We start from the raw sequence: 56,260 nt of genomic DNA on the forward strand, positions 1-56,260 counted from the left end.
ACTTCGCGGGCGGGGCCGGACAGGTGGCCCTGATGGAGGGCCTGTCCGGCCTGGGCATGATCGCGGGCGGACTGATCGTGGCGGCCGTCGCGCCGAGGCGGCAGGTGCCCTGGATTCTGGTGGGCTTCGCAGCGTCGTGCCTGACGCTGGCCTTGACGGCGCTGGCCCCGCGCGAGCTGTTCTGGCTGGCGGTCGTGTGGTGGGTCCTGAGCGGCATGACCTACATCCTGGGCAACGGCCCGCTGACGGCGCTGCTCCAGACCACCATTCCGCCGCATCTGCAGGGGCGGGTGCTGTCACTGATGAACACCGTCACGGGGGTCGCCGCGCCCATCGGGCTGGCTGTGGCGACTCCGCTGGGCGAACAGGTCGGCGTGCGCTGGCTGTTCGTCATCCTGGGCGTGCTGGGCGCGGCGGTGGGCCTGCTGGGCTTCGTGTCGCCGGCCATCCGGCAGCTCGACAACGCTGCAGAACGGCCGGCGCGGCCTCCGCGAGAGGGCGTCACTCAGCCCCGCGCGTAGACCTCGTCGCCACCTACCCATACGCGCGCCACGTCGCCCTGGGTCCCGCTGGCGAACGTCGCCGCGAGCAGGCGCCCCGGCCCCTCGGCGTGGGCGTACACGGCGGCCAGCGGCGTGCCAGTCGGGGGCAACAGGTGAACGGCGTCGAACTGCCGCCCCGCACTGAAGTCGCCCGTCAGGTCCCCGAGGTCCAGCGCCTCGGCGCCCGCACGGGTGGCGAGGTACAGCAGATGGGCCGGGGTGAGGGCCACGCCACCCTCGCCCATGAGCCCCTGCATGAAGTAGGCCTGGAGCCCTTCCTTGAGCAGCGAAAAGCCCGTGCCGCCGCCCACGTCGCTGCCCAGCGAGACGTGCACGCCCGCCGACAGGTGCCGCCGCAGTGGGAAGAAGCCGCTGCCCAGCGCCGAGTTGCTGCACGGGCAGTGCGCCGCCGTGCAGCGGTGTTCGGCCATCGCGCCGAGTTCGCGGTCCGACGGCCAGACGTTGTGCGCCAGCACACTGCGCCGCCCAACCAGCCCGGCGCGCTCGTAGGTGTCGAGGTAGTCGCGCGCCTCCGGAAACAGCCCCCGGACCACCTCGACCTCGGTCACGTTCTCGTTGATGTGGCTGGTGAAGCGTACGTCCGGAAAGTCGCGCAGCAGCGCCCCGCAGGCGTCGAGCAGGCCCTCGCTGGCCGAGAGGCTGAATCGCGGCGTCACGGCGTACAGCGCACGGCCCCGGCCGTGCCAGCGCTCAATCAGGGCGCGGCTCTCGGCGTAGGCACGCTCAGGGGTGGTGTGCAGCTCGGGGCGCAGCAGGCGGTCGCCCACGACCAGCCCGGCGACGGTACGCAGGCCCGAGGCCTCCGCTTCCTCGAAAAAGGCGTGCATGGCCCCGGCGTAGTGCGCGCCGAACACGAGGGCGGTGGTCGTGCCGTTCATCGCCAGCGCCCCCAGGAACTCGCGGGCGACCGCGCGGGCGTAGGTCTCGTCGGCGAGCCGGGCCTCCTCGGGCAGCGCGTTGCGGTCCAGCCAGTCCAGCAGCGGCATTCCCAGGCCGCCCACCACACGCACCTGCGGGTAGTGGACGTGGGTGTCCACGAAGCCGGGCAGCAGCAGGCCGCCGCGCAGGTCGGTGACGGAGGCGTCCGGCGCCTGGGCGCGCACCTCGGCCCAGGGACCGCTGGCGAGAATGACGCCGCCCGCGACGAGCAGGCCGCCGTCGTCCTCGGCGTGCAGGGCCCCCTCATCCGCGAAGGGGCTGCGCGGCGTGTGCATGAACGTGGCGCGGTAGAGGACAGGGTCGGCCGAAGGCTGGAGCAGGAAAGTCTGTGTATGGGTCATGTCGTTTGAAAGGCCGTTTCGGTCTGGAAGTGGAGGAAGAGTTGCGCGGCCACGCCCAGGGCGATGACCGCTGGGGTCTTACCATGCAGGTGCGGCAGCCCGATGGGCGTGGTGATGCGGGCGAGGTCGGCGTCGCTGTGACCCTCGCGCCGGAGCTGCTCCTGAAAGCGCGCCCACTTGGCACTCGACCCGATCAATCCGATGAAGCCGAGGTCGGAGCGGCGCAGCGCCGCGTCACACAGGGCGGCGTCCTCGGCGTGGTCGTGCGTGAGGATCAGGACGTGCGCGCCGGCGGGCAGTTCGGCCAGCGCCAGCTCGGGAATAGGAACGTGGTGGACGTGCACCTGCGCCTCTCCCCCGTCCAGAAGCGCCAGGCGCTCCGGGACAAGTTGCGCGGCGCGCGAGTCGGCGAGGTGCAGGTGCAGCGGGTGGCGCGAGAGCAGCAGCGCGACCTCCAGCCCCACGTGGCCCACCCCGAAGACGGCGACGGTGGGGCGCCGGGTGGGCAGCGGGTCGAGCAGCAGCGTCACCTCGCCGCCGCAGCACTGCCGGCCGTGCTCGTTCGGCGCGCGGTCGGTCAGGCGCAGGGTCAGGAGTTCGGGCGTGCCTACCCCGGCGGCGATCAGGGCGCGGGCGCGCGCGGTGGCCGTCGCTTCCAGGTTGCCGCCGCCGACACTGTCCCAGCACTCGTCCGCGCCGACGATCATCTTGGCCCCGGCCCCTCGCGGGGCATGGCCGCGCACGCTGACCAGCGTGACGAGGACCCCCGGCGCGTTGCGAGCGCGCAGGGTGTCGAGACCCGTGAGCCAGGTCATCCGCCCCTCTCAGTCATCGGCCGCCACAGCCGTCAGCGCCGCCGTGCGGGCCGTCTCCAGCGCCCAGTACACCGCCTCGGGGGTGGCGGGACTGGCCAGCAGTTGCCCACGCCCGGCCGGTCCGAAGGCCGCCGCCGCCTGCCGCAGCGCCTCGCGCACGCTGATCGCCAGCATGAGGGGCGGCTCGCCCACCGCCTTGGAGCCGTACACCACGCCAGTCTCGGTGGCGCGTTCCAGCAGGGCCACGTTGAACACCTCGGGCATCTCCGAGAAGCTCGGCAGCTTGTAGGTGCTCGCGGCCTGGGTGGCGAGTCGGCCCCGGTTCGGGCCATCAGAGGTGTCCCAGCGCAGGTCTTCGAGGGTCAGCCAGCCCGCGCCCTGCACGAAGCCGCCCTCGACCTGCCCGATGTCGATCAGGGGCGAGAGGCTATCGCCCACGTCGTGCAGCAGATCGGCGCGGCGCAGGGTATAGGCGCCTGTGAAGCCGTCCACCTCGACCTCGCTGACCGACGCGCCGTAGGAGAAATATTTGAAGGGCTCGCCGCGCAGGTTCACGCGGTCCCAGTGCAGGCCCGGCGTCCGGTAGAAGCCCGCCGCCCACAGCTGCGTGCGCAGGTGGTAGGCGTCATGGACGACCTCGCGGAAGTCCATGCCGAGTTCGGGGTGACCGACCGCGAATACCCGCCCGTTCTCGAAGCGCACGTCGTCGGGGTGGACGCCCAGCGCGCCAACCTTCACCGAGCGCGTGCCCAGCGAGCCGGCGGCCACCTCGGCGAGCCGGGTCTTGATCTGGTCGCAGGCGTCCTTGACCGCGCCGCCGTTGAGGTCGGCCCCGCTGCTCGCCGCCGTGGCCGAGGTATTAGGCACCTTGTCGGTGCGCGTGGGCGCGAGGCGCACGCAGGCCAGCGGTACGCCCAGCGCGGTCGCGGCCACCTGGAGCATCTTGGTGTGCAGGCCCTGGCCCATCTCGGTGCCGCCGTGGTTGATGAGGACCGAGCCGTCCTTGTAGACGTGCACGAGCGCGCCCGCCTGGTTGTAGGACGTGAAGTTGAACGAGATCCCGAACTTGACCGGCGTGACCGCCAGCCCCCGCTTGCGGTGCGGGTGCGCGGCGTTGAAGGCCAGGACCCCGGCGTGGCGGGCCGCGAAGTCCGAACGTTCCAGCAGCGTGTCCCACACTTCGGTGATGCGGCCGGCGTGGCGCACCGGCTGGCCGTAGGGCGTGGCCTCGCCCTCCTGGTAGAAGTTCAGCCGCCGCAGCTCGTGGGGGTCCAGCCCCAGCAGCGGCGCGCAGCGGCCCAGGATGTCCTCGATGACCAGCATCCCCTGCGGCCCCCCGAAGCCCCGGAAGGCCGTCTGGGAGGTCTTGTGGGTTTTGGCGATGCGACCATGTACCTCGACGTGCGGCAGGTAGTAGGCGTTGTCCACATGGCACAGCGCCCGCGCCAGCACCGGCTCGGAGAGGTCGAGGCTCCAGCCGCCGTCGCTGGTCAGGGTGGCCTGAAGGGCGCACAGCCTGCCGTCCTCACCGAACCCCACCTTCCAGACCGCGTGGAAGGGATGGCGTTTACCGGTCAGGGTGAGGTCCTGGGTGCGGTTCAGGCGCAGCCGGACGGGCCGCCCGGTGAGGACCGCGCCCAGCGCCGCCACCGCCGCGAACCCGTGCGGCTGCATCTCCTTGCCACCAAAGCCGCCGCCCATACGCAGGCACTGCACGGTCACGGCGTTCGACGAGAGGCCCAGCACGTGCGCCACGATCTCCTGGGTCTCGGTCGGGTGCTGGGTGCTGCTCTGCACGAACACCTGCCCGGCCTCGTCCACCTGCGCGAGCGCCACGTTCGTCTCCAGATAAAAGTGTTCCTGACCGCCAAACTCGAACTCGCCCTCGAAGACGTGCGCTGCTTCCGCGAAGCCCTGCGTCACGTCGCCCCGGCGCAGGGTAGAGGCGTTGCCCTGAAAGGAACCGGCCTCGATGGCCTCGGTAAGCGTCACAAGGGCCGGCAGCGGACCGTACTCGACCCGCACGGCCTGCGCCCCCAGGCGGGCGGCATCGAGCGTGTCGGCCAGCACCCAGGCGACCGCCTGCCCGTAGAACATGACCTCCGAGGGAAACAGGGGCTCGTCGTGCTTGACTCCCGAGTCGTTCTCGCCGGGCACGTCGGCGGCCGTCAGGACGCGGGCGACACCGGGAATCGTGAGAGCCGGGGCCGTCTCCATCGCCAGGATCTGGGCGTGGGCGTGCGGAGCCTGCACCGGCCAGGCGTGCAGCAGCCCCCCGAGGCGGCCTCCCAGGTCGTCGGTGTACAGCGCCTGCCCGGTGACGTGCAGCGCGGCGCTCTCGTGCGGGATCGCCTCGCCCACCGCGCCGCGTGCGGGCCGTTCGTGGAAGCTGCTCATGCGCCCACCTCCTGCTGCTCCTGCCGCGCGAAATAGAACTTCAGCAGGGCCTGTTCCAGCATCGCCGCGCGGTAGGCCGCCGAGGCGCGGTGGTCGTCGAGCGGGGTGCCCTCGCCGCGCAGGGTGCGGGCGGCGGCGCGCACGGTGGCCTCGGTCCAGGGCTGGCCGGTCAGGGCCGCCTCGGTGGCGCGTGCCCGCAGCGGCGTGGCCGCGACGCCGCCCAGGCCGATGCGCGCCTCACGCACCGTGTCCCCATCCAGCTCCAGCGCAAAGGCCACCGCCACGCTGGAGATGTCGTCGAAGCGCCGCTTGGCGATCTTGTGGAAGGCCGTGACCGGCGCGAGCGGCAGCGGAATCTTCACGCTGCGGATGAGTTCGCCGGGACGGCGCACGGTCTGCCGGTAGCCGGTGAAATACTCGGCCAGCGGCACCTCGCGCTCGCCATTAACCGATACCAGCCGCAACGAGGCGTTCAGCGCCAACAGCACGGGCGGGCTGTCCCCGATAGGCGACGCGGTCCCCAGGTTGCCCCCCAGGGTCGCGCTGTTGCGGATGAGACGGCTGGCGAACTGCGGGAACCACTCGGCTAGCAGCGGCACGCGCCCCCCGAGCCGGCGCTCGATCTCGCTGAGGTTCAGGCCCGCACCGATCTCCACCCCGTCCGGCGACCAGGTCAGTTCACGCAGTTCGGGCAGGGCGTCTACCGCCACCGTCAGCCCCGCGCGGGCGTGGCGCAGATTGACCTCGACACCCCAGTCGGTGCCGCCCGCCAGCACCTTGGCGTCGGGCTGCCGGGCCAGCACCTCTAGCGCCTGCTCGAGCGTGCCGGGCCGCTGGAAGTCGCCGCCAGGGCCCGACAGGTGCAGAGGGGGCAGTGCCGGGGCGGGCCGAGAGCGCCGTGCGGCCAGCGCGTCCTCCTCCGGTGGCGTGCCCAGGGCGTGTGCGGCGTCCTGAATCGGGCGATAGCCGGTGCAGCGGCACAGGTTCCCGCTCAGGGCGTGGATGTCGAAGCCGTTGGGGGCGTGGTGTTCGCCGTCCAGGCGCCTAGGGCGGTAGTACTCGGCCGCCATGCTCGTCACGAAGCCCGGCGTGCAGTACCCGCACTGGCTGCCGCCCCGCACTGCCAGCTCGCGCTGCACAGGGTGCAGGTTCTGCGGCGTGCCCAGACCCTCGGCGGTCACGACCTCTCCCCCACTCAGGGCGGGCAGCAGCACCAGACAGGCGTTCACGCTTTCCCAGCGGGTGCCCTCCTCGCCGTCGGAGCGGGCAACGAGCACCGCGCAGGCCCCGCATTCGCCCTCGGCGCAGCCTTCCTTGCAGCCGGTCAGGCCCTGGTCCCGCAGCCAGTTCAGCAGCGTCGTGTGGGGCCGCGCGCCCGGCGCTTCCCGCCGCTGTCCATTCACTGTGATGCTCACGCTCTCCATGCCGCATTCTCCTCGCCAGAACTGGCCCGCGCCGTGTTCCGGGCACCCCGCACCCGGAAACACATGGTTGGCGCCTCGGAAAAGGGAGGGGCGGGCCACTGGTTATCCATGCAGAACAGCGGCCTGATTGTCAGCGCCCCCAGCATAGCGCGGCGGAGGCACGGAGCCCTCCGGCCAGCGCTGCCCGCCCCGGCGCGTAGACTGCCCCGGTGGGCAAGAACACGCGGAAAGAACCCCAGCAGCTTCAGGGCCACGACGAGCGCAACATTGCCCGGCTGGCGCTGGCACTGGCACAAAACCGCATCCCCAGTACCCTGCAGTCCTGGGAAAAACAGCTTACTGTGGACGCGCTGGGGGCCATTCACGTCAAGTGCGTCTCGCGCGCCGACGCGGTGGTGCCGCACGGCCTGGACAACGACATCATCATCGGGCTGGTGAACGCCTTCGTCGAGCAGGGGCTGCCCAACGCGGGCGTCATCCAGCTCTCGGCCTACCGCCTGCTCACGCTCGCGGGCCTGACGGTGGGGGGCCGGCAGTACAGCGAGGTCCTCGAAGGCCTGCGCCGTCTCCAGGGCAGCACCTTCGCCATCACCGAGTCGTGGTTCGACGGCCGCCAGCACCAGTGGGTCAGCGAAGAATTTAGCATCATCAGCTCGTTCGCGCGGGTGGACGCCACCGAGGTCGCCGAGGAGATCGGGCTGCTGCGCGCCGACACCATCCTGGAGATCCAGCTCGCGCGAGCAATCACCCGCAGTGTGCGCAGCGGCCACCTGCGCCCCCTGGACCTAGAGTTCTATTCCAAGCTCTCGCAACCGATGGTCCGGACCCTGTACCGCAGCCTGGAGGAGCGCCGCGCACCGATGGGCAAGGTACCGACCGACACCTATACGGTCTCGACCCGCAACTGGGGCGAGCATCTGGGCATGCACGGCTGGCGACTGGACAAGATCCGCCGGGCCCTGGAACCGGCCCACCAGGAACTGCTCGACACCGCGTACCTCGTCGAAGTGATCTATATCGGGCGCGGCGAGGGCCAGCAGATCACCTACCGGTTCGGGCAGGTCGCCGCGCCGCCCAATACCGAACTGGTTGCGCTGCTCACCCGCAATGGTCTGAGCGCGCCCAATGCCGTCAAGACCGTGCAGACCTACGCCGCGCAGGTCGAGTCCACCGTCGCGGCTTTCGGTCGCGTGGTGGGACAGGCGCGTACCCCCGTCAAAAACCGTCAGGGGCTGCTGGTAGACATGTTCCGCAACCCCGAGCGATACGCCGAATATTTCAGGCCTGACGAAGTCCCGGAACAGGGATCATCCAGAGAATTCCCCAAAAAGACACGCTCCAGATCCAGGACTGTTGACGCGCCGCCCGTAGAGAGACTGGCCGACGAGACCTGGGAAGCCGAACAGGCCCTAGCGTGGCGCGAGATGCTCCCAGATGCCCGCGAACGCCGCATGTTGAGCCTTCTCCAGATGATGATGGGCGAACATCTGGGCACCGAGGAGATAGCCGTCATCGCGACCCTGGTGGGCAACGGCACCCTGGACGGCCTGGAGTTTTCGCGCCGACTGACCCGCGCCGCGGCCGACCGGTCACAATCGATCCTCGCCGCTGAATTCCGCGTGCTGATCGGGGTTTAACGTCTCCGCCGTCTCTATTGAGCCTGTCTCTTTGGGGAAGCCTGTCTCTTTGGGGAATTGCCTCCCCTGGCGAGCTTGTCTCTTTGGGGAATTAGGGCAGCAAATAGCGTGTGTATCGTCTTTTAACCTCCGCAATCCACTCAACCTGTCTCTTTGGGGAATTGGCTTATCTGAGCTTGTCTCTTTGGGGAATTAGAGAGGAGTGAGCCTGTCTCTTTGGGGAATTCCCCAAACTTACATGCTGTCTTTTTGGGGAATTGAGCTTGTCTCTTTGGGGAATTGGGGCCTTTTGAGCTTGTCTCTTTGGGGAATTGGGGCCTTTTGAGCTTGTCTCTTTGGGGAATTGGGGCCTTTTGAGCTTGTCTCTTTGGGGAATTTAAGAAGAAAACATCGTCCTAGACATCATTTTTGCCGCCCCCCTGATGATGATCATCATATGTTTTTAACATCTTTTAAAATCATTAAAAACATCAATCAGGGCGAGGAGCCAAAAAAAGCCCCCTCCTGACCGGATGGTCCGAGGGGGTCTTTCGGGGCCAACCTTAGCGGGGCAGATCAACCCAGATTCCGCCTTCGCGTGAACTGCTCAGAGCGGCTTCGACGAATTCCACGCCGCGTACACCGTCCCGGATGGTCGGGTAGGCGGGGATATGATTTTGCCCGGTCTCATGGGCACGCACATGGGCTGCGAAGTCGCGGTAGATGTTTCCAAACGCTTCGATAAAAGCTTCGGGGTGCCCAGCCGGCAGGCGGGAAGCAGCTTGAGCCGCTCGCCCGAGACCCGGTCCGCCCCGGGTAAGGACCTGACGTGGCTGATCCAACCGGTCGAAAACCAGCACGTTGGGGTCTTCCTGCTGCCAACTCAGGCTGCCCTCTGTGCCGAAGACGGAGAACCGGAGGTCGTTCTCCCGGCCGATCTCGACCTGTGAGCAGGTCAGCAGGCCCTGCACGCCGCCACTCAGGCGTAGGCGGACGTTGGCGTCGTCGTCCACCGCGCGCCCGGTCACGAAAGTCGTCAGCTCGGCGCTGAGTGACGCGATCTCCTGTCCGGTTACGAAGCTCAGGAGCTGCTCTGCGTGGGTGCCGATGTCTCCCAGCGCCCCAGCCGGGCCGCTCAGGGCCGGGTCGGTGCGCCATGCCGCCTGCTTGCCCCCGTCCTCGCGGGCCAGCCAGCCCTGGTGGTAGCTCACCTGCACCTTGCGCACCTCGCCCAGTGCGCCCCCTAGCACCATCTCGCGGGCCTGCCGAACCAACGGGTAGCCGCTGTAGTTGTAGGTTACGGCGAAGAGTGTCCCGTTCTCCTCCACTGCCGCTGCCAGTGTGCGTGCCTGCTCGGCGGTATGCACGAGCGGTTTGTCGCAGATCACGTGGAAACCTGCCCGGATGCTCGCCAGCGCGACCGGAAAATGCAGATGGTTGGGCGTGACGATGCTGATGACCTCTACCGGGTCGGGGCGTGCCCGTTCGCGTTCCAGTAGCTGTTGCCAGGAATCGTAGATGTGGTCCTCGGGCAACCCCAGCGCTCGGCCCGACGTCTGTGCCCTTTCCGGCGTGCTTGAGAGTGCCCCAGCCACCAGGTCGTACTGACCATCAAGTGCCGCCGCGTGCCGGTGGACGGCTCCGATAAACGCATCCACCCCGCCGCCCACTAGGGCCCAGCGCAGTTTGCGTGTCATGAGTTCCTCTGGACGGCGGTACCGGAAGCCATTTTCAGTTCCGGGAAGTCAAGCGGCTTGGTGAAGGTAGCTCTCGTGCTCAGCTGGAAAATCTGGATCGACATGGGCTCTCCTGGAATGGGTGTCTGAAGATCGGAAGGCAAACGCGGAACCAATTGCCCCTGAAAGGCTCTAAAAGGGCCCTGTAAGAGCTAGCAGAGGAGCTGCTGCGGTAAGTCTACGGTGATCTACTTGCATAGGCCTTCCTGAGCCTTTCAGGGGCTAAAGACTAGGGTGCCCTCAGTCAACCAAGCTCAGGTAGTGGAAAGCAGGGAAAATTGGGCGATCTACGACACGTTGTCAGGATTATGACACCAGTGTAACTAAGTAATCTTTTATGTGCATAAATTATTAAATTTATCACCCCTGCAAATCCAACTTTTCGTTTTCCAGCAGAACGCGTAGAGCGGGTCAGACGGAAATTGTCAATGCAACCAGAGGGGGTTACGGCTACAAAGCCATTTTCTTGCAGTCTAAGGACATGTGTCCTCGTCTCCCAGCAGAATAGATTCAGGGACGTAGAAGTTTGGCGAGTTCGGTGAGGAGTTGTTCGGCTCGCTCTCGCTGGTGCAGGGGGAGAGCTGCAAGTCGCGCCGGCTTGAGTTCGGAGATGAGTTGACGGGTGCGGGCTGCAAAGGCGTCACTGCCCTGAAGTTCCCGGATCTGTCGGCTCACCTGCGCAGTCGAGAGTTCCTCGGCTAGCGCTTGGGCCAGCAGAGCGGTACGGCCCTCACCTTCAGGCAACCGGGTCAGCTCGGCAGCGGTCCGCCAGGGAAGTCGGCCTTCACGAACGGCCGCCAGCTCGTCCGGGGTCATCTTCAGAAAAGCCGGGCGATGTCTGGCCCAGGCTTCCAGTGAGGTCGCGCCGTAACTTTCCAGCCGCGCGGCGAGGTCATGGGGATCGCGGCCCGGCTCACGCAGGGCGGCGCGCAGGGCGGCCGGAAGCTCGTTCAGGTCCAGGCCCGTCTCCAGCGAGAGCAGCCGGAAGACGCCGAAGGTCTCGTCCACAGGGTTGAGATTCTGGCGCTGCAGGTTTTCGACCAGGGCCAGCCGCGCGGCGTCCTGCTCGGTCTTGAGCATGACAGGCAGGGTGGCTAGGCCGATCAGCCGGGCCGCGCGCAGCCGCCGTTCGCCGGCGATCAGCCAGTAGGTATCCCCAGCGGCCTGTGACACGATCAGCGGGGTCAGGACGCCGTCGCGGCGCATGCTCTCCCCCAGGGCCCGCAGCGCCGGCTCGCTGAAGGCATCGGCCACCGGGGTGTGTTGACCACGCGGATTGAAGTCGGGCCGCACCTGAATCTGGTCCGGCGAGACGTTGAAGACGGTCGGCGCGCTCAAGCCGGCGACCGTGAGGCCGGCGTCGAATTTCACGGCGCTGGGCCGCGGCCCACGGCTCACGGCGTCACTCCGGCGGCAGGCTGCATCCCCAGGAGGCCCAGAACTTCCCCGGCCAGCCTACGGTACTCCTCGGGAGCGGAGTTCCTGGGGGCATAGACGGCGATGGGCTGCTGGTAGAGCGTCGCGTCGTCGTACAGCGTGTCCTTGTGGCTGATGGGCGTGGTCGTGGGGGCTAGGGCAGCGAGGTCTTCCTGCATCCCGCGCAGTACGTCCTTGTGGTGACGGGTGTTGCGCATGAACGAGTGCGGAACGAGGGCCAGCACCGAGAGCGTGGGGGAGAAGCGACGCGCGGTGGTCAGCACCTCGGCCACGTTGTCGATGTTGTCCAGCGCCTTGGCGACGTTCACCGGAATCAGGAGGTGGTCGCTGGCCGCCACGCCGGCCAGGGCCATCGCGGTACGGCCGGGCGGCGCGTCGATAAGAACGAAATCGTAGCCCTCTACCCGGCGGATGGCCGCGCGCAGTTGACCCATACGGTTCTGGTCGTCGTAGAGCACCGAATCGCCCACACTGAGCTTGGTGTTGGCCGGAATCAGGTCCATACCGAAGGCGCTGAGGGGTTCGGGCAGGTCGGCGTCGGGATCGGTGAGCACGGGAAAGACCGTGCGGTCGAGCCGGGTGCCAGCGGCCTTGCTGCCGTCCGCGCCGGGGGTGAGCTGTCCGAGCCAGCGCGTCAGGCTGGCCTGCGAGTCGAGATCAATGAGCAGGACACGGAATCCGAGCTGTGTCAGGGCGTAGCCGAGGTCGCGGGTGACGGTGGTTTTGCCCGCGCCGCCGGCCTGGTTGTAGATGCTGATGACCTTCACGGCGCGCTCCGCCGCAGGTCCGAAGGAGGATGGACGACTGACTTTGGCATGGGGCCACTGTAGTACACGTTCCGGGCGCGCCAAGGTGCCGCACGGCCGAAACCGGGTCGGGAAATCCTGAGTTCAGGTCACCGGACGGGTCATGACGACGTGAACCGCTGGACGCCCCAGCCACGGCGTCCAGAGTGGGGTACGGCGTGCCCCAGAGATGACAAATCCGCATCGCTGGTAGGTCCTCAGGGCCGCCGCATTCTCCAGCGTGGTTGAGAGCTGAACCCCCCGCGCCCCCAGTTCGGCCAGCCGGGCCAGGTGCAGTTCCAGGAGAGGCCCGCTCAGGCCCCGGCCCCGCGCGATGGGCAACAGATTGAGGTGCAGATGCGCTGGGAACGTCTCCGGATCGGCATGTGGTCCACCGAACACGGCAGCGCGCAGCAGATACAGCAGCCCGGGCCACGGCCGCCGGTACTGCCCGGCCAAGAGGCGCGGCAGAACGCGCTGCTGGACGGTCTGCACCACTGCGCGGCGGTAGGCGTCCGGATCAGGCGCGCCCAGAATGTACCCCTGCACCTCGCCCCCGAGCTCGACCACGAAGGAGGCCCCTCCCCCACCGTGCAGGTAGGGACGGACCCACAGATCGGCGAACAGTTGCAGGTCCGGAAAGAAGCAGGTCGCCGGGTCCCCGAAGTAGCCGGTGGCGTGGGCGATCTCTCCAAGTAGGCGTTCGTCGCGGGGTTCGGCGGAGCGGTACAGGACCTGGGCAGACATGGCCCCCAGTGTGATGGGTCGGGCTGACAGCAGAAAGCCGCCCGGCGGGGTGCAGGCGGCTTGTTGTCTGGTAGCGCTAGCCCTCGGATAGCCAGACGTACCGGACGAGCAGCAGAGCGCCGATGCCGTACAGGATCGGGCTGACCTGCCTTCCCCGGCCACTCAGCAGCTTGATGGCGCAGAAACTGATGACGCCCAGGCTCACCCCGTTGGCGATGGAGAAGGTCAGGGGCATGGCGATGATGGTCAGGAACGCTGGCACGCTATCGCTGAGGTCGTCCCAGTCGATATGGCGCACGCTGTCCATCATCAGGGCGCCCACCAGGATGAGAGCTGGCGCGGTCGCGGCCGAGGGGATAGCTCCGGCCAGCGGCCACAGGAACATGCTCAGCAGGAACAGGACACCGACCGTGACCGCGGTCAGGCCGGTGCGTCCGCCCTCACCGATGCCCGAGGCGCTCTCGACGTAGGCGGTCGTGGTGGAGGTGCCCATGAAGGCCCCGAACATGGCCGCCAGACCGTCCATGGCGAAGAGCCGCCGGGCGCGCGGCATGTTGCCCTGCTCGTCCAGAAACCCGGCCCGCTGCGAGAGGCCCGTGAGGGTCCCGGTTGCGTCGAAGAAGTCCACGAAAAAGAAGGTGAACACCACGCTCAGCAGCCCCAGCCCCAGCGCGCCACCGAGATCGAGCTGCCCGACCAGGCCGCCAGGCCACACCGGCGCGCCGAAGATGCCCAGGAACTGGCCACCGAAACCGGGGAAGGCCTGTAAGGCTCCTTCTGCACCCCCGGCATACAGCGGCAGCCGCAGCACGACGCCCAGCAGGGTCACGATCAGGATGCCCCATAGAATTGCGCCCGTGACCCGCCGGGTCATCAGGACGGCCGTCAGGATCAGACCGGTCAGGGCCAGCCATACGGGCGGCAGGGTCAGGTTGCCCAGTGCCAGCAAGGTGGCTGGGTTGCCCACCACAATTCCGGCATTCTTCAGGCCCAGGAAGGCCAGGAAGGCCCCGATGCCCGCCGTGATGGCGAACTTCAGGGACCTGGGAATGGCCTGCACGATGGCCTGCCGCGCCCCCACGACGCTCAGAAGGACGAACAGGACCCCGGAGATGAACACGGCCCCCAGGGCGGTCTGCCACGGTACGCCGAGCCCCTGCACGACCGTGTAGGAGAAGAAGGCGTTCAGTCCCATGCCGGGGGCCTGCGCGAAGGGATACCGGGCGACCAGACCCATGATCAGGCTGCCGAAGGCCGCCGCAATGGCCGTGGTCATGAGCAGTTGCAGGGAGGCGTTCGGTACCGGAATAGCGCTGGAGAGCACCTGCGGGTTGACGAACAGGATGTAGCTCATGGACAAGAAGGTGGTCAGGCCCGCGCGCATCTCGCGCGGCACGGTGGAGCCGTGGCGGCTCAGACCGAAGTAGCGGTCCAGGCCGGAGGCCGGAGGGGGGGATGCGGACATGAAGGTCCTCCTCGGGAGCGGGGTGAACTGGGGAGAAGCCGGGAAGGCGGTTCTCCTCCCGGCCAGCGGAGGTCCAGCCTACGCGAAGCCGGGAGCGTGGCCCGGCTCTGTACATGCAAGTGGCCCAGTTTCCGTTCCGGTGGAAAAAGCGGTCCATACCCCAAGCTGCCTACACCCATGCGCTATGGTCTGCGGGTGAGAACTGTTTCTCAAGAAGGGGTCTGCGACGACCCCGGCATTCACCCGAAAGCGGTGCAGGCGGCGCGCTTGGCTCTGCCGGACGAAGGTTGCGTGCAGCAGGCGAGCGCGCTGCTCAAACTCGTGGCCGACCCGACCCGCCTCAAGCTGCTGAGTGCACTGAACGCGGGCGAACTGTGCGTGTGCGACCTCGCGGCGGTCGTGGGCATCAGCGAGAGTGCCGTAAGTCATCAACTGCGGCTGCTTCGCGCCGGCCGGGTCGTGACCTACCGCAAGGAGGGCCGCGTAGCCTACTACCGCCTGCTCGACGCGCACGTCACCACCCTGATCGAGAGCACGCTGGAACACGCGCGCGAGTAGCCCGCGGAGACGGCCGGTATCCTGACGGCATGACCGTCCTTCCCCCGATTCTTTCCGAAGTCCGCCGATGACGCGCCCGGATGTGCTGGAACGTCTGCGCGGCCAGCTGGTCGTGTCCTGTCAGGCCGACGTGGGCAGTCCACTCCGTGATCCCGGCGTCATCGCGCGGCTGGCCCAGGCCGCCGAACAGGGCGGAGCCGCGGGGCTGCGGGTGCAGGGCTTCGCGGACGTGGAGGCGGTGCGTGCCGTATCTGCCCTTCCCCTGATCGGCCTGACCAAGACCGACCGCCCCGACACCGACGTGTACATCACCCCGACGGCGGAAGAAGGCGTGCGGTTGGCGCGGCTGGGCTGCGAGATCGTGGCCCTGGACGCCACGCTGCGCCCACGCCCCGAACCGCTCGCCGGGATGTTCGCGGCGGTGCGCGGGGCGGGCGCGCTCGTGATGGCCGACATCGGCACGCTGGCCGAGGCGCAGGCGGCCCTGGCCGCAGGAGCGGACCTCGTGGGCACCACCCTCAGCGGCTATACCCCGGACAGCCCCCATCAGAGCACCCCCGACTGGGCGCTGATGGACGCCCTGTGCAGCGCGGGCCTGCCATTCGTGGCCGAGGGCCGCCTGAATACCCCGGCCGATGCGGCGCAGGCCCTGAGCCGCGGCGCACAGTTCGTGGTGGTGGGGTCGGCCATCACGCGCCCAGACGTCATCACCCGCTGGTTCGTGGAGGCGCTGAGGAGCTAGGACGGCCGTCGGGCAGGCGCGGTTCCGAGGGGACGTGATCAACTGTGCAGGCAGAGAGAGGGGTTCTCTGGACGGAGGACCTGTCCCCATACCCGGAGCTGCGGCCGCCTCAATCGCCGTGCAGGAGGCGGGCGGCGTATTCGGCGGCGACCGCTGCATGGTCACGCCACTGGATGGTCACGCCAGGACAGGCCCGCCGCATCTCGGCCGCCAGTCCAGGTGACCGCAGCGCGCCGCCTGTCGCCACGACCGGCAGCGGCGCCGCGCCGTGGGCCTGGAGCTGGGTCTGCACCCGCTGGGCAAGGTCGGCGAGGGCCCGCGCGGCGCCGGTCTGGATGGCCTGGGCAGCCGGGTCGCCTGCCTCCGCGGCCCGTGCCACCGTCGGAGCCAGCCGTGCCAGGGCCGACGCCCCCGGTGGGCCGTACACGAAGGCGCGCAGGGTGTCCCAGTCCAGGCCACCAGTCACGGCGGCGATCTCGTCGGCCAGGGGACCAGTGGGCCGGACGCCCAGGTCCAGGGCGTCCGTGATTCGGCGCAGCGCCTCGCGGCCCAGGCTGGCTCCGCCGCCCTCGTCCCCGAGCCGGTAGCCCCGTCCCCCCGCGCGCAGGGTCTCGCCCAATGCGCCGACGTGGTAGGCGATGCTGCCGGTCCCGGCGTACACGAGTACGCCCGCACCGGGCTGCAGGTGCGCGCGGTAGGCGAGGTCGAGGTCTCCCTCGACACTGATCCGGTCCGGTGAGAGGCCCAGCGCCCGGGCAAGGCGCTGCTGAACCTGAGCCGCCCGCACCGATCCGGCACTCAGGCCTGGCAGTCCGGCGTGCAGGGCGGCGGGCGGCTGGGGCAACGCTGCACGCAACTCGGCGAGGGCCTGGGCGCCGGCAGGCAGGTCCAGCAGCGCGGCGGTGAGGGGAGACGCGGTTCCAGAAGCGACAGTCTGGTCGCCACGCCGTAGCGACCACTGGGTGCCGCTGCCGCCGGCGTCCAGGCCCAGCCGCAGGGGAGGGGAAGAAGAAAGGGTCATGGCCGGTCTTGGCACCTCCTTGCGAGATGACCCAGGCTAGCGCAGCCCTGTGGACGGGCCGCTACCATGAGGCGCGTGACCCGCCGCCTGCCCCTGGTCCTCAAGACGGCCTTTGCTTTTGACGGCGCGAAGTGGCGTCCGGACACGGCGCTGCGCTGCACCATCGGGGTGGCAGTCCCGGTGCTGGTGGGTGCCCTGAGCGGCAACGCGGCCCTGGGGGTGCTCGCCTCGACCGGGGCGCTCAATGCGGGCCTAGCCTCCTTTACCGGCGTGACCCGCAGCCGCCTGCGCGTCATGCTGATTTCCAGCGTCCTCATGAGCCTGGTCACCGTGCTCGCCATCTGGGCGGGCCAGAGTACCCTCGCCACGACCCTGAGTGTCGGGGTGGTCAGCTTTTTGCTCGTGCTCTACGGCGCGCAGGGCGCGGCCGCGACGACCGTCGCCATTCAGTCCACCATGACCCTGATCGTGTTGACCGGATTGCGCCTGCCCAGCGACCTCGCGCTGCCGGGCGGAGGACTGGTGCTGGCTGGGGGGCTGTTGCAGGTGCTGCTGCTCACGGTGGCGTGGCCTGCGCGGCCCCGGCAGGCTGAGCGCCGGGCAGTCGCTCTCGTCTACCGCCGGCTGGAACACTGGGCCGAGACGCTGCCGCTCGAAGCGCACGCTCTGCTGGACGCCACCTCCCTGCAGGAGGCCTGGGACCTCCTGAACGAGGCGCGCACCCACCTCCGGGAGGAACGCGGCCCGGAGCGCCGGCAGGAACACGCGGAGCTGCGGCAGGCACTGCGGGTCGCCGAGGGCCTGCGCGCTGCGCTCGTGGGGTATGTTCGTGCCGACCGGGCCCTACGCCTCGAAGGCCTGGAAGGCGAGCGGCAGGCCGGAGCGCTGGCGGCCGCGCTCCTCCAAGCCCTGCGCCAGATCGAGCAGGGGGTCAAGCGGGGAGAGGTACGGTCCTCGGCTGCCTCCCGGCAAGCGCTGGAGCGGGCAGTCGCAGACCTGAGCGGGCCGGCCGGGGAAGAGCTGCGGCCCTGGGCGGCCCTCATCCTGGCACTGCTCGCCGACCTCGACCGTCCGCCCCTGCCCGAGGCGCTGACCGCGGGGAAGAGGAGCGGCGCCCTCCGCCCAGCTCTGGGTGACTGGCCGCGCAGCGCCTCGCTGCGGACCCTGTTGGGCCGCCACGCCCTGAAGTACGCTCTCGTGCTGGGTCTCAGCGTGTACGTCGAGCGCCGGCTGAACGTACCGCACGGCTACTGGTTGCCCCTTACCGTGGGTGTGGTGCTGCGCCAGGACTACGTCTCGACCCTTACGCGCGGCGTGGCCCGCCTGGGCGGCACGCTGGCCGGAGTGGCGCTCGGCGCGCTGGTCACGGCGCTTCACCCGCCGCACACGGCGCTGGCCCTGCTGGGGGTGGGGGCGGCCTTCTTCACCTACGCGCTGTTTCCGGCCGGGTACGCGGCTTTCTCGGGGGCCATCACCCTGTACGTCCTGTTCTCGGTGGCGGGGTCGGGGCTGTCGGAAGGGCAGGCAGCCGAACAGCGGCTCGTCTTCACGCTCTTGGGCGGCGCGGTGGCTCTCCTAACCTACCTGCTGTGGCCGAGCTGGCAGGGGCCGGGAGCACGCCGGGTCCTGCGCGACGCCGCCGAGGCCCAGCACCGGTATCTGCTGGCCGTGCAGGATCTGTGGAAGGCGGCACAGGACCGGGAAGAGTCACAGGCCGGAGCCGCCAACCAAGCCAGTCAGGCGCGCGAGGAAGCGCGGCGGCTGCGCATGCAGGCCGAGGCGCTGGTGCGCGCGGTCCGGATTGAGCCGGCCTGGGGTCAGGGCGCGGCCCGCGCGCGGTTGGAGCGTCAGAGGACCGAGGAGGCGCTGCTGCGGCTACACGCCGGCGCGGCCCGCAGTCTGTCGTTGCACGCCCAGGCCCTGCGGCCGCCCAGAGCGCAGCTTCCGGTCCTGGGAGAAGAACTCGCGCACGCCGCCGCCGAAGCAGAAGCGTTGGCCGGCAGCTTGCATGACGGACCCGCCGGGCCGGCCCCCGAATGAGAACCGGACCCGAAAAGACCGAGACCTGCGCCTGACCGGGCGGTAGACAGAAGTAATCATAATCATTATGGTCTGGGAGTTCGGTGGACTGCACCGGCAAGGAGACTTCCATGACTGACCACCACAACGCAGACCAGGACCCCACCGGCACCGCCGTGCAGGGCGTCGGCAACGCGACCGATACCCGCCGCGCCGAGGGCGAGGATGCCCAGACCCTGACCACCCGCCAGGGCCACCCCGTCACCAACAACCAGAACAGCCGGACCGTGGGCAGCCGCGGCCCGATGACCCTGGAAAACTACCAGTTCATCGAAAAGATCTCGCACTTCGACCGCGAGCGCATCCCCGAGCGGGTGGTCCACGCGCGCGGCGCCGGAGCCCACGGGGTGTTCGAGACCTACGGCAGCGTGGGCGACGAGCCGGTAGAAAAGTACACCCGCGCCAAGCTGTTTCAGGGCAAGGGCAAGCAGACCCCCGTGTTCGTGCGGTTCTCGACCGTGGGCCACGGCACGCACTCGCCCGAGACGCTGCGCGACCCGCGCGGCTTCGCTGTCAAGTTCTACACCGAGGACGGCAACTGGGACCTCGTCGGCAACAACCTCAAGGTGTTCTTCATCCGCGACGCGCTGAAGTTCCCCGACCTGATCCACTCGCAGAAGCCCAGCCCGACCACCAACATCCAGAGTGCCGAGCGCATCTTCGACTTCTTCGCCGGAACGCCTGAGGCGACCCACATGATTACCCTGCTGTACTCGCCGTGGGGCATTCCCGCCTCCTACCGCTTCATGCAGGGCAGCGGCGTGAACACCTACAAGTGGGTCAACGGGCAGGGCGAGGGCGTGCTGGTCAAGTACCACTGGGAGCCGGTGCAGGGCATCCGCAACCTGCTCCAGGCCGAAGCCGACCAGGTCCAGGCGACCAACTTCAACCACGCCTCCCAGGACCTGCACGCCGCCATTGAGCGCGGCGAGTATCCCCAGTGGGAACTGCTCGTGCAGATCATGGAAGACGGTGAGCACCCCGAGCTCGATTTCGATCCGCTCGATGACACCAAGATCTGGCCCCGTGAACAGTTCCCGTGGCGCCCGGTCGGCATGATGACCCTGAACCGCAACCCCGAGAACGTGTTCGCGGAGACCGAGCAGGCTGCCTTCGGCACCGGCGTTCTCGTGGACGGGCTGGACTTCAGCGATGACAAGATGCTCCAGGGACGCACCTTCAGCTATTCCGACACGCAGCGCTACCGCGTGGGCGCCAACTACCTTCAACTGCCCATCAACGCGCCGAAAAAGCACGTGGCGACCAACCAGCGCGACGGGCAGATGGCTTACCGGGTCGATACCTTCAGCGGCCAGGACGCCCGTGTGAACTACGAACCGAGCGTTCTGAGCGGCCCCCAGGAAGCCCCACGCCGCGCGCCGGACCATACCCCCCACGTGGAGGGCCATCTCGTGCGGGCAAGCATTGAGCGGACCAACGACTTCGGCCAGGCGGGCGACCAGTACCGCCGCTTCGAGGAATGGGAGCGGGACGAACTCGTCGCCAACCTCGCTGGCGCCCTGAGCGAATGCGATCCGCGCATCCAGACCAAGATGCTCGGATACTTCCGGGCGGCTGACGCCGACTACGGCCGCCGCGTGGAAGAAGCCCTGAAGCAGAAGACCGACGGCCAGTCGTCTCAGCCTACCCAGACACCGGCGACGCTTGGTCACGAGGCAAAGTCTTACTGAGCGGCGGGGGAGGAGTCGCCCGAATCTGGGCGGCTTTTTCTCGGGCCTGGCTCCGGCAGCCTATGACCACCGACCTTGCCCGCCACCTCGAACGCAGTGGCCTGCGCGTGACGCAGCCACGTCTCACGCTGCTGGAATTTTTCGCCGGAACCGAGGGCCACTTCACGCCCGAGGAAATCTCCGAGCGGCTGCGGGCCTCGGGGCACCCCCTGAGCATCGCCACGCTGTACCAGAACCTGCGGACCTTCAGCGAACGCGGCCTGATTGGCGAGATGACTGGCCCCGGTGGGGAGGCGCGTTACGACACCAACCTGACCCCGCACTCGCACCTGGTGTGCCTGCGCTGCGGCCGGATGGTGGACATCATGCTCGACCTGCCTGACCTCAGTCCGGTCGCCCAGGCGTGGGGCTGGGCAGTCACGCGGGCCAGGGTGGACCTTCAGGGTTTGTGTCCCGCGTGCCAGCCGGGAAGCGACGAGGTGGGCTGAGGCAGCAGGGGGATAAGGACGCCTTCTGTTATCCTGACCCCTACAACACGCCGCTCTGCGCGGCAGGCAGCGGCGGCCATACGCTGAATGGGTGGAGTCTGTCTGGTGACGGCTCCACCCTTGCCTTGTTGAGGAGGTCCTATGTCTTCTGTTCCCCCTCCGGCCCCGCGGGCCGGCTCCCCCGAGCCCGGTCGGCCCCTGACGTTGCCGCCTGGGCCCAGCCCGTTTTCCCAGTTCGTGCGCAGCCAGTCCTTCGCAGGGCTGCTGCTGTTCGCGTCCGCCGCGCTGGCCTTCGGGCTGGCCAATTCCCCGCTGGCGGAGGGGTACGAGGCGTTGCGTCACGAGCACCTCTCCGTCTTGGTCGGCCGCCAGGGCCTGGACCTGAGTCTGGAACACTGGGTCAACGACGGCCTGATGGCGATTTTCTTTCTGCTGGTTGGCCTGGAGATCAAACGCGAGCTCCTCGTCGGAGAACTGGCCAACCCACGCCGGGCGGCCCTGGCCGTGGCGGGCGCCCTGGGGGGCATGGCCGTGCCGGCGCTGCTGTACGCCCTCCTGAATCTGGGGGGGCCAGGCCTGCGCGGCTGGGGCATTCCGATGGCGACCGACATCGCTTTCTCGCTGGGCATTCTGGCGCTGCTGGGCCCGCGCGTGCCGGTGGGCCTCAAGGTCTTCCTAACGGCGCTGGCGATCGTGGACGACCTGGGAGCCGTCGTTGTGATTGCGCTGTTCTATACCAGCGAACTTGACCTGCCCGCCATGCTGGCCGCCGCGCTGACCTGGGGCGCGCTGCTCGTGCTGGGCCGGCTGGGCGTGCGGCGGTTGGGGGTATACGCTGCGCTGGGAGTCGTGCTGTGGCTCCTCGTCCTCCAGTCGGGCCTGCATGCCACCATCGCCGGGGTCCTGCTGGCCCTGGCAGTGCCGCTGCGCCGGGCCGCGCCGCTCGCGGTGTCGTTGCCGGGCGCGCTGGTGGCCGACGCCGACAACGAGCGCCTGGGCATGCACCTCCAGCGGGCCGAGGCTGCCCTGGAGCGCGCGCAGAGCCCGCTGCACCGCCTCGAACACCTGCTGCACCCCTACGTGACCTACGCCGTCCTGCCGCTGTTCGCCTTTATGAATGCGGGGGTGGCGATCGGCGGGGCCACGCTGGGCACGGTCACGCTGGGCGTGGTGGCTGGGCTCGTGCTGGGCAAGCCGCTGGGCGTGCTGGGCGGCGCGTGGCTGGCGGTGCGCGCCGGGCTGGCCGTGCTGCCGGCCGGCGTGAACTGGTCGCTGCTGGCCGGCGCGGGGATGCTGGCAGGAATAGGCTTCACGGTGTCGCTGTTCGTCGCCAACCTCGCCTTCGCCGATGCCGCGCTCCTGACCGGGGCCAAGCTCGGTGTCCTGATCGGCACGCTGTGTTCGGGGGTCCTGGGTGTGACCTGGCTGCTTCTCAAGACTCGGCGCGCGCCCTGAATATGGAAGTCTCCCTCGCCGGCAGGTTCCGGTGGGGGAGGGAAGAGGGCTTACGGGAAGTCGGCCGCCGCGCCTACTCGAAGAACTTCAGGCTCCAGCCGGTGTTGCTCGTCGGGCCGTTGCCGGGGCCGCGCGTGTAGGCCGTGTTGCCCCACCACATGAACGTGCCGCTGTACCACGAGCGGTTGCCCCAGGTGTAGTTCAGGGATTTGGGCACGGCATGGAACATCATGGGAAAGCGCGAACCCGAGGGCGGGCTGGTCGAGACGTCGCCGTTCAGCAGCACGAAACTGTGGTGCCCCGGCCCATTGACGTTCAGTGTAGGGTCCCAGCCGCTCATCATCAGGTTGCCGTTGGAGCCGAACAGGCAGCCATTGGACTTGTACCACGCCCACACGTTGGTCGGGTCGCCGCTGCTCAGGCGCAGGTCGGCGAGGCAGTAGTTCGCCGCCCAGCTGCCGTTGGCCGAATACACGATGTGCAGCTGTCCGCCTGGGTCTACGACCGGCTCGGGCGCCTCGTTGACGCGGGTGGGCGGCGAGGGGTCGGCCTGCTCCCAGCCCTCGCGCGGCTGCGAGATGATGAAGCGCCCCCCGGTCGTCGAGGTCGGGGTGTTCATGCGGGCGATGTAGAGGTTCTGCTCGCCGTTGGTGGTGCCCGCCCAGCCGGACCACACGAACCAGCGCGCGCCCCCGAAGGTGAAGGCCGTGCCGTCAATGGCCCAGCGGTCGTCGGGCAGGGCCATGCGCTGCGGGTCGCTGTAGCCGCTGCCCGGGCTGGCCGAGGACGACATGTACATGCGCTGCCCGCCGCCCCCGTCCCCGGCCGCAAAGTAGATGTAGTAGCGCCCGTCGACCGGCTCGCGCACGATTTCCGGCGCCCACACGTTGGGCAGATTTCTAGCACCCGCCCAGATGAGCACGCGCGGCGCCGCGGCCAGGCCGTCCACGCTGCCGGCGGCGCGGGTGTAGATGTTGTTGCCGTCCGACTCGACCGAGTAGTAGGTGGACCCTGCCCGCAGCACGCTGGGGTCGGCGTTGCGGATGCTGGTCTGGGCCTGGGGGGTGAGCAGCGCGGTCGGTGCGGTCTGACCGGCGGTGGGCGCGACCGTGGCGGGCTGGCCACAGGCAGCGAGGGGAAGAGAGAGCAGGAGGGAAACACTCCACTTCAGCATGGGACCTCCGGAGAAGGGGACGGGGTGGGTAGTGGCGGGTTCAGGGGCGCCGGACCTGGGGCGCGCCCCCGGACCAGTCCAGCGGCGCGGCGTGGAGCTGCCGTTTGGTGTGCTCGGGATTCCAGGCGTGGAACACCAGGATGTCCTCGCCTTCCCGCTGCGTCACGCTGGCGTGACCGGGGCCGGTGAGGCCGTCGCCGGTCCGCAGCACGGTCGCGGCCTGTTGCGGCTCGTGGAAGGGGCCTAGCGGATGGTCGGCGACCGCGTGGCCCACGCCGTAGCCCTCGCCGGTCCAGGCGCCGCCCGAGTACAGCAGGTGGAACTTCCCGCCGCGCTCCAGCACGAAGGCGCCCTCCAGGGTGTGCCAGTCGTGGACGCCGCCGTACATCGCCCGCCCCGACTGATAGCGCTGCCAGTCGCCACTGGCCCGCAGCACGGTGCGCACCTCGCCCAGCCGGGTCATGCCGTGCAGCGGGGCCACGCACAGCACGGTGCCGGGGCGCTCGCCGCTCAGGTCGTCGCGCGCGAAGTACAGGAACCACTCGCCGCTGCTGGCCCGGAAGGGGTGCGGGTCGATGGCGAAGGGCTCGTCCGGCGTGAGGTTCAGGCCCAGGTCATGAAAAGGCCCAGCCGGCCCGTCGGCCACCGCGACGCGCAGGTGGTGGCCCTGGTCCCCAATGCCTACCGAGTAGTACATGTAGAACCGGCCGCCGGCGTAGGCCACTTCCGGCGCCCAGTAGTCGCGCGGCTCGTCGCTGATGGGTTCCAGTGCCCCGCCGCAGGCCTGCCACTCGCGCAGGTCGGCCGAGGTCAGGACCGCGAAGGCCCGCCCGTCCACCATCCCGCCCGTGCCGTAGGCGTAGTAGCGGCCCTCGTGTTTGAGCACGAAGGGGTCAGCGAAGTAGGCTTCGTGCAGCGGCCCGGTCGGCAAGAGGTCGGCAGCCACGGCGTCGCTCATGGAGCCACCGCCGGGGCAGGCTGGGGCGTCAGGGTCGGGCCCTGCACCTTCACGGCGCCGTCCCGGAAGGAGATCCGGTCGAGCCGCATGCTGCGGTAGCCCTTATCGTCGCCGATCTGGCCCCCGGTCCAGGCATGGTAGGCCAGCCAGGTCTGCCCGGCCGCGTCGGTCACGACGCTCTGGTGCCCCGGCCCGGCCACTTCGCCTTTCGAGACCAGAATCGGATTCTCGGCGGCTTTGCTATATGGCCCCGTGACCTTGCGGGCAACCGCGTAGCCCACCGCGTACAGGTCCGAGTCGAAGGGCCCGGCCGAGTACAGCAGGTAGTAGAAGTCGCCGCGCCGGTACAGCGTCGGGGCCTCGATGACGTTGCCCTCCCACAGCGCGAAATTCTGGATGAGGGCGGTCGCCTTGCCGGTCAATTTGAGGCCGTCGGCGCTCAATGGCTGCACATAGAGGTGCGTGGCGAGGTTACAGCAGTTGCCGTCGTTCTTCCAGAGGAGGTAGGCTCGGCCGTCCGTATCAATAAAGGGGCTGGCGTCAATGCTGCCCCCCTCGGCCACCTGACACACGAGCGGCCCATTCCCCACCCCCCGGAACGGCCCGGCGGGCGAGGCCGAGACGGCGGCCCCGATGCACTGGCGGTCGCTGGCGCGGTCGCGGGCGGTGAAGTACAGCACGTGCTGACCGCGCAGTTTCGCCACCTCGGGCGCCCAGGTCAGCCCCGGCCGTGCCCAGGCGGGCAGGGTGGGCATCGCGTCGCCCGCCCGCTCCCAGTTCACGAGGTCACGGCTGATCATGTGCGGCACGTTGCCCCCCGTGCCGTTGGTGGCGTAGGCGTGGTAGGTCGCGCCGCTACGCAGAATGAACGGGTCGGGAAAATTGGCGTCCACGACCGGGTTGGTGAAGGTCCGGGCCGGCGCCGGACCACCCCCGGCCCCCGAGGTGAGCAGGGGCAGGGCGGCGGCCAGGGCCAGCAGGGCCGGGGCACACTTGAGCATGAACTACTCCTTGAGGCCCGTCGTGGACAGGCCCGCTTCGAGAAAACGCTGCGCGATCAGGTAGGCGATCAATGCCGGGACCGCCGCCAGGGTGGTTGAGGCCATCAACTTGCCGTACTCGGTGACGTAGCGCTGCGAAAAGGTGGTGATGCCCACCGGCAGAGTCATCTTGTCCACGTCGGTCACGGTGTAGAGCGGCCACAGGAAGTTGTTCCACGACCCCATGAAGGCGAACACCGCCAGCGTGACGACCGCCGGCAGACTCAGCGGCAGGATGATGCGCCACCAGATGAGCAGGCTGCTTGCCCCGTCGAGCTTGGCGGCCTCCTCCAGTTCGCGCGGAATGCCCTGGAAGAACTGCCGCAGCAAGAAGACCCCGAACACCCCGCTGACGCCCGGCCAGATCAGGGCGTGGTACGAATTGATCCAGCCGAAATTGAGCATCATGATGTAGGTCGGGACCAGAGTCACGATGCCCGGAATCATCAGGCTCGACAGGATGAACCAGAACCAGGTGTCGCGCCCCGGAAAGCGCATCCGCGCCAGCGGATAGGCGGTCAACGCGCACAGCAGGACATGCAGCACGGTGAAGGTCAGCGCGACCACCAGCGAATTCCAGGTCCAGCGCAGGATGTTGCCGTCGGGCGAGGTCAGCACCTCGCGGTAGTTGTCCAGCGTGGGGTGAAGCGGCCACCACTGCACCGGCGAGACGATGGCGTCGGCCTCCGACTTCAGGGAGGTCGAGAGCATCCAGTACACCGGCGCCAGGAACAGCGCGGCCAGCACGCACAGCAGCAGGAAGCGCGGCACCTCGCGCGGAAAGCGCCGGCGCGGCCTGGGCCTCGGCCGGGCCTGGGCGCCAGGGACGGGCGTGCCGGGCGCGCTCACGAAGTTCCCTTCACGTCGCGGGCCATCAGCCCGAACTGCGCCGCCGTGAAGATCAGCATCATCAGGCCGAAGACGAAGCCCATCGCCGCCGCGCTGGAGATCTGGTTGTTCGTGAAGCCCTCCTCGGTGATGTACTGGATCACGCTCTGGGTGCTGCGGTTGGGGCCGCCCGCCGTGATGACCAGGGACTGCCCGAACAGCTGAAACGAGGCCAGCGCCGTCGTGATGAACACGAACAGGGTCTGCGGGGCCAGCAGCGGCCAGGTGATGTGCCGGAACTGCTGGCCAGGGGTCGCGCCGTCCAGCGCCGCCGCCTCGTACAGGCTCGCGGGCACGTTGCTCAGGGCCGCGAGGTACAGCGTCATGTTGAACCCGACCGTCCACCACACCGTGCCGACCACGATGGGCACCCAGGCCAGCCCCTCGGTCGAGAGCCAGGGAATGGGGGGGGCGCCGGTCAGGGCTTCGCGCGCGGCGTTCACCAGCCCGATCTGGTTGTCGAACATCCAGCGCCACAGGATGCCCATGACCGAGACCGTCAGGACGCCTGGCAGAAAGAACACCGCCCGGAAGAAGGTGCGCCCGAAGATGGGCCGCTGGAGCAGCAGGGCCAGCCCCAGCGCCGCGGCGACGAGCAGCGGCACGCTGACCACCGTAAATAGCGCCGTATTCAGCAGCGTGCGCCAGAAGAAGTCGAACTGCGGCGTGCCGGGGACGAACAGATTCCGGAAGAATTCCAGGCCCACGAAGCTCTGCACGCTGCTCAGCAGGTCCCAGCGGTGCATCCCGATATACAGCCCGTAGCCCACCGGGTACACCGTGAAGACGAAGAACAGCAGGGCGTGCGGCAGCAGGTACAGGTACGGTTCGGCCCGGGCGGCGGCGCCGGCGCGTGGGGCGTCGCCGCGCCGCGCCGCGTGGCGGGCCGGCTGGGGCGCGTGGTCGGTCATGGCTCTCCTGTCGGGCGGGAAGGGACGGGCAAGGGGCCGGCGCGGCCTGTGGGAAAGCCTGTTCCCTGGGCCGCGCCGACCCCGCGCCGGAGCTTTACTGGAAGTTCTTGCGGGCCTGCTCGATCTGCTTGTTGGCCTCGCTTACGCCGTCGTTCAGGGCCTGGGTCACGGTCTTCTTGCCCAGGTAGGCGGCTTCCCAGGCGGCGTCGAAGGGTCCCATGACCTGTCCGACCCAGGGGTAGCCGCTCGTGGCGTACACGCTGCCCAGGCGGTCGAAGATGCCGCTGATGGGCGCCTTGGCGAACTGCGGGTTGCTCGCTACGGCGGCCTGGGTGGGCAGGCTGCCGGTCGCGGTCCAGCTCAGGTTCTGGGCGGGCTGGCTGAGCCACGCGACGAACTCCAGGGCGGCGCGGCGCTTGTCGGCGCTGTAGCCGGGCCGCTGCTTGAGCAGGGTCAGGTGGCTTGACCCGCCCCAGGCCGCGTCACGCACGCTGCCCCCCACACGCGGCAGGAAGGTCACGCCGAAATTCATCTTCTGGGTCTCGAAGCGGTCGAGGTACCACTGCCCGCTGGGGAACATGCAGACCTTGCCCTGCGAGAAGGCGGCGAGTTCGGCTTCCTCGGTGCTGTTGGGTCGCGCCACATGCTGCTTTTGCACGAGGTCTACCAGGAACTGCACGGCGCTCACGGCCTGCGGCGAATTGAAGGCCGCGTTCTGGTTCTTGTCGGTCAGCGCGCCGCCATTCTGCAAAATAGCGGCGTAAGCGGCGCGCGACCCCACCCAGTTGTTGTAGAGGCTCACGCCCCAGGTGTTCAGGTTCTTGGAATCGAAGCCCGCCTGCGTGGAGTTCTTGCCGGCCTTGTCCACGGTGCACAGCTGCGCGGCGCGCAGGAACTCGGCGCGGGTGCGCGGCGGCTTGGCGGGGTCCAGGCCGACCTTCTTCATCAGGTCTTTGTTGTAGAACATGACGTAGGCGACGCTCGAGATCGGCACGCCGTAGGACTGCCCCTTGTAGTCGGCCGTGGCGAACAGCGGCCCGAAGAACTTGCTCTTGCTGATGCCTGCGCCGCTCAGTTCGGCCGGAGTCAGCGGCGAGACGGCCCCGCGAGCGATGAACCCCGTGATCTGGTCCTCGTTGATGACCGCCACGTCGGGTGCACGCCCAGAGGCCACCAGCGCCGGCAACTGCTGCCAGGTCGTGGCCCAGGGCTGGGCCTGCGCGCGGACCTCGATCTTGGGGTGCGTGTCGTTGAACTTCTTGATCAGGCCTTCCATCACGGGGCGGTCGGGGCCGGTAAAGCCGTGCAGGAACGTCAGCGAGACTTTCTGGGCTCCGGCGGTGCCCAGGGCCAGCAGGGCGAGCAACGGGGTGATACGGCGCATGACAGGTTCCTCCTGGAGAAAGGGGACAGGGCAGGAGGTACGGCGGGATGGGCGCCCGGACAGCCCCGGAGGCTGTTCGCCGCGCCGATCTCTGTGCGCACCTCGGACGGCGCCCACGACCAGATGTGTAGACCTCTGGACTGTAACACCTCGGCCCTAAACCGTCAACAAAATTGGTGGGTTTAAGAAAGCCCCCATCTCTGCCCTGCCCGCGCCTGTGTCCCGCCGCGCACAGCTCAGGGCGTGCTGGTGGGAGGTAGCGACTCGTGCCCCAGACGCAGCACGATGTCCTGCGGGTAGTTGCCGAACGAGCGGCCGAAGAGGTTCAGGCCGCCGGCGTGCCGGGCGTCCTCCTTGATGCCCAGGCGAACCCGGATGTGGTGGTCCCGCGTGAGGTTCAGCCCGTTCAGCGTCACGTCCGAGAGCCGCTCGCCGTCGATCCAGGCGCCCTGCGGCGTGACGAGCCAGCGCTTGAGCAGGCCGTGGGTCGTCTGGTCCTCGGCCCACCAAGCCGGGGTCAGGCGGGCGCGCACGCCCCCGAAGTCGCCCGGCGAGGTCCAGGTGCCCACCTCCACGTCGTTGATCCACAGTGTGATGTCCGACGGCCAGTGCTCGTCGAAATGGGGCGCCTCCGAACACAGTTCCAGACTCAGTTCGAGTCGAGTGGGGGCCGCGCCGTAGGGCACGTTGTTGGGAAAGGCGTACTCGACGTAGCCGGCCCGGAACCACAGGATCTGCGCGAAGACGTGCTCGGGTTCGTAGAAGGAACGTGGGTCGTCAAGCATCCCGATGATCTTGTGCGCGGCGGCCAGCCCGCAGCTCGGTGCGGCGCGGATGAGGGTGTAGTTGCCCACCGGCATGCTGACCACCACGTCGCGGCTGTCCTGCACGACCGCCGCGCCCGGCAGCGTCAGCAGCAGTTCGTCGTAGCGTTTGCTGATGAGCTTCTGCGCGCCGCGCGTGCCCGGCACGTACTCGACGTGCAACAACCCGGCGTCTTCGAGCCGTTTGATATGGAAGCTCACGGTCGAGGCGGGCATGGCGAGCGCCGCCGTCAGCTCGGTCAGGTTCAGGACCTGGCTCGAGAGCAGGCTCAGAATCAGCATGCGGGTGTCGTTGCTCAGCGCGTGCGTCACCTTGACGAGGTGGGTGCCCTCGACCATCAACGTGCGGGCCTCGCGCCGCTTGGGCGTGTGTGTGGGCAGGGGGCAGCCTCCTTCGGCAATAGTGTGGTTCCGCAACCGAGTAGTCCGGGAACTCGGCACTGCCCGGTCATGTATGGCCGGGGCCCACTCTAGCAACCCGCCCCGGTACGCCCCCCGGGACCCCCATTAGAAACCCGCGACTTTAGTTGAAAGTTTAGGGGCCGCGGTGCCAGGATGCGTGGTATGTCCCGCTCCGCCGCTCGGCCCACGACCGCCGCCGTTCCCTACCCCCGCCCCGCCCTGGAACGTTCGCCGGACACCTGGCGGAGCCTGGACGGGTCCTGGGCGTTCGGGGTCGGGCCGGACGCAGGAGCGCTGGACGGCGCCATGCATATCGAGGTGCCCTTCGCGCCAGAAAGTGCGGCGAGCGGGCTGTCGCTGCCTGGCTTTCTACACACCGTGTGGTACCGGCGAGAAGTCCAGGTCCCGGCCGCGTGGCGCGGGGGGCAGGTGCTGCTGCACTTCGGCGCGGCCGACTACCACGCGCGGGTCTGGCTGGGAGACGCTTATCTCGGCGAGCACATCGGCGGCCATACGCCCTTCAGTTTCGACCTCACACCACACCTCGGAACCGGGTCGCTGACCCTCACGGTGCGGGTGGACGACGACCCCCTGGCCCTGGACCAGCCGCGCGGCAAGCAGGACTGGCTGCCGGACGAGCCGCACAAGATCTGGTATCCGCGCACGACGGGCCTCTGGCAGTCGGTGTGGCTCGAGCATGTGCCCGCGCTGCACTTCACCGAACTGGAGGGTACACCCGACCTGACCTCCTGGAGCCTGCGCCTGCGCGCCCGGTTGAACGCGGCGCCGGGGGCAGGGGAGTGGCGGCTCAGGGTGCAGCTCCAGGCCCGCGGCGAGGTGCTGAGCGACGACCTCTACCGCGTGACCGGCCCCGAGATCACCCGGACGGTTCATTTGGCGGACGGCGGCATTGACGACCACCGCCGCGACCTGCTGTGGTCGCCCGAGCACCCGCAGCTCATCGGGGTGCGCGCGTGGCTGCTGCGCGGCGGCGAGGTGATCGACGAGGTGAGCAGTACGACCGCGCTGCGCGAGTTCGGCTGGGCGCAGGGCCGGTTTCTGCTCAACGGGCTGCCGTATACGCTGCGCCTCGTGCTCAACCAGGGCTATTGGCCCGACACCCACATGAGCGCCACCGACGAGCAGCTGCGGCTGGACGCCGAACTCGTGCGGCGGCTGGGCTTCAACGGCGTGCGGATGCACCAGAAGGTCGAGTCGCCCCGTTTCCTGCACTGGTGCGACCAGATCGGCGTGCTCGTCTGGACCGAGCTGCCCAGCGCCTATGCCTACAGCGACCGCAGCGTGGCGGCCCTGACGCGCGAGTGGACCGAGGTCATCCGGCGCGACCGGGGCCGGCCCTGTGTAGCGGCCTGGGTGCCCTTCAACGAGTCGTGGGGGGTGCCGGACCTGCGCACGCACCCGAAAGCCCGCCACCTCGTGCAGTCGCTCTACCACCTCGCACGCAGCCTGGACGACACCCGCCCGGTGCTGGGCAACGACGGCTGGGAGACGATGGTGGGTGACCTGATCGGCGTCCACGACTACACGCCCAAAGCCAAGGTCCTGAAGCGCCGCTACGGTACCCCCGAGCGCACCTGGACCACCCTGCGCAGCGATCAGCCCGGCGGGCGCCAAATCCTGCTCGGCGACCTGGACCCTGGGACCCCGGTGGTCCTGAGCGAGTTCGGAGGCGTGGCCTACGCGCCAGGGGGCGACGCCGGCTGGGGCTATAGCCGCGTGCGCAGCAGCGAGGACTTTCTGGCGGTCTATGCCGAACTGCTGGGCGCGGTGAACCGCTGCATGGGGCTGGCAGGCTTCTGCTACACCCAGCTCACCGACACCTTTCAGGAGCGCAACGGCCTGCTCACCGAGGACCGCGAGCCCAAGGCGCCGCTGGCCGAGCTGTTCCGTGCCACGCAGGGCCGGCGAGGTACCTACGACCAGGACACCGACCCCGATCCCGATCCCCTGGGTTACCTCCTGGAATGGCGCGAGCGCCGCCGGGACGTCGCCGCGGGGCCGGTCACGTTGCCTCAGGCCGACGACCTCACGGTCAACCCGGAGGTCTGAACCGGGGGTGGGCGGCGCCTGCCGGAAAGGAGCGCCGCCCGCCTGCTCAGGCCAGATCGGCCTCGACGACCGGAAAGCCCTCGACCGGGAAGGTGTCCACGTTCGCCGAGCGCTGCTGCACGAGCACGCCGCCGTCCACCGAGACGAACTGACCGGTGATGTACGCCGCGTCGTCCGAGGCGAGGAACAGCGCCGCGCCGGTCATGTCGCCGGCGGTACCGTAGCGGCCCAGCGGCACGGTCTGCTCGCGCACCCGCAGCTCGGCGTCCGTGAGGCCGTAGGTGTTGATGAAGCCCGGCACCACGCCGTTGACCCGGATGCCGTAGGGCGCGAGGTCCAGGGCCATCGCACGCGTCATCGCCTCGATTCCGCCCTTGGTCGCGTCGTAGGCCACGTTGCCCCGGTGCGCGCGGGTCGCCCCGCCCGAGGAGGTGCTGATGATGACACCGCGCCGCCGCCGGGCCATCACGCGCGCGGCGCGGTGCGAGCACAGGAACACGCTCCCCAGGTTCACGCCGATGATGCGGTCCCACCACGCCTCGTCGGCCTCCAGGAAGTGACGGGTGGTGTCGATCAGGCCCGCGTTGTTGTACAGCACGTCGACGTATCCGAGCTCGGCCTCGACCCGCGTAAACATCGCCTCAACCTGTGCGGCGTCCGACACGTCGGCCGGGACGGCGAGCGCGGCGCCGCCCGAGGCCGTGATGCCCTCCACAACCGCTTCGACGAGCTCGGCCCGCACATCGTTTACGGCGACGCGTGCGCCCTCGGCAGCGAAGCGCTCGGCCACCGCGCGTCCGATGCCGCCGCCCGCGCCGGTCACCAGGACCACGCGGCCTTCAAATCTCCTGTCGCTCATCTCAGTCTTCTCCTTGGGGGTCCAGCACCCAGCGCCGCGCCCAGCCGTGGGGCGGGCCGGACACCAGGGGCCGGAACACTATGCGCTGGTTGGGCCGCAGTTGCGCCGCGAGCGGCAGGTCGTCGGGGTGGATGACGGCCGGCTTGTGGTAGCCGCCCAGGCGGCCCCGGTCGTTCAGCAGCAGGATGGGTTGCCCGGCCGGCGTGACCTGCACCGCGCCGTGCGGGGTCGCCTCGCTCACGACCCCCCCGCCCGGCACTTCCGGCCCCTCCAGGCGCACGCCCATGCGGTCCTGCTCGCGCACGGTGAAGGGCGCGCTCGCCAGCGCCACTAGGGCCTCGTAGCTCGCCTGCGGGCCGGGCAGCAGCCGCAGCCGGACCTCATCGCGCGGGGGAGTCAGCGGGGGGGCTGTGTCACCGAAGTAGCCGGTGGCTACCATGCCCTCTCCTATACCCAGCACGTCTCCGGTCCGCAGCGCGCGGCCCACCCGTCCAGTGAGGTCTACACTGCTGCTCCCCAGAAAGGGCAGGGTCTCCAGCCCGCTCGCCACCGCGAGGTAACTGCGTGTGCCCCCCGCTGCCGGCCGGAAGCGCAGCGTTTCGCCCGCGCGCAGCCCGAACGCCGAGTGCGGGGGCACGGGCTCTCCACCGACCACGGCCGTCATGCCGAAGCCGGCCACCGCCACCCGCAGGTCGCGCAGTGCCGTGAGGACCGGCCCCAGCAGTGTCAGCTCCAGCAGGGGCGTGCCAGGCGGGTTGCCAGCCAGCCGGTTGGCGAGGTTGGCAGCGCGGGGGTCGAGCGGGCCGCCGCGCGCCATGCCCACCTGCGCCTGCCGGAAACGCCCAGCGTCCACGAGCACGTCCAGCAGCCCCGGCTTCTCGACCCGCAAGGCAGGATACGCGGGGGTCTCCGGCCACAGCGGGCGCACCGGCGGCAGGGTGGGCGCGGGGCCGTCGCCCGGCACGAAGCGCACGGCGTCGCCCGGCGCCAGCAAGCAGGGTTCGGGCCGGTTCGGGTCGTACAGGGTGCGCAGGGCCGTGCCCAGCAGGTTCCAGCCGCCCGGCGACGGCAGGGGATACACGCAGGTCTGCGCGCCGGCTATGGCCACGGCGTTGAGGGGCACCGCCAGCCTGGGGGTGGAACGCCGGGGCAGCCGCAGCGCCGACTCGACCTCGCCCAGAAAGGGAAACCCGGGCGTGAAGCCCACCGCGTAGACGTGGTACGTGGGGGCCGTGTGCCGCCGGATCACCTCGGCCGGGTCCAGGCCGGTGCGGACAGCCACGTCCGCGAGGTCGGCGCCGTCGTAGCGCACCGGAATCTCGATAGTGCGAGTCTGGTCGGTACGTCCGGCCTGTGTCACGTCATCCTGCACCGCATTCAGATGCCTCCGGACCCAGGCCGCGACGGCCGAGCGCGTCGTCTGCTCGGCGTTGTATTCCACGTACAGGGTGGTGTAGCCGGGGCACAGGTCGGTCACGGCCGGGGGCAGGTCGGCGCGCAGCGCGCGGTGCAGGGCCTGGACCCGCCCGTTGACCGCCCGCCCGATCTCGTCGCCGAAGACGACATAGAAGCCCTCGCCGCGCATCGCCTCAGCCCGGCGCGTCAGGCACGGGGAACATGCGCAGGGTGACGCCCTCGGCCTCCAGCGCGGCGCGCACGGCGCGGGCGATAGCGGGGGCCTGCGGGTTGTCCCCGTGGATGCACAGCGTGTCGGGCCGCGCCTCGAAGAAGCCACCGTCCATCGCCTCGACCCGGCCCTGCGTGACCATCAGGACCGCGCGCCGGGCCGCCGCCTGCGGATCGTGGATGCTCGACCCCGGCAAAGAGCGCGGAGCCAGCCGGCCGTCACGCAGGTACGCCCGCTCTGGAAAGAGTTCGAGGACCACGGGTACGCCCAGCCGCCGCGCCTCCGTTTCCAGCAGGGTCGCGGGCAGCGCCACGAGCGGCAGGCCCAGGTCGCGGGCCGCCTGCGCGATGGCTTCGGCGGTCGGGGCATGGGTCCAGGCGCGGGTCGAGAGCGCGCCGTGCGGTTTGACGTGGCGCACTTCGGTGCCGCCAGCCCGCGCCATGCCCTGAAGCGCGGCGATCTGGTAGAGGGTATCGGCGTACTCCTCCTCGGGCGTGGCCTCGACGATCCGGCGCCCGAAACCCACCCGGTCGGGGTAGCCGGGATGTGCCCCCACCCCCAGGCCACACGTGCGGGCCAGCTCCAGCGTGCGCCGGATGGTCAGCGGATCGCCCGCATGAAAGCCGCAGGCGACGTTGACCGAGGTCAGAGACGGAAAGAGAGCCGCGTCGTCGCCCAGCGCCCAGGGGCCGAAGCTCTCGCCCGCATCGGCGTTCAGGTCGATGCTCACGCTCTCCGGCTTAGCGGGGTCCTGCGCGGTCTGCTCTGCGGGATTCTGACTGTTCACGGTCAGGACCCATTGTGCCCGATCTGCCGGGGCAGCGTCAGCCGGTCACCGGCGCCGCTCCAGTCTCAATCCGGGCGGCTGACCCAGGGCGGACGGGCGAGGGCCGCCGCGCCCATCAGGGGAGCGAGCTCGAACGCCTGACTCTGGCGCACCCGGCAGCCGGGCAGGGCGTCGGCGACCTCCGGCCCGAACAGGCCGAAGGCCCGGCTCACGCTGCCGCCCAGCACCACCGTATCGGCCCTGAACTGCTCGGCCCAGGGCCGCAGCAGCTCGCCGAGATCATAGCCGAACTGCCGGAACACCGCGTAGGCCAGCCGGTCTCCCGCATCGGCACGCTGGGCCAGCACCACGGGGGGCAGGCGCTGCCCGAAGGCCTCCTCGCTCAGGCGCTCCAGGGTACGGCCGCAGGCGTGGTCCTCGAAGATGCCGGGATCGGCCGGCATGTTCCACAGTTCGCCGTCCGGCGGCACGTCCTCGCCGAACGTGACGACCTGGCCTCCGGCCACGAATCCCGACCCCAGGCCGGTGCCCAGGGTCAGCCCGATGAGGCGCGTGGCCGGGTCGGCGCCGGCGTTCCACCACTCGCCCAGCGCGAAGAGGTCGGCGTCGTTGCCGAACACGATCTCGGGCACGGTGCCCAGGTGGCCCACCTGCCCCCGCAGCCGCGAGGCCAGCAGGGGCCGCAGGGCCACGTCGTACAGTCCGGGAAACTTGTGGCGCATCTGCGAGCGGCCGCTGCGTGTGTCGAAGGGGCCCGGAACGGCCACCCCGATATGCACGGCCTCCAGGCCGCCCTCGCCGCAGGCCTCCAGCGCGGCCTGGGCCCAGGTGTCCAACAGGGTCTCCAGGGGCGCGGCGTGGTGCAGGCTGCGCCGCGCCGTGCGCCGCACCTGCCGGGTTTCCAGGTCCACCAGACCGGCCGTGACGTGGCTGCCACCCACGTCCAGGGTCAGCGCCGCCGGACTCACGGCGTGCCTGCCGGGCTCAGCCGCAGCGAGACCGTCTCGAAGGGCCGTACCTGAAGGTGCAGGACGCCGTGTTCCAGCCGGTCACCGGCCTCCCCGGGCAGGGCGTCCTCAAGCAGGTTCAGCCGCTCCGCCGAGTAACGGCCAAGGGTCACGGTGGCCTCGCCGCGTTGCCCGGCAGGTTCGTACACCCGCAGGATCAGGCTCTGGCCGTCCTCGCTGCGCTTCAGGGCGCTGAGCATCAGGGGCAGACCGCCCAGGTGCGGCGCGGCGCGCAGCTCCAGTCGCCCGGCCTGGGCTAACAGGGGGCTGTTCAGGTCCAGCGCTTCCCGGGGGGTGTGTGCCCCGCGCCAGTCGCCCGCATGGGGATACAGGGCGTAGGTCAGGGTGTGTGGGCCCAGGTCGGCCTGCGGATCGGGCCACATGGGACCGCGCACCACGCTCAGGGCCAGCAGACTGCCGCGTACACTGTGGCCGTAACGCCCGTCGTTGAGCAGCGAGACGCCGTAGCCGGGCTCCGAGAGGTCCATCCAACGGTGCGCACTGACCTCGAAGTGTGCGGCGTCGTCGGGTGTGTTGCGGTGCGTGGGCCGGGGCTGGGCCCCCAGGGCGGTCTCGGCCCACGCCTCGTGCGCGCGCACGTTCAGGTCGCTCTCGGCGCGCAGCAGGGTGTGACGCTCCTGCCAGTCGAGGTCCAGCGTGATCTCCAGCCGCGCCGACCCGGCGCACAGCCGGAAGGTCTGCGTGACCTGACTCGCGCGCCAGGGCCGCGTCACCTGCACGGCGCCCCGCAGCGGCCCGTCCTCGACCACGCGCACGGTGCAGGGGCCATCCAGGACCTCGGTGTGCGCCGCGCCCAGGTCGCGCGCCACGTCCCAGGCGTCCCAGGCATAGGGGAGGTCCGGGTAGGCCCGCAGGACATGCCCCTGTGGCCCCAGCACCTCGCGCCCGGTCCGCAGGTCGGTCAGGCGCCGCAGCACTCCGTCCTCGCCGATCTCGGCCCGCAGGGCGCCGTTGTCCAGGACTGTGCCGGAATCGTCCTGGCGCACCGTGACGGACACCGGCAGGGAAGGCGTGGCGGCCGGGCCCGCGCTCCGCCGCAGGGTCAGCGTCCCCATCGCCGGCACGAGCTGGTCCGGGGCGTGAACGAGCAGGCCGCCTTCCACTGCCTGGGTGGGCAGCGCCGCGCCGCCGGCCGACAGCGGGCCCGCATCTGCGGGCAGCAGTACGCTCAGGGGGCGGGGCCAGGGGAGGGGATTGGCGACGGTCCAGGTGTCCGTCTCGGGGGTCCAGCAGGCGCGGGCCAGTTCGGCGGCGCGGGCCGCCACGCCCTCCAGCTCGGGCACCGTGTCGCCGTACACCTCGCGGATGCTCGACCCCGGCAGGATGTCGTGAAACTGGTTGAGGAGCGTGGTCTTCCACAGCTCTCCGAGTTCGGACTGCGCACCTGCGCCTGCCCCGGTCCCTTCTTCCGGGTCGGCCCCAGCCAGGGCACACAGCGCCTCGGCCTCCAAGAGCCGGTGCTCGGCCTGACGGTTCAGGTGCTTGACGCGGGCCTGCGAGGTCAGGGTGCCCCGGTGCAGTTGCAGGTACAGCTCCCCCACCCACACGGGCAGACCCTCCTGCGGCAGGCGCCGGAACAGGTCGTCCACGCGGGTCATGTGCAGGGCGGGCAGACCCGGAAAGTCGCGCAGCAGGTCGTAGGCCTCCAGCATGGGCGCGCTGGGGCCGCCGCCACCGTCGCCGTAGCCGAAGGTAAAGAGGCTGACCGGCGCCTCCTCGCCCCAGCCGGGCGCCGCCTTGCCGCCGAAATTTTCCCAGGTGCCCAGCAGGTCGCTGGGCTGGACGTCGCCGTTGTAGCCGCCCAGGCCGGGCCGGCTGCCACCGGGGTTGTTCAGGCTGTGCGCCGGAATGCGGGTGCCGTCCAGGCCTTCCCACATGAACAGGTCATGCGGAAAGCGCGTCTCCTCGTTCCAGTTGAGTTTGGTCGTGAAAAAGCCGGTCACGCCCCCCTGGACCAGCAGTTGCGGCAGCGCAGGCGTGAACCCGAAGGTGTCGGGCAGCCACGCGACCTCGCAGGTCCGGCCGAACTTCTCGCGGAAATACCCCTGGCCGTACAGCAGGTGCCGCGCGAGCGCCTCGCCGCCGCTCATCTGGCAGTCGGGTTCGACCCACATGCCGCCCACCGGCTCGAACCGGCCCTCGGCCACCCGCCGGGTGATCTTCGCGAACAGTTCGGGGTCGTCCTGTTCTATCCAGGCATAAAGCTGCGCGCTCGACTGGTTGAAGGTGAAGTCGGGGTAGCGGTCCATCAGTTCCATGACGGTGTTCAGGGTCCGCACGCCCTTGCGCCGCGTCTCGGGGACCGGCCACAGCCAGCCCAGGTCAAGGTGGGCGTGGCCGGTCAGGGCCAGCCGGCCGCGCGGCGGGTACTCGGCGCGCAGGTGCGCCAGTCCGGCCCGGAGCTGCATACAGGCGTGCGCGACGCGCGCGGTCACCTCGGGCGAAAGGGGCGTGGTGGGCGGCAGCTCGCGCGGCAGGCTCCAGATGCCCTGGGTGAACGACTCGCCCCCGCCCAGCTCGTGCAGCCGGGCCAGGTGGCCGGCCGCCGCCGAAGGCCACGCGAGCGCACCGACCACCTCGTCGGTGAGGTTCAGGAGCCGCGCGGCGATCTCCGCGCCGTAGCCCTGGCCTGTCAGATCGCTGCCGCCTTCCAGCGCGCCGCGCCCGAGCGTGCGGATGGCGGCGGCCGTCACCGTGAGGTCGTCGAGCAGCGCGGCGACCTGCGGCTGCGGCGCGCACACCCGCGCGCGTTCCAGGTGCGGGCGCGGGACCGGCGACCCGAATAGTCCGCGCGGAACCGCCACCACCTCGGCGCTCAGGCGCTGGCCCGCGCGGGCGCTCCGAGTCAGTGGAGCGCGGCGGTGGTAGGGGTTCAGGCCGCCCCGGTAGACCACCTCACCGTCCAGCGAGGCCGTGAGCAGCGCCTCGCCGCCCACGTCGAGCAGCAGCTCCAGTGGCAGGCCCTCCCAGTCCGGCGTAACCGTCCACTCGCAGCGCAGCCGCACGGGCTGGTCGTCCAGGGTACCGGGGCCTTCGGGCCAGGGCTGACCTTCTTGCAGGCGCACTCCGGCTCGGCCCGGCGCCTGGAAGGTACAGTCGGTCAGTGTCACGGTGCGTTCGTCGCGCCACGCCCCCAGACGGCCCAGGTGGCCCTCGAGTTCCCGGAGCCGGCGTTCCAGACGCGAGAGGGTCACGCGTCCCCCGCGAGCAGGTCAAGATGGGTCAGGACCGTCTCGGCCAGTAGGCTGTTGGCCCAGGCGAACCAGGGGCGGCTGTAGGTGTCCGGTGCGTCGGGGTCGAAGCTCTCGTGCATCAGGCCCGTGCCGGCAGTCGTGTGGGCCAGCGTGTTCAGCAGGGCGACGACCTCGGCGCGGCCCTCGGGGGTCTCCTGCGCCGTCAGGGCCTGCATGCACAGCGCGATGGGCCAGATGCGCCGCCCCGGCGTGTGGGCACTGCCGATCCCGGCGGCATGCCGGCCCGCGTGGTAGTGGGGATTGGCCGCGCTCAGCAGCATGCGCCGGGTGTTGAGGTAGGTGGGGTCGTCCGCGCGGCAGTAGCCCAGGTAGGGGGCCGCGAGCAGGCTGGGCACGTTGGCGTCGTCCATGAGGAGCCAGTTCCCCAGGCCGTCGGTCTCGTAGGCGTACACCCGCCCGAATTCCGGGTGTTCGGTCACGCCGTGCGTCTCGATGCCCTCGCGGATGTCGACGGCCAGGGTCTCAGCCCGCGCAGCCAGTTCGGCGTCGCCGTACAGCTCCCGCACGAGTTGCGCAGCCTGGCGCAGCACCACGGCGGCGAACATGTTGGCCGGCACGAGGTACGGATAGGTGCAGGCGTCGTCGCTGGGCCGGAACCCCGACCACACCATGCCGGTGGGAGCGTGGGCCGCGCCCCGGCCGCCGCGCGCCAGCGTGTCGCTGGGCAGCACGCAGTATTCGGCGGGCCGCTCGAACCGGTAGGCCGAGCGGCCGTCGTGGTCCTGTTCGGTCGTCATGACGTCCATGATGCGCTCCAGGGTGGGGCGCAGGTCCAGGGGCAGTTCGCTGGTCGCCCGCCAGTAGCGCCACGCGAGCCACAGCGGAAAGCACAGCGAGTCCAGCTCAAATTTGCGCTCCCAGACCCAGGGGCCGGGCGGCGGCACGTCGAAATGGTATTCATTGCCCGGCTCACGGTTGAAGGCGTTGGCGTAGGGGTCGGTTTCCAGCAGGTGCGCCTGCTGAAGAATCACGCCGGCCACGGTACGGCGCACCTCGGGGTCGGCGGCGCACAGGGCCAGGTACGGGCTGACCTGCGCCGCCGAGTCGCGCAGCCACATGGCTGGGATGTCGCCGGTCTGCACGAAGGTCTGGCCCTCCGGAAGGTCTTCGAGGGTGGTCTGCCAGGTGTTCGGGAAGCACTGCGTGAACAGGGTCGCCAGTTCGGGCTGCCCAGCGAGGCGGGCGCGTACCTGCGAGATCACGGTGAACATCGCCGGAGTCAGGTCGCGGCGCGGCGCGGGCATGGGAACGTCGTGGACGGGTGGGGCGGGGGCAGGGTGTGAACTCACGGGAAGGTCCTCGGGAAGAAAAGGAAAACGTGAAGAGCAGGAACGGGGCGGACGGTGAAAAAGAAGGGGGCCGCCCAGTGGACCTGGGCGGCGGAGAGAGGGCCGGGAGGGGGCAGGGGACCCCTGCGAAGCGCCCGAAGCGCCTCAGCCGCTCAGTTGCAGTTGGACTTGTAGACGTACTGCGCGAAGGCGGGCTGGTTGATGTTGTTCTGGGTCAGGCCGACGCCGCCGGTGGGCTGCGACTTGGCGACGGCCTGGCCCATCAGGGCCTTGCGGGCGGTCTCGACGGCCAGGGCACCCATCTGGGCGGGCTTCTGGGCCACGATGGCCTGAATCTGGTTGGACTTGAGGGCCTGCACGAGTGCGGGGGCGGCGTCGAAGCTCACGACGCTGATCTTGTCGCGGCGGCTGGCGGGCAGCTGGCGGATCGCCCCGGCGGCCACGAGCGCCTCGTTGTTGGCGATCAGGAACATGCCGGTGATGTCGGGATTGGCGGCAAAGGCGGCGCTGAAGGCCGAGGCGTCCTCGCTGATACCCTTGTAGGCGATCTTGATGTTCTTGTGGTTGGCTTTCATCTCGTCGATAAAGCCCTGGATGCGGTCGGCGACGGTGGTGATGCCGGGCGTGATGGGAGGAATGAGCGCCGTGCCCTTCTCGCCCATGAGCTTGGCGAGGGTGCGGGCCGCTTCGGCGCCCAGGGCGCGGTTGTCTGAGGAGATGTTCGAGACCACGAAGCCCGAGTCGGTGAGGCGCGTGTCCACCCCGACGATCTTGATGCCCTTGTCGTTGGCGGCCTTGAGGGGAGCGTACAGCGCGCGGCCGTCGTTCACGGCGATGGCGATGGCCTGCACGCCGCTGGCGGTCACGGCGTTGACCACCGGAGTCTGGAGGGTGGCGTCCCAGCGGGGCGCGCCCTGGATGGTCAGCTCCACGTCGCCCAGGCGCCGGGCAGCTTCCTGCGCGCCGCACTGCATCGAGGTGTAGAAGTTGTCGGTCGTCGTGCCCAGGATCAGGGCGATGCGGTACTTCTTGGCCGCAGTGGCCTTGGTCGTAGTGGCGCTCTGGGCACCGGCGCCGTGGGCGCTGGCGGCGAGGACGAGGGCAGACAGACCGGCGGTGACGAAGTGACGCATGTGGTTCTCCTTGGGGGTAGTCCTGTCGGGACCGGTAGAGGGGCGAGAAAAGGGGGTGAACTGGAGAGGTGGGTGCCGGAGCAGGGAAGGGGAGGCTCAGCCGCCCTCGGTCCGCCCCCGGCGCTTGACGAGGTCGATGTAGACGACGGCGATGAGCACGATGCCGACGATGATGTACTGCCAGTAGGGAAGGACCTGCATCATCACGAGGCCGTTGGAGAGGACGCCCGGGATGAAGACGCCGATGGCCGTGCCGATCACGGTGCCGGTGCCGCCGAAGAGGCTGGTGCCCCCCAGGACCACGCCCAGCAGCGCGGTGAGGTTGTCGTTCTGGTGGGCGGCCAGGGTGGTCGAGCCGTAGCGGGCCAAGCTCATGAAGCCTGCCAGTCCGGCCCCAGCCCCCGAGATGAGGTACAGGCTGATGGCGACGCGGTCCACGTTGATGCCGGCGCGGCGCGCGGCCTCGGCGTTGCTGCCGATGGCGCAGGTGTACTGCCCGAAGCGGGTCTGCGAGAGCACGAAAGCCCCGATGAGTACGGCGGCGGCGGCCACCAGGATAGGCACGGGCAGGCCCAGGATGCGGCCCTGGCCCAGCGTGTCGAGCATGACCTTGGGTACGGCGTACAGGTCCACGCCCCCGGTGAGGACGTAGGCGGCGCCCTGGGCGATGCTCAGGGTCCCAAGCGTCACGATGATGCTGGGTACGCGCGCCTTGACGATCAGAAAGCCGTTGAGCAGCCCGGCGAGCAGGCCGGTGCCCAGGCACACCACCAGACCCAGCAGCACCGCGCCCCAGCCGCCGTTGCTGCCGCCGGCCAGCGTCATGGCCTGGGTGCCCAGCACGCAGGAGAACACGAGGACGGCGCCGACCGAGAGGTCGAAGCGGGCGCTGGTCATGATGAAGGTCAGCCCCACGCCCAGCAGCACGATGCCCGAGTAGTCGACGAGCAGCGTCTGGAGGTTGTAGAGGGTGGCGAACTTGCCCGGAAACAGCGCGGCGAAGATAGCCATGACTACCAGGAGGGTGCCGGCCGTCAGGGTCGCCTGCGATCCCAGGAGGCGGCGGGCAGCGAGTTTCAGGGGCGAGGCCGGCGCGGCGCCGGGCGTGCGCGAAAGGCTCATGCGGCTCCCGGAACGCTCAGGCCGGTCATGGCGGCCACGACGTCTTCGATGGTGGTGTCGTTCTTGTGGAACTGCGCGACGCGGCGGCCCAGGCGCAGCACTTCGATGCGGTCGGCGACCTCGAAGACGTGCTGCATGTTGTGGCTCACCAGCACGACCGCCACGCCCTGATCGCGGACCCGCAGGATCAGATCGTTGACGTGGCGCGCCTGCACCACGCCCAGGGCGGCGGTGGGTTCGTCCATCAGGACCATCTTGCTGGCCCACACCATCGCGCGCGCCACCGCGACGCCCTGGCGCTGTCCACCGGACATGCCGATGACCTTGGCCTGCGCGTCCTGGATGTTCACGCCCAGGCGGGTGAAGGCCTCGACCGTGCGCTCACGCATGGCCTTGCGGTCAATGACCCCCAAGCGGCCTAGCAGGCCAGGACGCAGAATCTCGCGGCCCAGGAACAGGTTGCCTGCCGGGTCCAGGTCCGGAATCAGGGCGAGGTCCTGAAAGACGGTCTCGATGCCCAGGCTGCGGGCGTCGAGCGGCGAGCGCATCTCGACTGGGCGGCCCTCGATCAGCACCTGACCCTCGTCGGGCCGGATGGTACCGGTGATGGCCTTGACCAGCGTGCTCTTGCCGGCGCCGTTGTCGCCCAGCAGCGCCACGACTTCGCCGGGATAGACGGTGAAGTCGGCGCCGCGCAGGGCCTCGACATGGCCATAACGCTTGGTAATTCCCCTCGTTTCGAGGAGGGGGGCGGAACCGGTGGGCGGCGAGTAGGTCATGGGCACCTCAGGGCAGGGCAAAGGCCGTCTCCAACAGGAAAAACGGCGGCGGGTACGAACAGCGGGGCGTGTCTCGGCAGATGCGCGGTGGGTTGTGACAACGTTGACATGATCGTAGTCATCTGGCATTTGACTGTCAAGACCCCACCCGTTCCTGTCGGGTGGACACCTAGTGCCACCGAGCCGGAAATTTCTGCGGCTGGCAGGGCTTTTGCCAAATCGGCTTCAAATGACCCCTCGTCTAGACCGCTGTAGAGACGCCGAATCGCTGAGCCCCTCCAGCTCTTTTCGTCTCGAGAAGCAAAAAAATCGCACAACTTTTCCGACAACGTTGTCATAGGATGAGTCATGCCTTTTCGTCTTCCCTATGGCCTGTCCGGTGCCCAGGCCAGCTTGGTGTCGGCCTGCCGTACTCCGGCCGGAGTCCGCGTTACCCGGTCAGGTGCCACGGCATGACCGACGCACCCGAGTCCAGGCCGGCGCGGCCTTTGCCCCCTCTGCGGTCAGCCTCTACACTCCCCCCTATGAGTTCCCGGCCCACCATGCACGACGTCGCCCGGCTCGCAGGGGTGAGCATCAAGACGGTGTCACGGGTGGTCAATCAGGAGCCGCGGGTGGACCCCGACACCCGCTCGCGCGTCCAGGTCGCCATCGAAGAACTGGGCTTCCGGCGCAACGAACAGGCGCGCAGCCTGCGACCAGGGCAGTCGACCGCCCTGATCGGGCTGGTGACGGGCGACCTGAGCAACCCGTTCTATTCCTCCATCGCACGCGGGATCGAGGAGGTCGCCCATGAATACGGCCACCTGCTGCTGACCGCGAGCAGCGAAGAGCAGCCCGGGCGCGAGCGGCAGGTCATTGAGGCGTTCTTGCAGCACAACGTCGCCGGGCTGGTGGTCGTGCCGACGCCCGAGGCGCACCTGCAGCTCACGCCGGGGGCGCTGCGCGGCATTCCGGTCGTGGCTGTCGACCGGCCCATCGGCACGTCGGGGCACTTCGACTCGGTCGTCCTGAACAACCGCGCGGGTGCACATGCGGCCGTGACCCACCTCCTGCGCGACGGTCATACCCGCGTGGCCATGATCGACGGCGACCCCGCGGTCTATACGGGCCGCGAGCGCACGGCCGGCTACCTGGAGGCCCTCGCCGAAGCCGGGATCGTGTCGGACCCCGCCCTGATTCTCCAGGGGTACCACGGCGACCGGCAGGCCGAGGCCGCCATGCACGTTCTGCTCGACATGGCGACTCGCCCCACGGCCGTCTTCGTGACCAACAACCGCATCGCGCTGGGGGCACTCAAGGCCCTGCACGCCCGGCGCCGCAGCCTCGCCCTGGCGAGCTTCGACGATTTCGAGCTGGCCGGTATCCTGCCCACCCCCATGACCCTGGTGTCCTACGACGCGGTCGAGATGGGCCGTCAGGCGGCCCGGCGGCTGTTCGGGCGCATCGAGCGCCGCGGCGGCCCGCCCGCCGACATCATCATCCCCGTCAAGTTGCACCTGCCCGAGGAGGCGAACTGATCCGGACCCCGGTTCAGGCCGGGCCGGCCGGAGCGTCGAGGGTCACCGGCTCACCGCCGCGCCGGGCGGATTCCTGCATCGCCAGCACGATCTCCTGGTCGAGCCGGGCCTGCCAGGGGCCGTAGCTGGGTTCCCCACCCATGCGGATCGCCTCTACGAGACTCAAGATGCAGCCGGCCACCCCGATCTCGTCGTCGTGCCACTGCGGGCCGTGCCCCTGGCGCGCGGGCCGGAAGGGATTGGCCCAGGTGACGGCCGGCAGCTGCGGGTCGCCCGTGTGGGCCACGATCTCGCGCAGCGCGCCGCCGTCGTTGCGCTCCAGGCGGCGTTCGAGTGTGATGAACTGCGGGGCCTCACCGTCGGGGGTCAGGAGGCTCAGGCGCTCCTGCACGTCCAGACCTACGCCGACGCTCAGGCCCATGCCGCGCTCGGCCAGGAACCGCCCCGAGCGCCACCAGCGCAGTGCCGAGTCATAACCCACGCTCGTCCAGTGGAAAAGGCCCACCTGCCCACCGTCGAACTCGACCAGCCCGTGCTCCTGCGTCTCCTGCCGGGGGCCACGGGTGTCTGCCAGCGGCGACCAGTGCGCCGCCAGGGGGTACTCGTGCACCGAGCCGCTGACCCGCAGGGGGCGCGCGCCGAAGCCCAGATAGCTGCGCATCACGCTCACGCCGTGATAGCCGTGCCCGGCAAAATCGTTGAAGGAGCTGTGAACCCGCCCGAACAGCCCGCTCTCCAGCAGCCGCAGCTTGATCTGCTCCATCGGGCGGCGGTGGAACTGCTCGGCCACCTCGATCTTGACCCCCCGGCTCCGCGCGGCGGCGATGATCGCGTCGGCCTCCGCCAGCGTCGGGGCGATGGGAGTCTCAAGCAGAACGTGCAGGCCATGTTCCACCGCCATCAGGCCGACCTCGCCGTTCGCCGCGCCCGCGACCGACACTACGGCGAGGTCGGGGGCAGTGTGCCGGATCAGTTCGGCGAGATCGGTGAAGTGCGGGACACCCAGGCTCTGGCCCAGGCGCGCGGCGCTGTCGGGGCTGCGTCCCCACACCGCCACGAGCTGCGTGTCCTGCGCCAGCCCGCGCAGGAGGGGGCCGTACAGGTAGTCCGAGCGGGCCGAGGTGCCGACGAGGGCAACCCGTAGGGGCTGGGAAGCGGAAGTCATGGCCTCAGCATAGGGCCGGGTGGGACCAGTTCCCGGAAACAGAGTGTATTCCCCGATACCGGACGCGCCGGAGCTGTCAATTTCCCCCATCGGGCGGAACCGTCATGAAGTTGTCCTTATATTGCCGGAAATGTGAATCGAGCGTATGGGACGGGGAAAAACAGACAAATTCATTCCCATTCGGCGTTTTGACAGATCTATCACAGTTCAATGTGGAGCTGTTGGTCTGGGTTGCGTAAAGTCCGCTCCTGCGTTTTGCCTGTTTGGAAGGCGAAAAACACCGTCCTAGAGGTTGAAAGACCTGTCCGCCCCTCCAGGTGTCCTCGGGTCAATTGCCTATGCCGGCATATTGACAGCGCTGTCAGGTGAGATTTTTTACAGTTCTCGCCGTTGGGTCGCTGGCGTGCAGGGCATGGCCGGTGCGGCCCCGGCCGGTTTCCGCCCTTCCTCGTCCCCGATCCAAAGGAGTGTTATGGCTATTTTCGGTGATCTCGCGCATCACACGCTCACCGATCTGTTCAAAGTCCTGAGTGCCCAGGCGGGAACCCTGTTCTTTCACCAGGCCTATCAGGGCCGGACAGTCGAGATGGTGCTGGAGGGCGGCGTCCTGAGCGCCCTGTACGTGGACGGTTTTCCGGTCCCCGGTGCGGCGCAGGCCCAGGCGACCGTGCAGCATCTGCACGCCCAGGGGCAGGGAGCCTTCGAGTTCCAGCCCCGGTCAGCCACGCCGGGCGTCGGCGCCCGTCAGGGAGCACGGCTCTACGCCCTCCCCCTGCACGACCTGCTTCAGGACACGCTGGCCCGGACCATTCCCGCCGATCAGCTCCCGCACCCCGAGACCCGGTTCGTGGCCCAGCCGTCCGGGGCCGAGGTCCCGGCGGCGCTCGTGCCGGGCTGGCAGCTGCTCGCCCCGAACCTGCGGACGGGGGCCAGCGCCGCCGAACTCGCGCGCCTGACTGGTCAGTCCGAGGCCGAGCTTCAGGCCACGCTGTACCGCCTACGCGCCGCCGACCTGATCGCTCCGCTGAGGACCGTGGCGCTCTCGGCCCCTGCGGTGGCTGATTCCTCCGGAGCACCCACCCCCTTGACGGCCGCGCCGGTGGCGGCCCCCGCCCCACTACTGCGCCGGCTGTTGGGCGCACTGCGCCGCCTCACCGGCTCGGGAGCCGCATGACCATCCTCAGCGCCCTTCCCCTGAAACTGGTCGTTTCCGGCCCGGTCGGGGCCGGCAAGACCACCTTCGTCCAGACCCTCTCGCAGACGCCCGTCGTCGCCACCGAAGCCGAGGCCAGCGAGGACATCGGCAAGGCCAACACCACCGTCGCCTTCGACTTCGGCACCCTCACTCTGGGTGGCCAGGAACTGCACCTCTACGGCACCCCCGGCCAGGACCGCTTCAGCTTCATGTGGGAGGTGCTGTGCGAGGGCGCGCTGGGCCTCGTCCTCCTCGTCGCTGGAGACCGCCCGCAGGACTTCTTGCCTGCCCGCAACATCTTCGAGTTCATCACCAGCCGCATCGCCGTGCCCTTCGTGATCGGCGTGACCCGCCAGGACCAGCCCCGTGTCTGGGCCCCGGCCGACGTGGCGCTGTATTTCGGCCTGCCCGAAGACCGCGTGCTGGGCCTGAACGCCACCTCTGAGGAAGACGCCCGCCGGGTGCTCGCGCACCTGCTGGAACTCACCCTGAACGCGGCCCCCACCGTTTCGTCTGCCCCGAATCCCGGCCCCTCGCCTCTTTTCTGACCCTTCAAGGAGCGTCCCATGACCGCAACGCTGAGCAAGCAAGACCGCCTGAACACCACCCTGAGCACCCTGCGCGCCGCCCTGCCGGAGCTGCGCGGCGCGCTGATTGCCACGGTGGACGGCCTGCCCATCGCCCAGACGATGGGCGCGGGCACCGACGCCAACCGCGTGGCCGCGATGGCCGCGACCGCCCTGGGCCTGGGCAAGCGCATCAACGACACGCTGGGCTCGGGCACCCTGACCGACATGAGCGTGGGCGGCAGCGACGGCCAGGTGTACATCTACGCGGCGGGCACCAAGGGCGTGCTGGCCGTGGTGGCCCCGACCGGCGTGAACCTCGGGCTGCTGCACATGGAAGCCCGCGACGCCGCCCAGGAAGTCGCCGGCATCCTGTAAGCCCCCGCCACCGGACTCTCCTGCCATGACCGCGTCCGGCGACCGCCTCAACACCATCCTTTCTAGCCTTTACCCCAGGAGAACTTCCATGACCACTGCCACCGATTCCTACGTCCGCAGCGAGCTGGGCGAATTCAGCTCGGTCGTCTGCTTCAAGGCCGTCATCGTCGGCGTCGAGGACACCCTCGGCCCGGACGGCGCCGCCGTCGTCTTCACCCGCGCCGGCAAGGTGCGCGGCCGTGACCTCGTGGCCAGCCTGGGCCTGACCGGCAGCAACGTGCCGGTCGAGCAGCTCGCCGGCTTGCTCGACCAGGCCATCGGCCGCGACGGCACCCGTCTGGCCGCCGTGACGCGGGCGTACCACGAGGGCGAGAACGTTGTCATCGAGACGCAGGACACCGTGTGCTCGGCCGGCGAGGCGCAGGGCAGCGACCGCAAGTGCACGTTCACGCTCGGCGCGGTATGGGGCGCGCTCGAAGCCGTGACCGGCAACATGTACCTGGGCGAGCATACCGACAGCGTGCTGCGCGGCGGCTCGAGCGACAAGTTCGTCTTCTCGCCGCTCTGAATCTCAGGGAGGCCCCGGTGATCTCCTGTTCATGTGGGGAGCGCCGGGGCCTTTTCCTATGGTTTCTCCGGGAGTGGCGGCCACCATTGACCTGGACGCGGAGAACAGAGAAGAGACGGCTGGTTCTGGCCTTCCCTGGAAGGGTTCGCGTCTGCTGGATGGGGAGAGGCCGGGGCGCAGAGGGAAGTGCTCCTGGAGAGGTTCCCACATGGTCGATGGCTTGGCCCGCGTTCAGTTGCCGGAATTCCTCGCCATACTGGGGCCATGAAACTTTCAGTGGCGCAAATCACGCGGGCGGAAGACGTGCGTGATCTGTACCAGGCGGCCGGAGCTGGCGCGGCGCGGCTCCGGTTGCTGGCCGCTCTGGGCCGCGAGCTCCGGGAACAGCGTGACGAGCGCGGCGTCTGGGAAGTGGCCCTGCGCGCCGCCGGTCAGGTCTATGCGGCCCGGTATGGCTGGGTGCTCGGTCATCAGGGCCGGGTGCTGTCGGGCCCGGATCAGCCTCCACCGGAGTCGGTGCTCCTGGCGCTGCAAGAGTCGGACGCGCCGTCCAAGGGGATGTTGCCGGACACTGACGCCCCGCGTGCGGACGGGGGCCTGGCAGGTCTGGTGCCCGGCGACGGACAGGCCGGATTCACACGGCTCCGTGACGGCTCCGTCCTGCAGGTGCCCGTCTGTGCGGGCCGGCAGAGGCTGGGGACCCTGGTGTTGGGTGGTGAGCCTGGGCCGATGGACCCAGATGCCAGCGACCTGCTGACCCTGGAGGTGCTGGCCGGGCAGGTGGGCACGGCGGCGCAACTGCTGCGGCTCTCGGCCGAACTGACCCGCACGTCGCGGCAGGCGCGGCATCTGCGCCGCGAGGAGATGAGTGCCCGCGCCAGCAGTCTCGAACCGCAGGCCGGGCTGGGCGGCGACCTGTTGACGGCGCGCGAACGGGAAGTGCTGACCCACGTGGCGCGCGGCCTGAGCAATCCCGAGATCGGCGCGGCCCTGGGCATTCGGGCGGGCACGGCCAAGATTCATGTCGAGCGCATCCTGAGCAAGCTGGGCGCGCCTGACCGCATGGGTGCGGCGACGCTGGGGCTGTCGCTGGGCCTGATTGAGCCGTGAGGTCGGCGCCGCGGCCCTGGCACAGGTGACTCACTGAGTCTGGTTGACTGGCGACGAACGGCCGCTCTACCTGAGAGTGTGCGGCTGAGGATGAACTCACGCGGCCCCGGATCAGGCCCGGGTACCCGCCGCCCCAGGTCTGGCGTCTCGCTCAGCGGTTCGGGAACTTCTCCGAAGTAAATCCAGTCGGCCAGTGCCGACAGAGCGGGCCTCGAAAATGGTGGAGAAATCTTCTCGGTGGCCAGTCCGAACCTGCGCGGCTCATTGCCCGGAGTACGCCAAGCTCACAGTTGTTCATACTCGTGACGCAGTGCTTGCTAGGCACTGACGTTTTCACCACTGCCCTTGTTCTCGCCCCTGCCGTTGATGACTCAACGCGGCGCAACCATCCATAGCCGACAGACCTGACTTGACGACCCATCAGGCTTTGCTCGAAAGCAGTTCGCGTCCCGACTCGGATTAATGACGGGAGCGCAAGATCAACTCAGTTCTCACGCCGGCCAGGGGGCAACTGGGCAGCACGCCGTAGAGCAAGTAGGGCAATTACCAGGAAGGCCACTTCCGAGAGGAGTGCAACAATGCCGGCCGGCTCGCTCCAGTTGCCTACGTCATCGCGAGCCCCTGGCAGGCCCACGGTGCGGGTCAGCACATAAAAGACGATAGCCCCGTCCGAGATGACCGAGCCCAACACGTAGCCGGTCCGCCAGAGATTGGAGAGCAACCAAGCTCCTGCCGCTGCACATCCGGCGACCAACAGGATGTACAACCAGCCCATGTAGGGAGTTTCTCCCAGTTTCTCGGGAATATCCCGGAAGTGAATCCAGCCCGTCAGGGTGAGCAAGACCAGCCCTAAGATGGGCCGGGCGGGCAGGGCAGTTTGAGACATCAGGAACCTCCATTGCCCGGAAAATGAGTCCGGGTCCTGATGGGAAGAAGTGAACCCGGACACGGCCGGATTCCCTGGACTTCCATCCAGGCTTACTTGCCGCGCACCGGCAGGGGCTGGCCGTTGTTGAGGTCCGCGCCGCTGTCGGGGTCGGTCGGCGTGTTCTGCAGGAAGGCCCGCATCTGCCACTGGTACTTCTCGATGATGTGCTCAACTTCCTACAGCAGATTGGCTGTCGTGGGGTCCACCTTCTCGACGTCGCCGACACGCTGGTAGATGCGCTGGCCCACCGTTTCGTACTGGTAGGTGAAGAACGAGATCACCTGTGCGTCGTCCAGAAAACCGCCAGGAATCTCCGGCAGTCTCGAGGCCGCGACGACAGTGATCGCGCGGCCATCGCTCGACGCGCCGACCGAGAGCTGACGTTCCGCGACCTCGTCGGCATACTTGCTGATGCCCTCGTAGTGATCCTGGAGCAGTTCGTGCAGTGTGTACCACAGCGTACCGGACACGTTCCAGTGGGCCTGTTTGGTCTGGAGCTGCAATGCCTGAAGTTCGGTCAAGGTATTTTGCAGTGCCTGGACGCTCTTCTTGAGGTCGGTGGTGCCGGAACTGGGCAGGGTGGTCGCGCGGTTGTAGGGCAGAGGGGACGCTGTACCCGTACTCTGGGCACTCGCCTGTCCGCTGCTCGGCGCCGCCGCGTTGACATTGGTCGAGGGGATACCGGTACCGGCACTCTGGGCACCGGCACCGCCCGCGAGAGCAGAACCGAACAGCAGGGCCGAGGTGATCAGGATGTTCTTCATAGGGTCTCCGTGAAGCTGCGAACGTGCGCTGCGAGCGGGAACTGGACGCATAGGCTTCTGCCCCAGACGCTAGAGAACGGGTGTTAGACGGGTGCAAGAACTTCCGGCCTGTAAAGGGCGAATAAATGCGGGTCCGCCGGCAATTTCCGGAGAGCCGCCTAGCATGGCGCTATGACTGCGCCCCCCTCTCTCTCCGGACGGCTCTAGGGCGGTGCGGCTGCTTCTAGTCGAGGACGACCGCCGGATCGCTCTCCCGACCATCAACGCCCTGACCGATGTCGGACACGACGTGCAGTGGGAGGCGGACGGCACTCAGGGTCTGGCGAGAGCCCAGGAAGGCCGCTTCGACGCTCTCCTGCTTGATGTCATGCTTCCTGGCCTCGGCGGCTTCGAGGTCGCCCGGCAGTTGCGAACCGGCGGTAACGAGCTGCCCATTGTCTTCCTGACGGCGCGCGGTGGGCTGGAAGACCGCGTTGAAGGTCTGGATCTGGGTGGTGACGCCTACCTGGTCAAGCCGTTCGAGCTGCCCGAGCTGCTGGCGGTCCTCCGGGCTGTCGTCCGGCGAGGCGCCGCGGTCAGAAGTGCCCGGATCGTCTTCGCCGGCGGCGCGGGTCTGCTGGACATCGCCGTCCGCCGGCTGCTGTGGCAGGGTCAGACCGTCGGGCTCACCGGCCGGGAATACGCGCTTCTGGAGGTCTTGGTCCTGTCGAGAGAAAGGTGGTTTACCCGTGAGGAACTGCTCTCTCGGATCTGGGGACCGGAATTCACGGGCGAGATGCGCGTCGTTGATGTTTACGTCAGTTACCTGAGGCGAAAGCTGGCGCCAGAAGCCATCCAGAGTTTTCGGGGGCTGGGATACCGCGTTCCGTGACCATCCGCACCCGGTTGGCCCTCGGCGTGGCACTCCAGACCGCCCTGGTCGTCCTCGTCGTCGCCGCTGTGCAGTTCCTCGCGCTCCGTTCCTTTCTGGTGACGGCGGAGTATCAACGCCTGACGACATTGCTGCCCGTACTGGAACAGGAAGTCGGCCGCGGCCCGCCCGCTCCGGCAGGCCAGCCGCTGACTCTCACGGCTCTCCCACGCAACGTGGACGCGCGGGTCATCATGGATGGCCGGGTCGTGGCAGTCACGGAGGAATTTCCGGACCTGCCCACCGAACTGCCGGCCGGATACGCGCCCCGCTCCAGTCATCAGGTCCTTGTGGCCGCTGTATCGGTCGGTGGCAAGGTCGCGCAGGCCCAGGTCGCCAGCGACGTTCTGGGCGTTGTCGATCCGCTCCGGGCCTATCTGCGGGCGCTGGCGGTGACTGTTCCGGCTGCGGCCGCTCTCGTCGCCTTTCTGAGCTTCCTGCTTGCTGGCCAGCTTCTGCGGCCGCTCGCCCGACTTCAGGAGGCGGCGACCCGGCTGGGGCAGGGCGGACATCTGCGCCGCCCACTGCCGGGTGTGGAGCGAAATGATGAACTCGGCCGCCTGGCCAGCACCCTGCAGGCTTCCTTCGCCCAACTGGCGGAAGTGCGGGAACGCGAGGAAGAGTTCACGCGGGCCGCCGCCCACGATCTGCGCTCCCCTCTCGCGGCCCTCAAAATCCGGCTTCAGGGGTCGTTGACGGGACGGCGTGACTTGGTGCGGCTGAAGGACGACCTGCGCGAAGCCCTGGTGGACGTCAACCGGATGCAGCGCCTGACGGAACACCTGCTGCTGCTGGCGCGCGGAACGCAGTCGGTCCAGCGGCTTCCGGTGGACCTGGACCGACTGACCGGTGAAATCGTGGACCGGGCGCGTGAAGCGGCTCCAGAGATCAGACTGGAGTTCGTGACCTCCGGCGAGGCGACCCTGATGGGCGACGAGGTGCTGCTCACCCGCATGGTCGAGAATCTGATCGGCAATGCCCTGCACCACGGCGGAGGAGCGGACGTGACTGCCGAGGTCACCGGTACAGCTGGCGAAGTCCGGCTCGTGGTGCAGGATGCCGGACCGGGTGTACCTACCGCCAATCTGCCTTACCTGGCGCAGCCCTTCTATCAGGTCGACAAGACGAGAAGTGACGAAGGCAATGGTCTGGGTCTGGCCATCGTGCAGCGGGCCGTGCAGCTTCAGGGCGGTGAACTCCAGTTCGGTCCCGGTCCGCTGTCGGGATTGGCGGTGACGGTCATCCTGCCGCGAAGTGCGGGAAGCGGAGGGACTTCTCGCTGAGCCCTCCTCGCTTGCTCGGCTGGCCAGCCACAGCCGAGGCTCCAGGTCGGCCGTCTGTCGTGCCGCGCGCGAGGTGCAGCACCTGAGGCCGACCTGGAGTCATTGCGCCACCTGCCTCTGCCAGGGCACTGCATACCCCAATTCCACGTAGATTCGGGCGAAGGCCAAAAAGAAGCGGAGGCCGAAGGTGGCCTCCACTCGAACATAAGGTCTACTTGGTAATCAGACTCAGGGCTACGGGAACGTTGACTGTCTTGGCGGGCACCTTGCCGGTTTTGACCATCTCTAGGGCGCGCTGGACCCCGAGGCGGCCGATGTCGCCGGGGCGCTGCGCGACCGTCGCGGCCAGGGTGCCGGCCTTGACGGCGGCCAGGGCATCCGGCGTGGCGTCGAAGCCCACGACCAGGATCTTGCGCTTGCTGGCCTGTACAGCCTGCGAAGCCCCAAGCGCCATCTCGTCGTTGTGGGCAAACACGGCCGCAATGGTGGGCTGCGACTGGAGGATGTTTTCCATCACGCTCAGGCCCTTGGCGCGGTTGAAGTCGGCCGGCTGGCTGGCGACGCGCTTGAGCCCGGTCGCCGTCTTGAGCACCGCGTTGAACCCTGCGCCACGGTCACGGGCCGCGCTTGATCCGGGAATCCCCTGGAGTTCGACCACGTTGCCGCGCCCGCCCAGCAGTTTCTTGATGTAGTCGCCGGCCAGCTTGCCGCCCGCGACGTTGTCGGACGCGACGTGGTAGGCGACCTTGCCGCCGTTGGCGCTGCGGTCCACGGTGATCACCGGAATGTTCGCGGCGTTGGCGGCCAGGATGCTGGGGATGATGGCGTCGCTGTCGGTGGCGTTGACGATGATGACCTTGACCTTGCGGGTGATGAGGTCCTCGATGTCGCTGGCCTGCTTGTCGGCGCGGTCCTGGGCGTCGAGGACGACGAGGTCGGCCCTGCCGGCGGTCGCCGCCTTCTTGGCTCCGTCACGCAGCTCGACGAAGAAGGGGTTGTTGAGGGTGCTCAGGCTCAGGCCGATGACGGGCCTGCTCTGGGCGGCGGCGCTGGTGGCGAGGGTCAGCAGGGCGAGCGTCAGGTACTTGTTCATGGAAGACCTCCGGGGTCTGAGGAAAGTGTCGTGAAGAGTCAGTTGCGGTTGAGCAGGCGTTCAAGCAGCAGCGCGCCGAGAATTACGCCGCCCTTGACGATCTGCTGGTAGAAGGCGTTGACGTCGAGGAGGTTCATGGCGTTGTTCAGCACGCCGATGATCAGGGCGCCCAGCAGGGTCCCGATGACCGTGCCGCGCCCGCCCGAGAGGCTGGTGCCCCCGACCACGACCGCCGCGATGGCGTCGAGTTCGAATCCGCTGCCGGCCGTGGGCTGCGCCGAATACAGCCGGGACGTGAGCAGCAGGGCCGCGACCGCGCTGAGCAGACCGCTGAAGGCGTACACCGTGACCTTGAGCTTCTCGACGCCCAGACCGGCGAAGCGGGCGGCGTCCTCGCTGCTGCCAAGGGCATAGATGCCGCGCCCCCAGGCGGTGCGGCGCAGGGCGAACCAGGTGATGCCCAGGGCGATCAGGGCGACGATCGCCGTGCTGGGTAGCCCCAGCCAGTCGGTGTTTCCGAAGGCCTGAAAGGTGCTGCTCAGGCCGCTGACGGGCGTGCCGTCGGTCATCACCAGGGTCACGCCCCGCCAGATGGTCAGGGCCGCGAGCGTCACCACGAAGGGCGCGATGCGGCCGTACGCTACCACCAGACCGTTGAGCGCCCCGATCACTCCCCCGGCCACGAGCACAATCAGTGCCGTGAGGCCGAAGGGCAGGCCCGCGTGGTCGAGCAGCGCCGCGCCCACCCCGACCACTGCCACGATGGAGCCGACCGACAGGTCGATTCCCGCCGTGAGGATGACAGCCGTCATGCCGAAGGCCAGCAGGGCGTTGACGCTGGTCTGGCGGGCGATGTTCAGGAGGTTGCCGCCGGTCAGGAAGCGGTCGGACAGCAGGCTCGCCACGATGACCAGCGCGGCGAAGATGAACCACAGGCCGTAGCGGCTCAGGG

The 56,260-nt window shown here is 69.0% G+C and carries 48 protein-coding genes (2 of these 48 only partly in view); 17 read left to right on the forward strand and 31 right to left on the reverse strand.

The window, feature by feature from the left end; all coding sequences use genetic code 11:
* Positions 1-521, forward strand: the 3' portion of a protein-coding gene (locus tag ASF71_RS11240) for an MFS transporter (RefSeq protein ID WP_056299714.1). Its footprint begins 784 nt before the window's first position; only the last 521 of its 1,305 coding nucleotides appear in the window; the start codon falls outside the window, past its left edge; the stop codon is at positions 519-521.
* Here the strand turns inward: ASF71_RS11240 and guaD are convergent.
* From guaD to ASF71_RS11260, 4 genes are read right to left on the reverse strand one after another with little or no spacing between them, the layout of a single operon-like run.
* Entirely contained in the window at positions 506-1,843 is a 1,338-nt protein-coding gene (gene guaD, locus ASF71_RS11245) for a guanine deaminase (RefSeq protein WP_056299718.1), read from the reverse strand. The genes ASF71_RS11240 and guaD overlap by 16 nt on opposite strands.
* Entirely contained in the window at positions 1,840-2,658 is an 819-nt protein-coding gene (gene xdhC, locus ASF71_RS11250) for a xanthine dehydrogenase accessory protein XdhC (RefSeq protein ID WP_056299721.1), read from the reverse strand. The genes guaD and xdhC overlap by 4 nt, the downstream gene beginning before the upstream one ends.
* Before the next feature lie 9 nt (positions 2,659-2,667).
* A complete protein-coding gene (gene xdhB / locus ASF71_RS11255) occupies positions 2,668-5,055 on the reverse strand; it encodes a xanthine dehydrogenase molybdopterin binding subunit (protein ID WP_056299724.1) in 2,388 nt (795 codons plus the stop codon).
* On the reverse strand, positions 5,052-6,479 hold the full coding sequence (locus ASF71_RS11260) for a xanthine dehydrogenase small subunit (RefSeq protein WP_056299727.1): 1,428 nt from the start codon (positions 6,477-6,479) through the stop codon (positions 5,052-5,054). Before ASF71_RS11260 ends, xdhB begins: the two co-directional genes overlap by 4 nt.
* Before the next feature lie 209 nt (positions 6,480-6,688).
* Here ASF71_RS11260 and ASF71_RS11265 point away from each other — a divergent pair, with 209 nt between their 5' ends.
* Positions 6,689-8,116 (forward strand): replication initiator protein A, encoded by a 1,428-nt coding sequence (locus ASF71_RS11265; protein WP_056299731.1) that lies wholly within the window; start codon positions 6,689-6,691, stop codon positions 8,114-8,116.
* Between the two features lie 542 nt (positions 8,117-8,658).
* Here ASF71_RS11265 and ASF71_RS11270 read toward each other — a convergent pair.
* The 5 genes from ASF71_RS11270 to ASF71_RS11290 form a co-directional block, all read right to left on the reverse strand.
* Positions 8,659-9,792 carry a Gfo/Idh/MocA family protein gene (locus ASF71_RS11270; protein WP_056299734.1) on the reverse strand — a complete coding sequence of 378 codons (1,134 nt, stop codon included), beginning with the start codon at positions 9,790-9,792 and terminating at the stop codon, positions 8,659-8,661.
* Between the two features lie 549 nt (positions 9,793-10,341).
* Positions 10,342-11,229 (reverse strand): ParB/RepB/Spo0J family partition protein, encoded by an 888-nt coding sequence (locus tag ASF71_RS11275; RefSeq protein WP_056299737.1) that lies wholly within the window; start codon positions 11,227-11,229, stop codon positions 10,342-10,344.
* Positions 11,226-12,035 (reverse strand): ParA family protein, encoded by an 810-nt coding sequence (locus ASF71_RS11280; RefSeq protein WP_056299740.1) that lies wholly within the window; start codon positions 12,033-12,035, stop codon positions 11,226-11,228. Before ASF71_RS11280 ends, ASF71_RS11275 begins: the two co-directional genes overlap by 4 nt.
* Before the next feature lie 123 nt (positions 12,036-12,158).
* Complete coding sequence (locus ASF71_RS11285) at positions 12,159-12,800, reverse strand: GNAT family N-acetyltransferase (protein WP_056299744.1); 642 nt, start codon at positions 12,798-12,800, stop codon at positions 12,159-12,161.
* A gap of 76 nt (positions 12,801-12,876) precedes the next feature.
* Positions 12,877-14,265 (reverse strand): NCS2 family permease, encoded by a 1,389-nt coding sequence (locus ASF71_RS11290; protein ID WP_056299747.1) that lies wholly within the window; start codon positions 14,263-14,265, stop codon positions 12,877-12,879.
* Positions 14,266-14,442: 177 nt separating this feature from the next.
* Here ASF71_RS11290 and ASF71_RS11295 point away from each other — a divergent pair, with 177 nt between their 5' ends.
* On the forward strand, positions 14,443-14,823 hold the full coding sequence (locus tag ASF71_RS11295) for a helix-turn-helix transcriptional regulator (RefSeq protein WP_056299750.1): 381 nt from the start codon (positions 14,443-14,445) through the stop codon (positions 14,821-14,823).
* 67 nt (positions 14,824-14,890) lie between these two features.
* Positions 14,891-15,565 (forward strand): N-acetylmannosamine-6-phosphate 2-epimerase, encoded by a 675-nt coding sequence (locus tag ASF71_RS11300; protein ID WP_056299753.1) that lies wholly within the window; start codon positions 14,891-14,893, stop codon positions 15,563-15,565.
* A gap of 109 nt (positions 15,566-15,674) precedes the next feature.
* Here ASF71_RS11300 and ASF71_RS11305 read toward each other — a convergent pair whose 3' ends face one another.
* Positions 15,675-16,586: an N-acetylglucosamine kinase gene (locus tag ASF71_RS11305; RefSeq protein WP_056299756.1), complete on the reverse strand. Its 912-nt coding sequence runs from the start codon at positions 16,584-16,586 to the stop codon at positions 15,675-15,677.
* A 66-nt stretch (positions 16,587-16,652) separates the two neighbouring features.
* Here ASF71_RS11305 and ASF71_RS11310 point away from each other — a divergent pair, with 66 nt between their 5' ends.
* From ASF71_RS11310 to nhaA, 4 genes are all read left to right on the forward strand, one after another.
* Positions 16,653-18,626: an FUSC family protein gene (locus ASF71_RS11310; protein ID WP_235514354.1), complete on the forward strand. Its 1,974-nt coding sequence runs from the start codon at positions 16,653-16,655 to the stop codon at positions 18,624-18,626.
* A 110-nt stretch (positions 18,627-18,736) separates the two neighbouring features.
* Entirely contained in the window at positions 18,737-20,356 is a 1,620-nt protein-coding gene (katA, locus tag ASF71_RS11315; RefSeq protein ID WP_056299760.1) for a catalase, read from the forward strand.
* A gap of 62 nt (positions 20,357-20,418) precedes the next feature.
* Positions 20,419-20,844, forward strand: coding sequence for a Fur family transcriptional regulator (locus ASF71_RS11320; protein WP_056299763.1), 426 nt, complete (start codon positions 20,419-20,421; stop codon positions 20,842-20,844).
* A 141-nt stretch (positions 20,845-20,985) separates the two neighbouring features.
* Complete coding sequence (gene nhaA, locus ASF71_RS11325; protein WP_082505950.1) at positions 20,986-22,299, forward strand: Na+/H+ antiporter NhaA; 1,314 nt, start codon at positions 20,986-20,988, stop codon at positions 22,297-22,299.
* 73 nt (positions 22,300-22,372) lie between these two features.
* On the opposite strand, the gene ASF71_RS11330 is transcribed toward nhaA, so the two are convergent.
* The 7 genes from ASF71_RS11330 to ASF71_RS11360 all read right to left on the reverse strand — a co-directional run bounded on the left by ASF71_RS11330 (position 22,373) and on the right by ASF71_RS11360 (position 29,895).
* Positions 22,373-23,473, reverse strand: a complete 1,101-nt coding sequence (locus ASF71_RS11330) for a glycoside hydrolase family 43 protein (protein WP_056299769.1) — start codon at positions 23,471-23,473, stop codon at positions 22,373-22,375.
* A 40-nt stretch (positions 23,474-23,513) separates the two neighbouring features.
* Positions 23,514-24,431, reverse strand: a complete 918-nt coding sequence (locus ASF71_RS11335; RefSeq protein ID WP_056299771.1) for a glycoside hydrolase family 43 protein — start codon at positions 24,429-24,431, stop codon at positions 23,514-23,516.
* Complete coding sequence (locus tag ASF71_RS11340; protein WP_235514355.1) at positions 24,428-25,432, reverse strand: glycoside hydrolase family 43 protein; 1,005 nt, start codon at positions 25,430-25,432, stop codon at positions 24,428-24,430. The genes ASF71_RS11335 and ASF71_RS11340 overlap by 4 nt, the downstream gene beginning before the upstream one ends.
* Before the next feature lie 3 nt (positions 25,433-25,435).
* The gene (locus ASF71_RS11345; protein ID WP_056299773.1) at positions 25,436-26,320 is read right to left on the reverse strand and encodes a carbohydrate ABC transporter permease; all 885 of its coding nucleotides are present in this window, start codon (positions 26,318-26,320) and stop codon (positions 25,436-25,438) included.
* The gene (locus ASF71_RS11350) at positions 26,317-27,270 is read right to left on the reverse strand and encodes a carbohydrate ABC transporter permease (protein ID WP_235514356.1); all 954 of its coding nucleotides are present in this window, start codon (positions 27,268-27,270) and stop codon (positions 26,317-26,319) included. Before ASF71_RS11350 ends, ASF71_RS11345 begins: the two co-directional genes overlap by 4 nt.
* A 94-nt stretch (positions 27,271-27,364) precedes the next feature.
* The gene (locus ASF71_RS11355) at positions 27,365-28,654 is read right to left on the reverse strand and encodes an ABC transporter substrate-binding protein (RefSeq protein ID WP_056299774.1); all 1,290 of its coding nucleotides are present in this window, start codon (positions 28,652-28,654) and stop codon (positions 27,365-27,367) included.
* Positions 28,655-28,890: 236 nt separating this feature from the next.
* A complete protein-coding gene (locus ASF71_RS11360; RefSeq protein ID WP_235514358.1) occupies positions 28,891-29,895 on the reverse strand; it encodes a transcriptional regulator in 1,005 nt (334 codons plus the stop codon).
* A gap of 147 nt (positions 29,896-30,042) precedes the next feature.
* Between ASF71_RS11360 and ASF71_RS11365 the strand changes: the two genes are divergently transcribed.
* On the forward strand, positions 30,043-31,950 hold the full coding sequence (locus ASF71_RS11365) for a glycoside hydrolase family 2 protein (protein WP_235514359.1): 1,908 nt from the start codon (positions 30,043-30,045) through the stop codon (positions 31,948-31,950).
* 46 nt (positions 31,951-31,996) lie between these two features.
* On the opposite strand, the gene ASF71_RS11370 is transcribed toward ASF71_RS11365, so the two are convergent.
* The 9 genes from ASF71_RS11370 to ASF71_RS11410 all read right to left on the reverse strand — a co-directional run bounded on the left by ASF71_RS11370 (position 31,997) and on the right by ASF71_RS11410 (position 43,828).
* Positions 31,997-32,809: an SDR family NAD(P)-dependent oxidoreductase gene (locus ASF71_RS11370; protein ID WP_056299777.1), complete on the reverse strand. Its 813-nt coding sequence runs from the start codon at positions 32,807-32,809 to the stop codon at positions 31,997-31,999.
* A 1-nt stretch (position 32,810) separates the two neighbouring features.
* The gene (gene pxpB, locus ASF71_RS11375; RefSeq protein WP_056299780.1) at positions 32,811-34,394 is read right to left on the reverse strand and encodes a 5-oxoprolinase subunit PxpB; all 1,584 of its coding nucleotides are present in this window, start codon (positions 34,392-34,394) and stop codon (positions 32,811-32,813) included.
* Positions 34,395-34,398: 4 nt separating this feature from the next.
* Complete coding sequence (locus ASF71_RS11380) at positions 34,399-35,223, reverse strand: LamB/YcsF family protein (RefSeq protein ID WP_235514361.1); 825 nt, start codon at positions 35,221-35,223, stop codon at positions 34,399-34,401.
* Between the two features lie 65 nt (positions 35,224-35,288).
* Positions 35,289-36,191 (reverse strand): ROK family protein, encoded by a 903-nt coding sequence (locus ASF71_RS11385; protein WP_056299783.1) that lies wholly within the window; start codon positions 36,189-36,191, stop codon positions 35,289-35,291.
* On the reverse strand, positions 36,188-39,445 hold the full coding sequence (locus ASF71_RS11390) for a glycoside hydrolase family 38 C-terminal domain-containing protein (RefSeq protein ID WP_056299786.1): 3,258 nt from the start codon (positions 39,443-39,445) through the stop codon (positions 36,188-36,190). Before ASF71_RS11390 ends, ASF71_RS11385 begins: the two co-directional genes overlap by 4 nt.
* Positions 39,442-40,794, reverse strand: a complete 1,353-nt coding sequence (locus ASF71_RS11395) for a glycoside hydrolase family 125 protein (RefSeq protein WP_235514363.1) — start codon at positions 40,792-40,794, stop codon at positions 39,442-39,444. Before ASF71_RS11395 ends, ASF71_RS11390 begins: the two co-directional genes overlap by 4 nt.
* A gap of 152 nt (positions 40,795-40,946) precedes the next feature.
* On the reverse strand, positions 40,947-41,927 hold the full coding sequence (locus tag ASF71_RS11400; protein WP_056299792.1) for an ABC transporter substrate-binding protein: 981 nt from the start codon (positions 41,925-41,927) through the stop codon (positions 40,947-40,949).
* 96 nt (positions 41,928-42,023) lie between these two features.
* Complete coding sequence (locus ASF71_RS11405) at positions 42,024-43,049, reverse strand: ABC transporter permease (RefSeq protein WP_056299797.1); 1,026 nt, start codon at positions 43,047-43,049, stop codon at positions 42,024-42,026.
* A complete protein-coding gene (locus ASF71_RS11410) occupies positions 43,046-43,828 on the reverse strand; it encodes an ATP-binding cassette domain-containing protein (RefSeq protein ID WP_056299799.1) in 783 nt (260 codons plus the stop codon). Before ASF71_RS11410 ends, ASF71_RS11405 begins: the two co-directional genes overlap by 4 nt.
* Before the next feature lie 524 nt (positions 43,829-44,352).
* Between ASF71_RS11410 and ASF71_RS11415 the strand changes: the two genes are divergently transcribed.
* Positions 44,353-45,348 (forward strand): LacI family DNA-binding transcriptional regulator, encoded by a 996-nt coding sequence (locus ASF71_RS11415; protein WP_082505951.1) that lies wholly within the window; start codon positions 44,353-44,355, stop codon positions 45,346-45,348.
* 13 nt (positions 45,349-45,361) lie between these two features.
* Here the strand turns inward: ASF71_RS11415 and ASF71_RS11420 are convergent, their stop codons facing one another.
* Entirely contained in the window at positions 45,362-46,513 is a 1,152-nt protein-coding gene (locus tag ASF71_RS11420; protein ID WP_056299805.1) for a Gfo/Idh/MocA family protein, read from the reverse strand.
* Between the two features lie 472 nt (positions 46,514-46,985).
* Between ASF71_RS11420 and ASF71_RS11425 the strand changes: the two genes are divergently transcribed.
* The 5 genes from ASF71_RS11425 to ASF71_RS11445 all read left to right on the forward strand — a co-directional run bounded on the left by ASF71_RS11425 (position 46,986) and on the right by ASF71_RS11445 (position 50,330).
* A complete protein-coding gene (locus ASF71_RS11425; RefSeq protein ID WP_056299808.1) occupies positions 46,986-47,687 on the forward strand; it encodes a hypothetical protein in 702 nt (233 codons plus the stop codon).
* Positions 47,684-48,256 carry an ATP/GTP-binding protein gene (locus tag ASF71_RS11430; RefSeq protein WP_056299810.1) on the forward strand — a complete coding sequence of 191 codons (573 nt, stop codon included), beginning with the start codon at positions 47,684-47,686 and terminating at the stop codon, positions 48,254-48,256. Before ASF71_RS11425 ends, ASF71_RS11430 begins: the two co-directional genes overlap by 4 nt.
* Positions 48,257-48,274: 18 nt before the next feature.
* Entirely contained in the window at positions 48,275-48,652 is a 378-nt protein-coding gene (locus ASF71_RS11435) for a roadblock/LC7 domain-containing protein (RefSeq protein ID WP_056299813.1), read from the forward strand.
* Positions 48,653-48,740: 88 nt separating this feature from the next.
* Entirely contained in the window at positions 48,741-49,220 is a 480-nt protein-coding gene (locus tag ASF71_RS11440; RefSeq protein WP_056299816.1) for a hypothetical protein, read from the forward strand.
* A gap of 264 nt (positions 49,221-49,484) precedes the next feature.
* A complete protein-coding gene (locus ASF71_RS11445) occupies positions 49,485-50,330 on the forward strand; it encodes a LuxR C-terminal-related transcriptional regulator (RefSeq protein WP_082505952.1) in 846 nt (281 codons plus the stop codon).
* Between the two features lie 484 nt (positions 50,331-50,814).
* Here the strand turns inward: ASF71_RS11445 and ASF71_RS11450 are convergent, their stop codons facing one another.
* Positions 50,815-51,216, reverse strand: a complete 402-nt coding sequence (locus ASF71_RS11450; RefSeq protein WP_056299822.1) for a hypothetical protein — start codon at positions 51,214-51,216, stop codon at positions 50,815-50,817.
* 218 nt (positions 51,217-51,434) lie between these two features.
* On the reverse strand, positions 51,435-52,022 hold the full coding sequence (locus tag ASF71_RS11455; RefSeq protein WP_235514366.1) for a DNA starvation/stationary phase protection protein: 588 nt from the start codon (positions 52,020-52,022) through the stop codon (positions 51,435-51,437).
* Positions 52,023-52,233: 211 nt separating this feature from the next.
* On the opposite strand from ASF71_RS11455, the gene ASF71_RS11460 reads away from it, so the two are divergent.
* Positions 52,234-52,893 (forward strand): response regulator transcription factor, encoded by a 660-nt coding sequence (locus ASF71_RS11460; protein ID WP_056299823.1) that lies wholly within the window; start codon positions 52,234-52,236, stop codon positions 52,891-52,893.
* A complete protein-coding gene (locus ASF71_RS11465; RefSeq protein ID WP_056299826.1) occupies positions 52,890-54,215 on the forward strand; it encodes a HAMP domain-containing sensor histidine kinase in 1,326 nt (441 codons plus the stop codon). Before ASF71_RS11460 ends, ASF71_RS11465 begins: the two co-directional genes overlap by 4 nt.
* 211 nt (positions 54,216-54,426) lie before the next feature.
* Here the strand turns inward: ASF71_RS11465 and ASF71_RS11470 are convergent, their stop codons facing one another.
* Complete coding sequence (locus ASF71_RS11470) at positions 54,427-55,308, reverse strand: D-ribose ABC transporter substrate-binding protein (RefSeq protein WP_056299830.1); 882 nt, start codon at positions 55,306-55,308, stop codon at positions 54,427-54,429.
* Positions 55,309-55,346: 38 nt separating this feature from the next.
* On the reverse strand, positions 55,347-56,260 hold the 3' portion of the coding sequence (locus ASF71_RS11475; RefSeq protein WP_056299832.1) for an ABC transporter permease. Its footprint extends 40 nt past the window's final position; the window shows 914 of its 954 coding nt (coding positions 41-954); its start codon lies off the right edge, out of view — the gene reads right to left on this strand; its stop codon occupies positions 55,347-55,349.

Origin of the sequence: Deinococcus sp. Leaf326, assembly GCF_001424185.1 — a bacterium.
Taxonomy (GTDB): domain Bacteria; phylum Deinococcota; class Deinococci; order Deinococcales; family Deinococcaceae; genus Deinococcus.

What these genes read in the sequence shown, in the direction of transcription:
- ASF71_RS11350 (WP_235514356.1), bottom strand. Translation starts at nt 27,270, where the DNA reads ATGACCGACCACGCGCCCCAGCCGGCCCGCCACGCGGCGCGGCGCGGC.
- ASF71_RS11320 (WP_056299763.1), top strand. Translation starts at nt 20,419, where the DNA reads ATGACCACCGACCTTGCCCGCCACCTCGAACGCAGTGGCCTGCGCGTG.
- ASF71_RS11335 (WP_056299771.1), bottom strand. Translation starts at nt 24,431, where the DNA reads ATGAGCGACGCCGTGGCTGCCGACCTCTTGCCGACCGGGCCGCTGCAC.
- guaD (WP_056299718.1), bottom strand. Translation starts at nt 1,843, where the DNA reads ATGACCCATACACAGACTTTCCTGCTCCAGCCTTCGGCCGACCCTGTC.
- ASF71_RS11370 (WP_056299777.1), bottom strand. Translation starts at nt 32,809, where the DNA reads ATGAGCGACAGGAGATTTGAAGGCCGCGTGGTCCTGGTGACCGGCGCG.
- ASF71_RS11405 (WP_056299797.1), bottom strand. Translation starts at nt 43,049, where the DNA reads ATGAGCCTTTCGCGCACGCCCGGCGCCGCGCCGGCCTCGCCCCTGAAA.
- ASF71_RS11450 (WP_056299822.1), bottom strand. Translation starts at nt 51,216, where the DNA reads ATGTCTCAAACTGCCCTGCCCGCCCGGCCCATCTTAGGGCTGGTCTTG.
- ASF71_RS11290 (WP_056299747.1), bottom strand. Translation starts at nt 14,265, where the DNA reads ATGTCCGCATCCCCCCCTCCGGCCTCCGGCCTGGACCGCTACTTCGGT.
- ASF71_RS11285 (WP_056299744.1), bottom strand. Translation starts at nt 12,800, where the DNA reads ATGTCTGCCCAGGTCCTGTACCGCTCCGCCGAACCCCGCGACGAACGC.
- ASF71_RS11445 (WP_082505952.1), top strand. Translation starts at nt 49,485, where the DNA reads ATGAAACTTTCAGTGGCGCAAATCACGCGGGCGGAAGACGTGCGTGAT.
- nhaA (WP_082505950.1), top strand. Translation starts at nt 20,986, where the DNA reads ATGTCTTCTGTTCCCCCTCCGGCCCCGCGGGCCGGCTCCCCCGAGCCC.
- ASF71_RS11455 (WP_235514366.1), bottom strand. Translation starts at nt 52,022, where the DNA reads ATGAAGAACATCCTGATCACCTCGGCCCTGCTGTTCGGTTCTGCTCTC.
- katA (WP_056299760.1), top strand. Translation starts at nt 18,737, where the DNA reads ATGACTGACCACCACAACGCAGACCAGGACCCCACCGGCACCGCCGTG.
- ASF71_RS11400 (WP_056299792.1), bottom strand. Translation starts at nt 41,927, where the DNA reads ATGCGTCACTTCGTCACCGCCGGTCTGTCTGCCCTCGTCCTCGCCGCC.
- ASF71_RS11365 (WP_235514359.1), top strand. Translation starts at nt 30,043, where the DNA reads ATGTCCCGCTCCGCCGCTCGGCCCACGACCGCCGCCGTTCCCTACCCC.
- ASF71_RS11435 (WP_056299813.1), top strand. Translation starts at nt 48,275, where the DNA reads ATGACCGCAACGCTGAGCAAGCAAGACCGCCTGAACACCACCCTGAGC.
- ASF71_RS11295 (WP_056299750.1), top strand. Translation starts at nt 14,443, where the DNA reads ATGCGCTATGGTCTGCGGGTGAGAACTGTTTCTCAAGAAGGGGTCTGC.
- ASF71_RS11410 (WP_056299799.1), bottom strand. Translation starts at nt 43,828, where the DNA reads ATGACCTACTCGCCGCCCACCGGTTCCGCCCCCCTCCTCGAAACGAGG.
- ASF71_RS11440 (WP_056299816.1), top strand. Translation starts at nt 48,741, where the DNA reads ATGACCACTGCCACCGATTCCTACGTCCGCAGCGAGCTGGGCGAATTC.
- ASF71_RS11330 (WP_056299769.1), bottom strand. Translation starts at nt 23,473, where the DNA reads ATGCTGAAGTGGAGTGTTTCCCTCCTGCTCTCTCTTCCCCTCGCTGCC.
- pxpB (WP_056299780.1), bottom strand. Translation starts at nt 34,394, where the DNA reads ATGCGCGGCGAGGGCTTCTATGTCGTCTTCGGCGACGAGATCGGGCGG.
- ASF71_RS11430 (WP_056299810.1), top strand. Translation starts at nt 47,684, where the DNA reads ATGACCATCCTCAGCGCCCTTCCCCTGAAACTGGTCGTTTCCGGCCCG.
- xdhB (WP_056299724.1), bottom strand. Translation starts at nt 5,055, where the DNA reads ATGAGCAGCTTCCACGAACGGCCCGCACGCGGCGCGGTGGGCGAGGCG.
- ASF71_RS11340 (WP_235514355.1), bottom strand. Translation starts at nt 25,432, where the DNA reads ATGCTCAAGTGTGCCCCGGCCCTGCTGGCCCTGGCCGCCGCCCTGCCC.
- ASF71_RS11260 (WP_056299727.1), bottom strand. Translation starts at nt 6,479, where the DNA reads ATGGAGAGCGTGAGCATCACAGTGAATGGACAGCGGCGGGAAGCGCCG.
- ASF71_RS11470 (WP_056299830.1), bottom strand. Translation starts at nt 55,308, where the DNA reads ATGAACAAGTACCTGACGCTCGCCCTGCTGACCCTCGCCACCAGCGCC.
- ASF71_RS11270 (WP_056299734.1), bottom strand. Translation starts at nt 9,792, where the DNA reads ATGACACGCAAACTGCGCTGGGCCCTAGTGGGCGGCGGGGTGGATGCG.
- xdhC (WP_056299721.1), bottom strand. Translation starts at nt 2,658, where the DNA reads ATGACCTGGCTCACGGGTCTCGACACCCTGCGCGCTCGCAACGCGCCG.
- ASF71_RS11425 (WP_056299808.1), top strand. Translation starts at nt 46,986, where the DNA reads ATGGCTATTTTCGGTGATCTCGCGCATCACACGCTCACCGATCTGTTC.
- ASF71_RS11300 (WP_056299753.1), top strand. Translation starts at nt 14,891, where the DNA reads ATGACGCGCCCGGATGTGCTGGAACGTCTGCGCGGCCAGCTGGTCGTG.
- ASF71_RS11310 (WP_235514354.1), top strand. Translation starts at nt 16,653, where the DNA reads ATGAGGCGCGTGACCCGCCGCCTGCCCCTGGTCCTCAAGACGGCCTTT.
- ASF71_RS11355 (WP_056299774.1), bottom strand. Translation starts at nt 28,654, where the DNA reads ATGCGCCGTATCACCCCGTTGCTCGCCCTGCTGGCCCTGGGCACCGCC.
- ASF71_RS11305 (WP_056299756.1), bottom strand. Translation starts at nt 16,586, where the DNA reads ATGACCCTTTCTTCTTCCCCTCCCCTGCGGCTGGGCCTGGACGCCGGC.
- ASF71_RS11420 (WP_056299805.1), bottom strand. Translation starts at nt 46,513, where the DNA reads ATGACTTCCGCTTCCCAGCCCCTACGGGTTGCCCTCGTCGGCACCTCG.
- ASF71_RS11415 (WP_082505951.1), top strand. Translation starts at nt 44,353, where the DNA reads ATGAGTTCCCGGCCCACCATGCACGACGTCGCCCGGCTCGCAGGGGTG.